Below are 57,671 nucleotides of genomic sequence, written 5' to 3'. Positions count from 1 at the left end.
TGGCGATTCTCCAGGTGCAAGCAGCCGATTACTGGAAGGCGTGTTATGTGTGCTTGGACAGCCGTTAGGCATTGGCCAGGGTAATAACCCGACCTGTCAGTCGGCCAGAGCGATGTCGATGTGGGCCTATAATGATCCCGATTATCTTTTACAGATGGTGGTTTGGGCGGCTCGTGATGATGAAATCATTATGCATTTCGAAGGTAAGGCAATTTCATCACAAGACAGTCTTTCAGGTCTCGCCAGTCATTTACCAATGGATCTGGATCCGGTTTCACTTATCCTGGTACCGCATCTGGATCGGATTTATGCCGAAATGGGCCGTTGCTGTATTGATCGTGAAGGTGATCCTCATCGCTGGGTTAATCCGGAGTTTCATGGCTGGTGGTGTGGTCGCGGATTCAGTATTAATGTTGATGTGGCCTCAGGCAAACTAATGCAGCTGGAGGTGTTTCTCAGACATTTCTATGCCAGTTATCACCCCTATTACAATGACAATCAGCCATTGATTCATCCTCAACCGGCAGGTATTGCAGTTACTGATAGTGCCCTGCGGTTTGTTGGCTGGCATGCGATTACTATCTTAAGGGTTACACTGGATCCAAATAGTGTCATGCGAGTCTATTTCTACAATCCCAACAATGACAGCGGTCAGAACTGGGGCGATGATATTCAGGTCAGTACGTCGGGAAATTCTGAACGGTTTGGCGAAGCATCCTTGCCTTTTGAGGAGTTTGCCTCGCGGTTGTACATATTTCATTATGATCCGTTAGAGCCTGGCCAATTTGCATTGGTCAAATCTGAAGAATTACAACGTGTAATAGATCGTATTCATCGTAGCTGGGGAGCCAGTCGCTTACCTGAACTGAACGATTGAATAAAGCTTGGTTATCTCTAAAGATGACAACAGCATCGGTGATAAAAGATAAAAAAGCCTAAGGCAGCTCAAAATGATTTTCGTGTGATGGTCTGTCGTTTGAGTCGGAGTCTGACTGAGTTAAACTAGCCACCTGGTTTCTTCCCCTGTTTTTCGCTTGATATAGTGCTTTATCAGCCTGATGAAACAATTCATCCAGATGACTGCGTCCATCCCATTGCGCCACGCCGAGACTAGCTGTAACGTTGATTTTCTGATTTCGGTAAAGAACTTCAAGTGATTCAATTTCCGCTCGAATACGTTCAGCCACCGTATTAGCCAATTCATGATCAGCGCCGGATAAAAAAACCAGAAACTCTTCCCCCCCCATACGTCCAAATAAATCTCTGGGCCTGATAGCACTACTGATCGGCTCTACAATATTACACAACACTAAATCGCCGGCTTCATGCCCCAGGTTATCATTGACCTGTTTGAAGTGATCCAGGTCGATCATTATGGCGCTGGCAGTTTGTCCATCCAACCTTAAACGCTGTAACTCACGCTGTACTTCACCGAGAAAATGTCGCCGGTTGGGAATACCCGTCAGCTCATCAGTTGCGGCACTTTTAGCCAATCGTTCATTGGCTTTTTGCAATGCTTGATTGACCTCTTTCAATGCCAAAGTGCGTTCGTTCACCCGCTCCTCTAAAAACTGGTTTTGTGCTTTTAATGCATTTTCATGTTGTTTAAGCACATCACGTTGATCAGAAATCTCTTGAATCAGCATCGCCAGGCCAATCGAGACGACAGCAATAATGGCAAGATATTCCTGCGTCAGCCAAACGGCATTCTGTGGTGTATTGACGATTATCGGATGGGTACCACGCATTAAGTGTTCGACAGCAAAAACGGTAATCAAAGCAACCGTTGCTGCTGCACCGACGACGCCCAAGCGAATTGCAGCCAAAATACCAAGCAATACTAACCAGATAGGCGTGAAAAACAAAAAAGCTTTTTCATAGGCTTCAACGGTAAAGCTTTGATAACCAATCACAATCACAGCCGTCCAGAGAATTAATGCTTCCAATAAATAATGTAATTTAAATTGTGGCTGCCCTGCCTGGAGCCAGCGCCATAAAACCACAATCAATGGCGTTAATACCAGCATGGCCAACGCATCACCAAACCACCACAACTGCCATAAATTAATATAGCTGGTGTCGGTTCGCCCCATTAATACATAGACGATAGCTCCAGAAAGCCCGGCGAATGAAGCCGATAAAAATGGCGCAAAAAATAAAAAACATGCACCATTTTTAAGGTTTTTGAAATTAAAATTCTGACCACTTTTGCGTCGGATAAAAAAAGCTGCCAGTGAAACCGAAGCAATGTTGATTATTGCAAAACAGCTTGCTGCCCAGACCGGAAATGCCGGGATAGACGCTACTAGCTCTGCAATGATGCCGGCTATTGCAACAAAGGGTAGATAATGTTTTGGATAAATCAGAAATGCTGCCAGTAATATCGCATTGGGAGGCCAGAGGATGGCGATACCTTCGGGGGTGATGGTCTGATGAATGGCCACCAGGGCACCAAAATAATAGGCCAGCCCAACCAGCACCATCGCTTTAACAATCTGTAAGTTCAGATATCGGCTGAACAGAAAAACTGGTTTAGAGCCAATCATTAGCAGATCGCATGTATAACGTGATTAACAAACACCTAAAACCATCCGCTGACCATTAACCTGGCTAAAAATATTTTATCAATCATCTTCCCCCCAAGAACCGGATGAATTATTCATCTGTTTCAGTTTATTTTCTGTCGTCATTTATAACAAATGACAGAAAAATAATGCTACTGCCAGCATTTTCTTCATTAAAGTCCTTTAATGAGCGTTTGATATACCTCTTATAGCTGTAAAGCCCTACATTTATATGGTTATTTCCATAATGATAAAACTATCATTGCTCCGACACCGACTAACAATATTGCGGCCAGTTTATTGAAGTAATGATGTCCTTGTTTGAAGTACGACTGACCGACAGTTGCTGCCAGAAAGGCATAAACACACTTTACCCCTCCTACCGCTATAAACGTCACTAGAAAAATAACACCGGTGTCGGTAAGGGTTAACTCACTTAATGTGACCCAGGCAGGGAAAAATCCCATATAAAACAGAATCGCTTTATGATCTGCCAATGTCACAATAAACCCCATTAAAAAACTGCTTTTTAATGAGATCCGTGGATCAACTTGTAAAGCGGGTTGTTTCAAGGCTTTTTGACGCCAAAGCAGTATTGCCAGCCAGAATAGATACGCCGCTGCCAGCATCCGGATAAGCAATTCCCAGTGACCTATTAATGGCAGTAACAAGCCCATACCATATAGTGCAATACTGATAAACAGAATGTCGGCCATCACAATGCCAAAAGCTACGGCAGCACCATGGCTGAAGCCGTATACAGCGGCTCTGGAGGAGACTAATAGCACGCTTATACTTGGTATGGCGGCCAGTATTGCCAGGCTGATAAATAACCCCAGAGACGTATGTATATCTATAGTTAATTCCATTTATAAAAGACTCGCTGTAATGCATAATTCTGAAAGTGGCTCTGCTATTCTGACATGTAATGCTTTTACCAAACTAATTTGGCAATATCATGATGACAGCTCGTCCAGCAAAAGCTTTATTGATGCATGAACTTTTTATTAAGTTGTCGATTGTAAGCATGTTATTGCTATTCGTTTTAATAACGACCAGCTGCTCCGATACCACAGTTAACCTGCCTGACAATCAACAGAATCTATGTGAGTTGTTTCGTGAACAACCCCATTGGTATGACTACGCAAAAGTATCAGAAATAAAATGGGGAACCCCTGTTTCCTCACAAATGGCTTTTATACAATCGGAATCGAGTTTTCAAAGCCTTGTTCGCCCACCTAGAAGCAAATTACTGGACTTAATTCCTTGGTCACGAACATCATCTGCTTATGGCTATGCCCAGGCGCAAAATCAGGTTTGGCAGGAATATCTGGCAGATAACGCCAGTCCCTTGGCCCGTCGGACACATATGAAATATGCCACAGACTTTATCGGTTGGTACAACCAACGCAGTCAACGCATGTTAGATATCTCTATGGATAACCCTAAACATCTATACCTGGCATATCATGAAGGTCAAACCGGCTATCGGCGTGGTAGTTATAAGGCTAAACCACAGGTACAGCTTAAAGCCAGGCAGGTAAGTGAACGAGCCAAAAAATACTCAAACCAACTCGCTGAGTGTGAAGATGAGTTTAAATGTCGTCATTTTTGGCAGATTGGTCCATTCTGCCCAAAGAAACAGTCCTGAAATTTATTTCAGCCATAAAAAAACCGGCTGACGCCGGTTTTTTTATCAGGTTTATTGTGGGTTACTGATTTACCCATTCCCCATTGGCGTTACGGCAAGCAGTGCCTTTAACGACTTCACGTTGCCCGTCAATATAGGCGTCCATCTCGTATTCGCGACATGGGCGGTCATTCGTTTCATAGGTACGGGTAGGAGTAACACTGTATTGTGCTCCGGTATCAGGATTATTCCAGGAATTAGTACGTCCTGTAGGGGTATTTTCAAATGTTTCATATGTGCGGCGTCTGTCCAGCTCATCCATTTCACTACCAATATGACCACCCACCATTGCCCCTAAAATAGTACCGCCTATGATGGCTGCGGTTCGTCCAGTTCCACCACCAACATTAGAACCAAGTACACCACCTGCAACACCGCCTAAACCAGCCCCCACGTTTTGTTTACTCATCTGACAACCTGCCAGACTGACGGTAAAAATTGCTGCGATCATTATCGTGAATAGGGTTTTCATACACTGTCCTTATTATTTTTTTCAATTTATAAACTTCTGACTATATTCTAACGGATTAAATTCATTACTCTTGGGCGTGAAGCACACCTTTACATAAATTTTCACTTTGCAAAATAATTACCCTTTATATGATCTAAGGAGAGGCAACCTCTACACGGTTTCGACCAGACTGTTTTGCCCGATACAGGGCCTTGTCAGCATTCTGTAGCAGCTGGTGTGGTATATCTCCTCGTCCATCCCAACTACTAATACCCACCGAGATAGTCAAAGTGCCCAACTCTTTGTCCTGATAAACAATCTTTTTAGCAGCAATTTTTTCCAATAAAGTATTGGCTCGATCCAACGCGTCCTGAAGATGGGCGGCCGGCATCAATACAACAAACTCCTCGCCACCGTAGCGACAGGGTATATCTGTTTCACGAAAATGATCCAACATCAATGAAGCAACTATACGCAATGCCATGTCACCCGCGTCATGACCAAAACGATCATTAAACTGTTTGAAATTATCGATATCACAAATCAGCAGAGATAATGATTGTTGATAACGCTCAGCAAGTTGGAGTTCACGTTGCAGGGCATCATCAAAATACCGGCGATTTTTCAAGCCAGTCAAAGCATCTTCAAATGACATGATATGCAGGTCTTCTCTATGCTTGATACCACTCAACGTCACGCTTAATCTATCAATTGCCCTGAATATAAATTGTTCAATCACTTGCCGCATTTCTGATGTTTCAGTGGAAAGATCCAGCAGTTCAAAGGTAATGAACGTTTGTTTACCCAGCCGCAAATCATCAATCTCAATTCGATACTTATCATTCAAAACAGAATTTGGTGATAAATCCGCAAATTCATTGAAGGTCGATACACGCAGCTGTAGTGGTGCAAAAACCTTATGTAATTCCTGACAAATCATATTACCGGCCTGCTGCAGGCTCTGGCTAGGTTGTAGTCGACTTATCAGGGTTTCCAGTCGAAGGCTGAAGTCATTGATCAAAGCCAGTTGATTTGCCCGTTGCTGTTCAAGTAACACGTAATTCTGTAAAGCAGCAGTTCGTTCGCTCACCCTCTGTTCCAGCAACACATTTAATTCTTTTAAAGCCAGTTGGATCTGCCGATAATGTCTTAACGAAACAACCACCAGAATTAACGCAAAGATTAACCCGCCAAAGGCCAATGGAAAGTTCACCCAGGGCACAAAACCATGAGCAATAATCATATCAATCAGAAAAAATATGGCATAAAGTCCAAACGCCCCCATGACCAACCTTTGTTCGGTATTCATCACCGTGAAATGACGAATACAAAACCAAAGCATGATCACCAGTGTGATAACAAATAACATATCGAAAATCGGGTAGAAATGGGCCAGGTGCCAGGCTCCAAACAATGTTAATACCAGACACAGCACTACATAAAGCATATGCATTTGGGCGATACGCAGCATCAATTTACCGCTTTGTACGGCGAGCCAGTAATTGAGGATCAATGCGATAAAAATCGGAATCGAAAAATACGATATAGCCGCCAAATAGGTTTTTGCTAACGGCGCATATATCAGTAGTTGTAATGCCTGGCTTTCTCCCAGCAGATTTCCTGCACTGGCAAGTGAAAATAATCCAAGATAAATAAACTCACGGTTATCACCGCGCATTGCAGAAAACGCAAATGCAATCAGTGCGATAAAGAAAAAGAATGCCGAAATCACTAAATCGCTATGCGAATTATTGAGTATATTCAGTAATGCTGCAGAGCGTTCAAGCAGCTTCTTTTCTCCCCACAAACCAATATCGGTGTAGTCAGAATAGACTCGGAAGTATAGCGTACGGCCAGCAAAATCATCTGGCAGACCAATGATATGCCATGGCCACCCCGCATACTCCCCCTTTCCCTCCGCATCAAATTCACCAAAGCGATAAATAAGCTGCTGATCGAGATAAACCTCGGCAATTAAATCAATACTGGAAATAAACACCACTGGATCGATCAGATTTATATCTGGCAACGTGGTGCGATACCAGATATTTTCTTGGCCCTGCCGATCAGGAGGATAGGTAGGCTTGGGAATGGACTGCCAGTCGGCATGACTTTCCTGATCCGGCATGGTCCATACCGGTTTTCCATCAACAAACGGTGAATCTCCCCAACGATATTGCCAATTTTCGAGATCTTTTTGTTCAGAGGTGGCTGCAGACAGTATTCCGTGAGACACCAATAGCATTATTAGTATCAGCAGACGCATCAAACGTCCTGCCAAGTAACACTGGTTGTTGGTTGAGTCAGTCATAGGCGTTAAGCGTAATGCTTTTATCCTCAGATAAAAAAATACCCCTTGATGGACTCAAGAGGTATTCAATTTTTTAGCCGACCCAACGTCTTGCATTATGGAACACCCTTAACCATGGTGCATCTTTGCCCCAGTCATCTGGATACCATGAATGCTGAACACTACGGATGACCCGTTCTGGATGAGGCATCAGAATAGTGACACGGCCATCTGTGGTGGTAAAACCGTTATGTCCATTTGCAGAACCATTAGGATTAAAAGGATAACGCTCAGTGGGCTGACCATAATGATCTACATAACGCATCGCCACTAACGCGTCCGACATACTGCCACCTTCGCTGAAGTCAATCCGTCCTTCTCCATGTGCAACGGCAATAGGCATGATCGAACCCGCCATATCCTGCAACAGAATGGATGGTGATTCGGTGATTTCAACCAATGAGAAACGTGCCTCAAACTGTTCAGACAAATTACGACTGAACCGCGGCCAATGCTCACTGCCAGGAATCAATGATTTCAATTGTGACAGCATTTGACAGCCATTACATACGCCAAGCGAGAAGGTATCTTCACGGGCAAAAAACGCCGCAAACTCATCGCGTGCACGCGCATTGTGTAAAACGGTACTGGCCCAGCCACGCCCGGCTCCCAGAACGTCACCATATGAGAAACCACCACAGGCCACCAGACCTTTGAAATCAGCCAGAGAAACGCGACCTTCAACAATGTCGCTCATATGTACATCCACTGAAGTAAAGCCGGCATGATCAAATGCTGCGGCCATTTCCAGCTGACCATTGACACCCTGCTCACGCAGAATCGCCATTTTAGGTCGCTGTCCACTGATAATAAATGGCGCGGCGACTTGTTCTTTGAGATCAAAACTCAGCTTAGCGTGCAAACCGGGATCTTGCTCATCATCCAATGCAGCAAATTCCTGCTCGGCACAATCAGGGTTATCACGCAATGCCTGCATCCGGTAGCTGGTTTCAGCCCAGAATTTTTGTAATACCTGACGACGCTGGTTTAATACTTGTTCATTATTAACGCTTATTTGAATCGTTTGATCTGTTGAGACTTCACCAATAAGATGACTGTGTTTGCTTAAATCAAACTGCTGCAGAACTTCCAGTACAGCATCTTGATATTCAGCCTTGATCTGGATCACGGCACCCAGTTCTTCATTAAACAACACTGGTAAGGCTTCACCCAGTCCATTCAAATTGATATTCAGACCACAATGCCCGGCAAAAGCCATTTCACATAAAGTGGTGATAAGACCACCATCACTGCGATCGTGATATGCCAGAACCAGTTGGTCCTGCTTCAATTGCTGCATGGCCGCAAAGAAGTTTTTCAGAGTACGTGCATCGTCTACATCCGGACCACGATGCCCAACCTGATTATAAACCTGGGCCAGAGCTGAGGCTGCCAGACGGTTATGACCGTGACCGAGATCCAGATAAATTAAACGGGTTTCACCCAGATCGGTCCGTAATTGTGGCGTAAGCGTTTTACTGGTATCGGTAACCGGCGAAAATGCGCTGATAATAAGTGATAACGGAGAAGTAACCGCTTTGGTTTCGCCCTTTTCATCCCAGACTGTTTTCATCGACAGCGAATCTTTACCCACCGGAATGGCAATGCCCAGTTGCGGGCATAATTCCATGCCAACGGCTTTGACAGTGTCATATAACAAAGCATCTTCGCCGCTATGACCACATGCGGCCATCCAGTTGGCTGACAGTTTGATATCACTTATTTTCTCAATATCCGCCGCAGCAATATTGGTTAATGCTTCACCAATCGCCATCCGACCCGATGCCGGAGCATCAATAACCGCTAATGGTGTGCGTTCGCCCATCGACATGGCTTCACCCAGTAAGCCGTGATGATCAGCCAGAGTTACCGCACAATCAGCCACCGGCACCTGCCAAGGGCCTACCATCTGATCCCTAGCCACCAGGCCAGTTATACTGCGATCACCGATGGTAATCAGAAAGTTTTTGCTGGCGACCGTTGGTAGTTTTAATACCCTCTCCAATGCCTCACTTACAGTAATACCACTCAGTTCCAACTCGGGTTTAGGTATGCTGTGATGTTTGACATCGCGCAGCATTTTTGGCGGCTTACCCAATAGCAGCGATAACGGCATATCGATTGGATTATTTTCAAATTGGGCATCTCCCAGCAATAGATGCTGATCTTCGGTGGTTTCTCCTACAATCGCCCAGGGGCAGCGTTCTCTTTCACAAATGGCCTGGAACAACTCAATATCTTCAGGGTTTACGCCTAATACATAGCGTTCCTGAGATTCATTACACCAGATTTCCATCGGTGACATGCCCGGTTCATCATTTGGGATGACCCGAAGTTCAAATCGCCCGCCACGACCACTGTCATCCACTAACTCCGGAAACGCGTTGGATAAACCACCGGCACCAACGTCATGAATCGAAACAATTGGATTTTTATCATTAAGTGCCACACAGCGATCAATAACTTCCTGACAACGGCGCTCCATTTCCGGATTACCGCGTTGCACCGAAGCGAAATCCAGTCCCTCTTCACTGGTACCGGAAGCCACCGAGGAAGCTGCACCGCCCCCCAGACCTATCAACATTGCCGGGCCACCAAGCGCAATCAGCTGCGTGCCTGGTTGCATGATATGTTTTTCAACATGCTGAGGTCGAATACTACCCAGCCCACCAGCTACCATGATGGGTTTGTGATAACCCCGCATTTCAAAGCCATCATCAGATGGCACTTTAGCTTCATAGGTGCGGAAATAACCGCATAAATTGGGGCGGCCAAATTCATTGTTAAATGCCGCGCCACCTAATGGGCCATCAATCATGATTTGCAAAGCAGAAGCGATACGGGCCGGTTTGCCGTAATTGGTTTCCCATGGTTGTTCAAAGCCGGGAATCTGCAAGTTTGAAACCGAAAAACCGGTTAAACCTGCTTTAGGTTTAGAGCCACGTCCGGTGGCACCTTCATCACGAATTTCACCGCCGGCACCAGTCGCCGCACCAGGAAAAGGTGAAATAGCCGTTGGGTGATTATGGGTTTCAACCTTCATCAGAATATGCTGCTGCTCGCCTTCGTAGCAGTAGTGATTATCACTCATATCTACCTGAAAACGATGGCTGCGTGGGCCTTCGATAACGGAAGAGTTATCGTTATAAGCTTTAACGACACCTTCAGGATGTTGTTCGTGGGTATAACGAATCATATCGAACAGGCTGCGATCCTGGGTTTTGCCATCAATAATCCAGTCAGCCTTGAATATTTTGTGACGGCAATGCTCAGAGTTCGCTTGAGCAAACATCATTAATTCTATGTCATTCGGATTACGATTAAGTGCTGTGAAATTATCAAACAGGTAATCAATTTCATCATCAGCCAGAGCAAGGCCCAGATCTTGATTGGCTGCAACCAATGCCTGACGTCCACCGTTAAGAATATCTACAGATAATAATGGTCTTGGTGCTGTATGCATGAACAATTGTTCAGCGTCTTCTTCATTATCAAAAACACTTTCAATCATGCGATCATGCAATTTTGCTGCAATCGTAGCGCGTTGTTCACTGCTGAGAGTAGATTGGCTGGTGACATAAAAAGCGATACCGCGTTCAACCCGAACAATGTCTGTTAAACCGCTGTTATGTACAATATCGGTCGCTTTACTGGACCAAGGCGAAATAGTCCCGGGACGCGGAGTAATTAGAAACAGGTTTTCCTGAGCTTGCGCGCTGCTACTGCCTTTACTGGCTTCGAGCATCTCCCCCAGGGTAACAAGATCCGTTTGATTAAGTTGACCATCACTTTCCAGTTCAGCGAAATAGTGATATTCACTTCTTAACGCACTGACTGCAGCGACTTCAGCGCGGATAGCGCGCAGCAATTTTTCAATTCGGAAAGCAGAGAAAGCCGGACGGCCAACCAATTGCAGCATTTGAAACCCAATTCAGAGAAAATTAAAGCGATAATGATACTTTATACGCCCGAATTCGCCCAATAAAATTGAGCTTTAATGATGACTGAAAATAGTTCCACTCCCCGTAAACCCAGCCCTTTCAGACTACTTGCCGTGATGATGTATGACAGCATGTTATTGGTCTCGGTACTGTTAGTCGCCGCTGCCGTTGCGGTAGCCCTGAATGGCGGTGAAGCAATCGGTGCCAATAATCCATTCTTTTTTGTCTATCTGCTGGGCGTGGCATTTATTTTTTATGGCTGGTTCTGGACCCATGGCGGACAAACACTTGGCATGCGTGCCTGGCGGGTTTATCTCATCAGCGGCCAAAATACCGGGATCAACTGGCAGCAGGCATTTCTGCGCTTTATGGTTGGCCTCTTTTCCTGGCTGCCATTAGGTTTGGGATATTGGTGGTTGTGGCTGAGCCCCGATAAACTCAGCTGGCATGATATTGCTTCAGGTAGTTACCTGGTGTATTCACCTAAAGAGAAATAGCGGACTAAGCCTTTAATCTGAGATACGTTCCAGATTGATCATTTTATGATTGTCATCAAAGCGGATTTTGAAGCGACCATGAATACCGGTTTGTGTAATAAAACGCCGAACATGCAATGCAGGAAACTGAAGAGATTGTCCCGAATCGGTTATCGCAACAACAGCAGAAGCTTCGCCTCGATAGTAGCGCATCGCCTCTTCCCTATCGACATGAAGTCTAAACGTTAAGACTTTGACCACTAACGAGAAAACCTCTAAACATATCGCTTAAATTACGCAGCATTTGTTGTTTGTCTGAATCACTATACGGCACAGCTACGCCCTGGCCCCAGATCGGTTTTGGCCAGACGGCATCAGTTTTAAAGCGAGCCGCATGATGCACATGTAACTGCGGAACCACATTTCCCAATGCCGCAATATTCATTTTATCGGCCTCGGTGAGTTTCATCAGTTTTTCGGCGACTAATGCTGACTCCTGCCAGAGTAATTGCTGATCCTGCATCGAAAGATCATAAATTTCACTGATATCTTTGCGACGTGGCACCAGAATCACCCACGGGAAACGGGCGTCATTCATCAGTAACACTCGGCACAGTGGTAAATCACCGATCAGAAATGTGTCCGCAGCTAACTGAGGATGTAATTCAAATTTCATTAATCCGCCAGATATTTGTTAACGATCTCATAGACATCAGATGAGAGATCCTGCTGCTGAGCAATATTTTGCAATGCATCGCGCATCATTTGCTGGCGTTTTGCATCATATCGGCGCCAGGAATTGAATGCACCCAATTGCCGCGAAGCCACCTGCGGATTAATTTTATCCAGCACCAAAATCTGTTCAGCCAGGAAACGATAGCCACTGCCATCTTTTGCGTGAAATAACGCTGGATTGTTACGACAAAACTGACCGATTAACGCCCGAACATTATTTGGATTTTTAATGCTGAACGCAGGATGTTTCATCAACCCTTTAATCCGAATCAATGTATCCGGGAGGCTGGATAGAGCCTGCACAGTAAGCCATTTATCCACCACCTGCCGGTCATGCTGCCATTGCTCATAAAATGCGCGCAAGGCATGTTCACGTTCGGTACCTGGCTGATCCACCATCAGACGCAGACCAGACAGAGTGTCTGTCATATTATCTGCCTGTTTCATCTGTTTCAGGCAGCGCTGAGTTTGCATCGGATCGCCGGTTGCCATCAGATAGCCCAGACAGACGTTTTTCAGGCTGCGTCTTCCCATATGCTCTGAGTTAAACTGATACGGCACATTTGGCAAATTATGCTGCTGATACAAAGCATCAAACTGGGCTTTCAACTGCGTTGCCAGGGTATCTTTTACAAATTTACGCACACCATGGATGGCATCCACGTCAGCTACTTTCATCTGTGCTGCCAGATAATTCTCTGAGGGCAATGTCAGCATGCGCGCTACCAATGCGGGATCAGCCGTTTTATCCTCTAATACAGCAGCACATTGTTTTGACAAAATTTCCGGCAATTGCAGCGTTTTATCTTGCTGATAATCGTTGATTAAAGACAGCATGACTTGGATGAAGAGACTTTGTCCGGCATCCCAACGATTAAAACTGTCTTTTTCATTGGCCATCAAAAACGCAAGTTCTTCATTATCACGCTCAATCAGTAATTTAACTGGCGCGGAAAAGCCACGAAGTAAAGAGACAATCGGCTTGTTATCTACCCCGATAAAACGGAATACTTGCTCTGCTTCGCTTAGTTCAAGTACGCGGGTGTCGTTATCATAGGGTTGAGCTTCATCAATCAATTGTAAAGGCAAACTATTACCTGCAGCATCCAGTAACCCCATTGCAACTGGAATTAAAAATGGTTGTTTTTCGGTCTGTCCCGGTGTGGCCGGGCAAGATTGCTGCAAGGTTAAGGTCAATATTTTCTTTGTTGCATCATATTGATGAGTGGCTGTAATAACCGGTGTTCCTGCCTGGGAATACCAACGTTTGAACTGGGTTAAATCAATACGGTTGGCATCTTCAATAGCTTTAACAAAATCGTCCGTGGTCACTGCCTGACCATCATGGCGGTCAAAATATAAATCAGTGCCTTTACGGAACCCCTCTTCGCCAACCAGGGTTTTGATCATGCGTACAACTTCCGCACCTTTCTCGTAAATGGTCACGGTATAAAAGTTACTGATTTCGATATAGCTATCGGGTCTGATAGGATGCGCCATCGGACCGGCATCTTCAGCAAATTGCAAACTGCGTAACTGATCAACATCATCAATTCGTTGCACCGCGGCAGAATTCAAATCCGCACTGAAAGATTGATCCCGCATCACGGTAAAGCCTTCTTTAAGGCTTAACTGGAACCAGTCACGACAAGTCACCCGATTACCGGACCAGTTATGGAAGTACTCGTGGCCGACAATGCTTTGTATGGTGTAAAAGTCGTTATCCGTAGCCGTTTTAGGACTGGCCAAAACGCAGGCAGCATTAAAGATGTTCAGCCCTTTGTTTTCCATCGCCCCCATATTGAAATCATTAACCGCAACAATCATGAAGACATCTAAATCGTACTCACGGCCATAAGTCTCCTCATCCCAGCGCATGGATTGCTTTAAAGACACCAGTGCATGATCACATTTATCGTGATTTTCTTTATCGACATAGATCTGCAAGGTCACGTCACGTCCGCTTAAGGTCGTAAAGCTGTCCTGTTGCATATAGAGATCACCGGCAACTAAAGCAAACAAATAACAGGGTTTAGGATGTGGATCATGCCAGCGAACCCAATGGCGTCCATCCGCTAATTCACCCTGCTCTTGCAAGTTACCGTTTGATAAGAGAATTGGCCATTTCTGTTTCTCAGCCGTGATGGTCACGCTAAATACGGCCATCACATCAGGGCGATCCGGATAATAGGTGATGCGTCGAAAGCCCTCTGCCTCACATTGAGTGCAAACCAACGCGCCTGAATGATATAAGCCTTCGAGCGCGGTATTTTGATCTGGATAAATCTCGGTGACGATTTCCAGCTGAAACTTTTCCGGTAATGTCGGCAACACCAGCTGAGTATTGGAGCGTTGAAATTCTGCGGCAGTTAATGTCCGTCCATCAAGTTTGATACTTATTAACTCTAAATGCTCGCCATTTAATACACAGGCTTCACCTGGCCCTTTTGGATTACGCCGCATGTTCAGAATACTGGTCACACGAGTCGTTGAAGCGTCCAGATCAAAATGCAAATCAACGTTGTCGACCAGATAAGACGGGACGGTGTAATCCGCGAGACGAATCGTTTTAGGGGACGCAGGTGCGTTCATTAAATTAAAAATCCTCTTGATTAACTGGCCAGTACTGATAAGCAGGCTCTTCATATGGATGTGCGAGTTTCAACGCTGAGACAACAGCTTTGATAGTCTCGTTCGAGCAAATCGTTTCAACTCGATATTCGTTTACTTGTTCCAGTTTTCCGTTTTCACCAATAAATGGCTGGCTGTCTTCTAAAGGTCGGAACTGGCCCATACCTTGTGTTTCCCAACTGCAGCAGTCATAACCATCAAAATGTCCTGCTCCGGCATTAAAAATGGCTTCTTTAACCAATTCTTTATGGGTTTCAGGAACAAAAAACACAAGTTTGTACATGAGGTTTACCTCCACTGCCATTGCTGGGCTTCACCGGTCCCAGCAATACTCAATACAGCGCTTGCATTGGCATTAAACGCTACAGCCTGTATGACCATTCCAGGATTAAGTGGATTCTGTCTGGTCACTTTCCAGCAACGTAATTTGTCACCTTGGGGTAATTGCCAGACGCAAATTCGTTCTGCCGCGTGCCCGGTTACCAGTAACATGCCATCTTCTGAAAAATTAACGGCCGTTGTGGTCGTATTAAAAACCGGGAATTCTGGAACTGGCAACGATTTTGGCCAGGCGGAACTGCGTAGCTGAGATTGCAGACTGCCATCCGCCAATGACCAAAGATAAGCATGGTCATTATCCGCTGCGGTAAATGCAAAACGATTTTGTGGATCAAATTTCACCAGAGTCACAGTATTACCATGCACCCAGTTCTGTAACTGCTCCCCACTCTGCAGATCCCATAACCGAGCAGTCCGATCATCACCGCCAGTTAAAGCCATTTTACCATCCGGTGAAATAGCCACGGTATTAATAGGATGCTTCACCGGCGAATCGACTGCAGTACCATCGTGTTCAAATACATGAAGAACCCGGTTGGCGTTAATATCAAAATAAACTGCTGTGCTATCTGCCAGTGCTAATAGCAAAAACTGGCCATCAGGCGAAATATCTAGTGCTTTCACGCGCAATGGAAATGTCAGTCTGTTTTCTGGCATTCCGTTATCCGTGTTCCATAACATCACCGTATCAAGTTCTACGGTAGCGGCAATCGGACTGGATTTAGCTAATGCCACGGTAGTGCTGCGAACCGTTTCCTTCTGCTCACTTTGCCAGCTGTATTTCACCTGATTGTTTTGCAGGTCCCATAGTCTGGCGGCGGCATCGACATCGGCTGATAGCAAAAATTTTCCATCTGCTGAAAAGGTAGCGGCATAGCTACCCTCACTATGCTGCCACTGATAAATTTGTTGCGGACGATCTTCACAACCAACCAGCAATAACAGCAACCCTGGTAAAACGAATCTGCTGATATTGCGCACAGTCATAATCTCAATCAGGATTTTGGTAAAGTCACGCCCTGCTGACCCTGGTATTTACCAGCCCTATCAGCATAAGAGGTCTCACAGACTTCATCAGATTCAAAAAACAACATTTGTGCTACACCTTCGTGAGCATAAATTTTGGCAGGTAATGGCGTGGTATTGGAGAACTCCAGGGTGACCTGGCCTTCCCATTCTGGTTCCAATGGTGTGACATTAACAATAATGCCGCATCTCGCATAGGTAGATTTTCCCAGACAAATAGTCAAAACATTGCGTGGAATTTTAAATGACTCAATAGTACGAGCCAAAGCAAACGAATTTGGCGGAATGATGCAGACATCAGAATTGATATCAACAAAACTACTGGCATCAAAGTTTTTTGGATCAACAATCGCCGAATTGATATTGGTAAAAATTTTAAACTCAGTTGAACAACGTACATCGTAACCGTAACTGGACGTGCCGTAGGAAATAATACGTTGTCCTTCTTGTTCACGAACCTGTCCTGGTTCAAAAGGCGAAATCATACCTTGCTGTTCGGCCATACGCCGGATCCATTTATCTGATTTTATGCTCATAATCCGTCAATTTGCTCAAAAGATGTTGATGATAGCTTGATTAGTCGTTCTTGATAACTATATTCGGGAATGCTGCGGAATAATTTTTGCCCTGCATTGCCAGGTTGGCGGCGATTCGGCGAGCTATCACACGATAGGCTAAAGCGATATCTCCATCTGGATCTTTGACTACCGTCGGCTGACCATTATCAGCATCTTCGCGGATATGAATATCCAGTGGCAAACTGCCAAGCATATTCACACCATATTGATCAGCCATTGATTGTCCACCGCCGGCACCAAAAATATGCTCTTCATGACCACACTGGCTGCAGATATGGGTACTCATATTTTCCACTACGCCGAGTACTGGTACTTTTACTTTTTCAAACATTTTCAATGCTTTGCGAGCATCCAGTAAGGAAATATCCTGTGGCGTAGTGACGATGACTGCACCGCTGACCGGTACTTTCTGTGACAGGGTCAGCTGAATATCGCCGGTACCCGGTGGTAAATCAATCACCAGATAATCCAGCTCTTTCCAATTGGTATCGCCCAGCATTTGCTGCAAAGCCTGCGTCACCATCGGGCCACGCCAGATCATTGGTTCTTCTTCATCGATTAAAAAACCAATCGACATGCTTTGGATACCATAGCTTTCAATTGGTTCGATTGATTTGCCATCAACTGATTCAGGACGTTGAGTGGTGCCAAGCATACGCGGCTGACTTGGACCATAAATATCAGCATCCAGAATACCCACGGTGGCGCCTTCAGCTGCCAGAGCCAATGCCAGATTAACGGACGTGGTAGATTTACCTACCCCACCTTTACCGGAGGCCACGGCAATAATATTTTTTACATTTTCCAGCGCTGGCACACCCTGCTGTACTTTATGTTTTACAATTTTAGTTGTGATATTGACGCTTACATTCGCTGCGCCTTCCGCTTCAATCAATTGTTTTAGGTTTTGTGCCAGTTCTGCAGCATAGCCTTTGACCGGATAACCCAAAGTCACATCGACCTGTGTCTGATTATCGTCCTGCGATACTTTGACCGTGGCGCGGGTGTCGCCCAGTGTTATCAGTGTTGATGGATCCTGATAATTTTTGACGATTTCCTCAATTTGCGCGGGGCTAGTCATGCACGACTCCTGTAAATTTCAAAGCTAAATTAGACTCAATATTTTATACCCTGCTAAAACTGGCTGCATCCACACTGCTTGCAGGGCTATTGGCTGATACAAAGAAAAACACCGCTATAACAGCGGTGTTTAAAGTGTTTAGCGAGTTTGCTCAGGTCCAGTTAATGTGTGTTGTAAAGGCCAATCTCGGTAATTAAAGACCTGACCTTCCTCGCGAACGCGGGCAATTTCAGTCAAATCCAGATCAGCACAGACCCAACCAGGCTTGTCAGCTACGCCTTCAATCAAGATACCGTTATCGGTAAATCCATAATCCACCGGGGTATAAATGCTGGCACGCCCGGTATTCACATCAACAGCTTCTGACCAGCGAGCTTCACCAAATGTAGGAGATTGCACAACATAACATTGATTTTCCAAAGCCCGTGCCTGACAGCCAATCCGCACCCGATGGAAACCAGCCTGCGTATCGGTACAACTTGGGGCCAAAATCAAATCGGCGCCAGCCTTAACCTGCTGATAGGTAATCAATGGAAATTCAATGTCATAGCAAATACTGACCCCAATACGCCCGACATCGGTATCCAGCACTTTAATCTGTTGGCCTGGATGAATTAACCATTGCTCATTTTCGAATCGGGTCATGATCAATTTATCCTGGAAACCAATCAGCCCATCCGGTCCATAGAGATTGGCACGATTACGGAATGTGCCGTCTTCCTGCAGAACCGGAAATGTGCTGGCCAGCATCATCACATCGTATTGTTTACAAAGTTGATGATGCAAATCCTGCCAGTCCGCATAGACATCCTGCATTGAATGTAATTGCTTACCAAGATCGGTATAGATGGCTTCACCAAAGAGTGAGGCCAGTTCCATACTGCCATATTCGGGAAACACCAGTAGTTTGGCTTTCTCTTCAACGGCTTCGGCTACCCACTGCGTCAATTTATCAGTGAATTGCGACCAGTCTTTGAAAAAACCAATATCGTACTGTGCTGCAGCGACTTTTACTTTGCTCATTTACATCAAACTCGGGAAATCGTTAGCGAGACATATAAGATTGGGCTTTTTAGCCTTACTTCAATGCCAGATAATATATTTTTAACGGCTTATTAACGTCTTTAATAACAAGCTGTTGTTATACAAACAAAATTACTAGAGTCTATCGTTCTTTCAGAAGCACTATTAATGTTCAACAGACTCTAAAGTTTTTTCATCCAGAAAGTCATCGGTTTAGGTGACTCATGCTCTTCATCCAGTTCTTTCCAGCTGAATGTCGTGTTGAGTTCAGGATGCTTTTCATAGCCGCGTCTACGCCAGAAGTTGTCAAGAGGCTTATAACCTGAGGGTCGGCGTGGATGGTCTTCTGGGCGCTGTACTCCACAAAAACAGCTGAATTCATATCCGCCCAGTTCTTGTGCATGTTGCTCACGATGTTCAAAAAACGCTACGCCGGCACCTTTGCCACGGTATTGTGACAACAAGACCGATTCACCACAATAAAATACGCTATCAACATCAATACCCGCTTTGATAAACGGCGCTTTAACTTCATCAGTTTCATATCTCAGCGGAATACCCGTCGATGCACCAACGACCTTATCGCCATCAAAAGCTAAAACAATCACGCTGTCAGGCGCTTCGATATAGGTTTGCAGATAGCGAGCTTCGTAATCCGGATCACCATCATAGAGATAAGGAAAATCACGGAAAACCTCAATGCGTAATCTGGCAAGTTCCGGGATAAATTGATTCAGTGCTTCGCCTGATAAGCGTTTCAATTCCAGCATAGTTATCTCACTTAGTGCAATGGAAAGGCAACCATAAAAAAGCCAAGCTGGATAGAACATCCCAGCCTGGCTGATTGGCCTGCAGTTTAACCGACGACTTGTTTAACCCAGTCTTCCAGGTTGTAGTAGTTTGTGATGCGTGCCACTTTGCCATCACGAATCACAAAAAACGCACCAGCAGGCAGATTGTATTTCTGGCCGTTAGCTTCTGGCAAACCTTCATCGGTGCTCAGATATTCGCCTAGCACGGTGAATTCAACAGCAGCACGATCGCCCGCTTCATTAGTGGTGATGGAAATATCCACGATTTGTTCTTTGTAATGGGCATTCATGCGATCCATAAATGCAGAGAATTTTTCTTTACCAATTTCGCGTCCGGCCTGGTTAACATCATGAATAACGTCATCAGTCAGCATATTTAAAAACGCATCCATATCCTGACGGTTGAACGCATCGTAGTAGTTTTGCAGCAATGTGATTGTAGCTTGGCTCATGTCGCAGACCCCAGAGAGTAAAAAAACCGCGAATTTTAACGTGTAAACGCTTCAAAGAAAAGCAAAAACTGCTAATTAACCACAGAGACACGGAGGGCACGGAGATTTTAAAGTTATCCGCAGATTACGCAGATTTTCGCAGATTATTTTTGTCGGGTTACGCTGCGCTAACCCGACCTACGTTTTTTAAGAAAGTGTAGGTTGGGTTGAATTTATGAAACCCAACAAAGCACAAATGCTTAGATGATGTTGGGTTTCGCACAATCAACACAACCTACAGTCCTGTTAAAAATTATAAATCTGCGTCCATCTGCGTAATCTGCGGATCTATTTTTTGTCTCTGTGCCCTCCGTGTCTCTGTGGTTAATTTTTTTAACCGCAAAAAATCATTGACGACTACGAGCAGTGATCCCCATTAACTTGTAGGTCAGCATTGATGCAGCAAAGTCATATGCATGAAACCCTTCAATTGGTGCAAACTCCATTACATCAAAACCAATAATTTCACGTTGTTTGGCAACCGATTCAAACAGATTCAATGTCTGGTACCAACTCAGGCCACCCGGTACTGGTGTGCCTGTTGAAGGAAACACACTCGGATCCATACCATCAATATCCACCGTAAAAAACACTTTTTTCGGGAAATCATCGGGCAAGGTAATGCTGTTGATATTATTCGGCACCAATTCATCGGCATCCTGGTAATACACACCAAACTCCTCTCGCACCTGCATCTCTTCTTCACAAAATGCACGAATTCCCAGTTGGTATAACGGGATACCCATATCCACAGCACGTTTCATTACTGAGGCATGGCTCAAAATATCGCCTTCATAGGCATGACGCAGATCAGCGTGGGCATCAATCTGCACAATACCAAAATCTTCGATGCCGGCATCTTTTAACCCTTTAATGACGCCATAGGTCACGGTATGTTCACCACCTAACACTACAGGAATTCCGCCATTACGGATGATTTCAGCGGTGGCATTAGCAATGTTATCAATCACCTGTTGCGAGCTAACGCTGCAATCGACTGGCGGGCAAGTATAGATGCCCAAATCACATGGATTACTTTTGCCGTCCCATTTTTCCAGCTGCCAGGATGCATTCAAAATCGTTGAAGGCCCTTTATTGGTGCCGCCACCATAAGAGACCGTTTTTTCATACGGAACAGGCAAAACATGGAACATCGCCTGTTTTGGATCGGCTTGGTCAATCTCGGAGCCCAGGAAAATCGGAAATTCTTCGTTCAATTCGGTGTTCATGACAGTCGCTCTTTAAAATCGCTGTAGCCAAAGCTTTTGACTACACGTAAATCATCGGTTTCGGAATTCCAAATAGCCAATGCCGGTAATTTGGTACCATTAAATGTCGTGGTTTTAACCATGGTGTAATGACTCATATCTTCAAATACTAGACGTTGACCAATTTCCAGTGGCTTATCAAAGCTGTAATCACCGATCACATCACCCGCCAGACAAGTTAATCCACCCAATCGATACGTATGTGACTTTTCATCAGGCAAACCTGCACCGGTGATATCCGGACGATACGGCATTTCCAACGTGTCGGGCATATGACAGGTAGCAGAGGTATCGAGAATCGCCTGATCAAGGTGATTCCAGCTGATATCGAGCACCTCGCAACTCAAAATACCAGTACCAATTGCCACCGCCTCACCCGGTTCCAGATATACTTCGACTTGATGCCGTTGTTTAAAATCCTGAACCAGTTGAATTAAACCATCGATGTTATAGCCATCAGCCGTAATATGATGGCCACCACCAAAATTCACCCACTGCATTTGTGGCAGCAAATGGCCAAACTTCGCTTCCATAGCCGCCACAGTTCGCTGCAATGGTTCAAATCCTTGCTCACATAAAGTATGAAAATGCAGCCCAGAAATACCATCCAATGCCGTTTCATCCAGTTGCGATAACGGAATGCCTAAACGTGAACCGGGAGCACACGGGTCATAAATTGGCACTGCACCTTCAGAATGTTCTGGATTGATTCGTAAACCAAAATGCAAATCTGGACGCTGTTTTTGCATTGCCTGGCACTGATCACGAAACCGCAGCCATTGGCCACAGGAATTAAACACAATGTGATGGGCAAAGGTCAGCAGTTCATCAATATCCTGTTGACTGAAGGCCGCAGCAAATACATGCACTTCCCCACCGTATTCTTCAAAACCAAGCCGAGCTTCATGCAAACCACTGGCACAAGTGCCGCTCAGATATTTGGCGGTCAACGGTGCCAAAGACCACATTGAAAATGCTTTCAAAGCAGCCAGAACTTTTGCACCACTGGCCGTTTGCACATGATTCAGAATGCGTAAATTACGCTCAACAGCCACCTCGTCCACCACAAAACATGGCGACGGCAATCGAGATAAATCCAGCTTGGTAAAATCAGTAAATTGCATTATTTTCAAATACCTGAAAATGATAGTTAATTTGTATTATTAACACTTATTAACCACAGAGACACGGAGATCACAGAGTTTTATCCGCAGATTACGCTGATTCTCGCAGATTATTTTTGCCGGGTTACGCTACGTTAACCCGACCTACATTCATATTAAAATTAAAAATCTGCGCCCATATGCGGATGTATACTTTTCCTCCGTACCCTCCGTGCCTCTGTGGTTAAATTTTTATAGATCCATAAGGTCAATCGTCGAGATTGAAATCATCCAGTTCGATCACTTCCCAAGGCAGTCCATATTTATTCATATCTTCCATAAATGGATCCGGATCAAACTGTTCAATGTTCCAGACGCCCGGTTTTTTCCATTTGCCTTCCAGCATCATCTTGGCGCCAATCATGGCTGGTACACCAGTGGTATAAGAAATCGCCTGCGACTGAACTTCAGCGTAGCAATCCTGATGGTCTTTTATTTGATAGAGATACACAATTTTCTCTTTACCATCCTTAACACCCTTCACTACGCAACCAATGCAGGTTTTACCTTTGGTGCGAGGGCCAAGTGTTGAAGGATCTGGTAACAAAGCTTTGAGGAACTGAATCGGTACAATCTGCTGACCGTTAAAATCAATTGGGTCAATACCGGTCATACCGACATTACCCAGCACTTCCAGATGTTTAAGATAGCTTTCACCAAAGCTCATCCAGAACTGGGCACGTTTCAAAGTCGGGAAGTTGACTACCAGCGATTCCAGCTCTTCATGGTACATACGGTAGATGTTGTAATTGCCGACTTCCTCCGGGCAGGTAAAACTGGCTTTTTTTGACATGGCCGGCGTGGTAACAAATTCACCATTTTCCCAGTGACGACACTCTGCCGTGACTTCACGAATATTGATTTCCGGATTGAAGTTGGTGGCAAATGGATAACCATGATCGCCGCCATTGACGTCAATAATATCCAGCTCATGGATTTCATCGAAGTAATGTTTGGCAAGATAGGCAGTAAAGACATTGGTGGCACCGGGATCAAAACCGCTGCCGAGTAATGCCATCAAACCGGCATTTTCGAATTTTTCTCGATAAGCCCACTGCCAGCTGTATTCAAACTTGGCGGTATCCAAGGGCTCATAGTTAGCCGTATCCAGATAATCCACACCAGCGGCCAAACAGGCGTCCATGATGTGCAAGTCCTGATAAGGTAACGCTACGTTGATGACCAGATCCGGTTTTTCTTTTTCCAGTAAAGCAGTCAGTTCTGGTACGTTATCGGCATCGATTTGAGCAGTGCGGATTGGGCGATCCAGCTGCGCTGCTATGGCTTTACATTTGTCTTCATTACGGCTGGCCAGAATAATCTCTGAAAACACTTCCGGTAATTGGGCACATTTATGCGTAACGACGCCGCCAACACCACCGGCGCCAATAATGATCACTTTTGACATTGTTGAATCCTTATAAATCTGCAGTTATCTTTCAAAGAAGGTGTAGCCATTCATGCTATCGCTGAAGGCACGTAACATTTGTTGACGCATTGGTACCGAAATCTTGCCATCCCGCACAGCTTGTTCAGCCAGTTTACGGAATTGCTCCTGCATCACTTTCGGGTCGTATTCAACGTAGCTGAGCACATCGGCAATGCTGTCGCCATGAAACTCACGGACAAAATCAAAGCTACCATCCTCATTAATATGCACACTGACCACGTTGGTATCACCAAACAGGTTATGTAAATCCCCAAGGGTTTCCTGATACGCTCCAACCAGAAATACGCTCAGATAATATTCCTCACCCTCAATTAGCGGATGTAATGGCAACGTTTTGCGAATCCCATCTTCGTATGAAAACGAATCAATTTTGCCATCACAATCACAGGTCATATCAGCGATAACCGCTGCGCGAGTGGGTTTTTCATTCAAGCGATGAATCGGCATGATGGGGAAGATCTGGTCAATCGCCCAGATATCCGGTAACGATTGAAACAGACTGAAATTACCGTAATAAATATCGGACAGTAACTCTGGCAAACTTTCCAGTTCAGCAGAAACCCGGCGTGCCTGGGGCAACAATTCTGAGATTTTTTCCAAAATGGCCAATGAAACATTCTCGGCTAAAGCCCGTTCACGGAGAGTTGCCTGACCGTGATGGAATAACTCACGTAATTCATCACGATAATATATGGCATCGTTGTAACACTCCTGCAGGTTCTGCAGTTTTACATTATTCAGTACGGCATAGAGGTTCACCAGCATATCGGGACTATCATCCGGAACAATTTCCGGAATCGTGCCAGGTTTATGATCACGGACTTCCAATACGTTAAATAACAACATGGAAGAATAGGCAATCAATGCCCGACCAGATTCAGTAATGACGACTGGGTGTTCGATATCCAGCGGATCCAGACATTCCTGCAAGGTTTCGATAATGTTGTAGCAATATTCGTCCAGGCCGTAGTTCATACTGTGGGTGCTGTTAGAACGAGCACCTTCGTAGTCAACTGCCAAGCCGCCACCCAGGTCCATATAGCCCATCGGTGCGCCTTCTTCGATTAAGCCAGTGTAAAAACGGCAGGCTTCCATTACCCCACTACGGATATTACGAATATTGGGAATTTGTGAGCCTAAGTGGCTATGCAGTAACTGCAGGCAATGCAACATATCGGCTTTTTTGAGCTGTTCAACCACTTCCAGCAAAGCATTGGTCGACAAGCCAAATATCGAACGATCCCCGCTGTCACCATTCCAGTGACCTTCAACGGTTGAAGCGAGGCGAATACGCATACCGATCAGTGGCTCGATTCCCAATGCTTTGCTTCGCTCCAGAATAGTGGTTAATTCTGTGGCGGTTTCCAGCACAAAGAAACACTTGATACCCATTTGACGGGCATATAAACCCAGTTCAATAAACTCTTCGTCTTTATAACCATTGCAGATAATCAGACTGTCATGGTCACGTAGTTGTGAAATAGCAATAATTAATTCGGCTTTACTGCCCGCTTCCAGACCATGATGATAACGACGACCATAATCTGCAATTTCCTCAATAACGTGGCATTGCTGATTTACCTTGATTGGGAAGACGCCGCGATAGTCATTTTTATAGCCAGCTGTTTTAATCGCCCGGGCAAAAGCCTCGTTCAGTTGGGTAATTCGCAAATCCAGCAGGTTTTCAATGCGTAATACAGCGGGCATATCCAGGCCACGCTCTTTCATTCCATTAACAATATCGATCAATGGAACATGAATAGTCTTTTCACCAAATTGCAAACTGACGACCGCATTGCCATCGGCGGAAATATCAAAATAATCCGTCCCCCAATCACGCACACCATAAAGCTTACTGCTATGTTGCGCACTCCACTCTTCAGGGGCAACATCAGGTGAGTGTGTATCAAGATTGGCATGGGTTTGTGTCATCAGTATGACCCCCTTTGGCTTCAGTTAAATCGCGGGATTGTCACTATTTTACGGATAAATTGCAAAAATATTATGACAGCACTACTACGTAACGAGATGAATCGCAGGCCTAGATAATTGGTTGCTCTTCTGGAACGCTGGTATCTGTTGATGGATCCAGATTGGTATTGAACGCCTCCACACTGTCCGCAACTTCGTCAGGGCGATTAAAACGCGCAATATGGAACAGCGCCTCACCCTCATTGACCAGAGGAATATTGGTTCTGCCAATGATCACGCCACTACAGATTGCGACCACTTTGGTTTCCGATTTTTCATCACCATATGGGGCCGCGACCATTCCCAGAATATCGCCTTTGGTCACGTGGGCTCCCATAGGAACCAGCATTCTGAAAATTCCGCTTTGCGGTGCCCTCACCCAACTGCTTGAACGCGCGACAAATGGTTCTACCGGTTTCAAATGTTTAGTACGGGATTCAGTCAACATGCCCAGCTTACGCATTACCGCCAATACGCCTCTGACACCAGCACGAATCGCCAGTTCATTAAAACGTAATGCTTCACCGGCTTCATAGACGATAACCGGCACATTGGCCTGCTGACAGGCATAACGCAGAGATCCCTCAATCAAGCCTGAATTCAAAATAACCGGGGCATTAAATGCTCTCGCCATTTCTTCAACGGCAGGATTATCCAACGCTGCACGAATCTGTGGCAGGTTATCGCGGTGAATGGCTGCAGTATGTAAATCTACGCCATGGGTACACTTATTCACCACCTCGCTCATAAAAAGATTGGCGAGGCGCGCCGCCAGAGAACCCTCTTCAGAACCGGGGAAACAGCGGTTTAAATCTCGGCGGTCTGGCAAATAACGTGTTTGATTGATAAAACCATATACGTTAACCACCGGGATGGTTATCAACGTCCCTTTAAGGCTTTTAAGCCGTTTACTTCGAACCAGCCGACGAATTATTTCCACACCGACGATTTCATCTCCATGTACCGCGCCGGACACAAATAAAACAGGCCCGTCACGTCGTCCACGCATCACCTGCACCGGCATACTCAAGGAGGTATGCATATACAAATCCGGTAGAGCTACATCAACTACTTTATTTTGTCCGGGGCCAATTTTTTGCCCGGCAATAATTAACTCGTCAGGCATCAACCACGGCCTTTGGTTTTAGTGGTTCCTGAAACAGAGTTCTTTTCAATAAAATCAATAATCAAACTGGCAATATCCTTACCGGTTGCTGATTCGATACCTTCAAGCCCTGGCGACGAATTAACCTCCATCACGACTGGTCCATGGTTCGAACGCAATAAATCCACACCACACACATTCAGCCCCATCGTTTTGGCTGCCCTGACAGCGGTAGCACGCTCTGCCGGTGTAATGCGGATTAAATTGGCACTGCCCCCACGATGCAGGTTAGATCGGAACTCGCCCTCTTTACCCTGGCGTTTCATTGCGGCAACCACTTTCTCTCCGACCACAAAACAGCGAATATCCGCACCACCGGCTTCTTTGATAAATTCTTGTACCAAGATATTGGCTTTCATACCCATAAAGGCTTCGATAACACTCTCAGCGGCCCCAGCAGTCTCTGCCAATACCACACCGATGCCCTGGGTACCTTCCAATAATTTAATCACCAGCGGCGCACCACCGACCATCTTGATTAAATCATCAACATCATCCGGACGATGTGCAAAGCCCGTTACTGGTAGACCAATTCCGCGGCGGGATAATAACTGCAGAGCGCGAAGTTTATCGCGCGAACGACTGATAGCCACCGACTCATTCAGTGGATATACATTCATCATTTCAAACTGGCGCAGTACAGCAGTTCCGTAAAAGGTCACCGAAGCCCCGATCCGAGGAATCACCGCATCATAACCGGTCAGATTCTCGCCCTTGTAATGGACTTCCGGTTTCATCGAAGTGATATTCATATAACAACGCAGCACATCCAGCACATCCACTTCGTGACCTCGTGCCTCCGCTGCCTCAACCAATCGGCGAGTGGAATACAGCTTCGAATTACGGGACAAAATGGCTATTTTCATGCAGATTCTCCATCAAGCGCTTCATCTCTTGGCGCTTGGGTAGTGTCGTGGAATGCGGGGCTTGCTTGATAGGACAATGCCGGATTAACCAATATATTACCAGTCGTCATGGCAGTACGTCCCAGTAACATTCGAAACAACATGGTATCGCGATTGGTCAGGGTAATTTCAATCGGCCAGCTATGACCGCCAACGCTCAGTGGCGTCTCAATTACATAACGTTTTTCTGTGTGACCACCTGAGTCAGTAACGTTTCGCTCGTCCTTAACTCGCGCTTCGCACCAGATTTCCGTCTCAGTATCGTGTTGATTGGGATGCACCCCGAATCTTACCCAAAGCTCACCGTTCTTATCAATCGGCTCAACCGAAAAGGCATGAATCGCGGAAGTTCGAGCACCAGTATCCACCTTGGCTTTGATTTGTTGAATACCCAACTCAGGCAAGCTCAACCACTCTCGCCAGCCAACGGTTATTATTTTTGGATGATTTTCCACGGGATTCCCCAATTAAGAATTTATGGGGCAATTGAAAGCAATTTATTGGTGAGTGTCAAAAAGGATTTTGGATATTAATGTTTAAAAAAGAATTAAATCCTAGCGATCAGTTGAGTTGAAAAGATTTACTAGAGGATAATTAATAAGTCAGATACAAAAAAAAGCCCCGATGAATCGGGGCTTTTTTTATGTTAGCTAAAAACTAGCAAAGTGCAGGATTATTAGCACATGCACCAGCCCATGTGACAACACCAGAGTTTGTATCATATGTACCAGTCATAATGTAAGTATCTGCAGCGGAGATATTTCCCGGTGCGTTAGCATCAGGAGTTACCGTGATAGTTCCAGATGTATTACTTGCAACAGCCCAGTTAATAGTGTTAGCAATAGATGGAGATGTTGTTACATCATTAGGTACGCCATTGGATCCTGCGGTACAATTTGAAAAACCACCTTCTACTTGTGCACATACTTCAACAGCAGATTTAACGCTAGTTGCAGCCATAACAATTTCTGTATATCTAGCTTTATCTGTATAAGTTTGGTATGCAGGCAAAGCGATTGCCGCCAAAATACCGATTATCGCGATAACGATCATTAACTCAATTAATGTAAAACCTTGTTGTGTTTTTTTCATCTTTCAATCTCCATTATATAGACGACAAGCTTTGTGCTCGGAATTAATAACGCACCCTCTATGCCAACTTAAATTTCACTTTAAAATTAATAACTTATCTATATGTGCATTACTTTTTAAGTTTAACAAAGGTCAACCTACGTCAACTAGTGACATTTTTTGTCAGTTTATGGCTAAACAATCTTGTTGAAGATTCTGTAAAACTTTATTTGCTGGGTAATATTGCAGACTTTTACCGATCGTCTGACAGCGTTGTTCAGACTGTGCTAAAGCAAAATAGCCATTAATAATATCTTCAAACACTTTCAATTCAGGTTTTTTAATCAGTTCTGATTCGAACCAATTCACTACCTGAACCAATTTATCAGCGTCATTTCTTCCGATTGCATCATGTAAGTGAGTTCGCATGACGATTTGCTCTGCATACGTTTTGTAATACAGATTATTTAACGCGCTATCCAATTGAGGCGCTTGCTGCGATTGTCTTATGAATTGATACATTTGTTGTTGGGCTTGTGATGTTTGCCATAAAAAAAGCAAAGTTACTGTAAGCAGAATAACCACCAAACTACGAAGTGATTTTTTTGCCATCAAGCTGATCAAATTTTGTCTAATGACTAAGTGATGATTAAGTAATACAAAAAGCAACGTTAACCAAATAAACCAGTGAAATGATGAAATATAAAAAGGGTGCTCTACCTGTGTATGAAAGGTAATCGGGAGTAATAAGGCCAAATTGGCTAATAACCTTTGTTGCCTATATTTAATTGCAAACCAAAGTACACTGATTACAGCAATTACAATCCCTCCCAATGCCAGCAAGCCCCCTTCAATTGCCCACTGCAAAAGCTCATTATGGGGATGCCCAATATAAGTTGGCATATCTGCATTTGGATGCTTTTTGTAAAACTCTGATGAAGCTAAACCAAACTGTTCAAGAAAACTGCCGATGCCATGACCACTTATTGGAGCTTCAGAAAAAGCATTAAGAGAAATGCGATAAATACTTAAACGCTGATCAGAATATTGCGCTTCAACCAATCGATAGGATTTATCCAAGGTTTTATGTAAGCCTTCTTTGGCTAACCAGCTTGCAGCTATGATCAATAACAGAATAGATAGAATCGTTTTCCAATTTTTTCTGACTTGATTTCGATAACCAATCAGCAGCATCAATAAGCCGAATATTCCAGATAGAAGTCCAATTCTTGAGCCAGTCGACACCATTACACACGTAGCCACACCGATGGTCAGCAATAAAAAAATTTTCAGATAAATCCGCTTATAGGAAATTGGTCGTAAACACAAATAAATACAAATCAATATGCCAGTCACCAAAAAACTCGCCATCACATTTACCTGCTGGAATACTCCAGTAGCTATTTGCGTGTTAGTTTTCGGAATCCAGTCCACCAAAATTGGCGGCTGGAAAAGTTGAATCATGCCAAAGAGACTATGAAGGAATGTCGCAACCGCGAGCAAAAGTAAAAGTTTGTCAGTGTTTTTAAGTCGAAATTGAAATAACCCGAATAGAAAAATCACACCCGCCATGACATATGTAATGCGAAATAACCATGTGATTGGGTCTTTTACCCCAGCTAGGGCAGCGGCCAGAAGGATCCCGACTGGTAATGCCAGCAGGCCTTTGTAATTTGCTGGAAGAATCAGCTTATCCTGCCCACAGAAATACCAGACTGAATAAGCAATAACTAACGTAGCGGCCGCCCAGACGGTGATATTAAATGGTAGATCAAATCCAGTGCCACCGAGACTGGAGGCCAGATAAAAGGGAGATACCAGGTAGAGTAATGCCAATAACCATTCAATTGGCTGCTGTGGCAATAACGGGTATTTTGAGAGAGTGCGCGACATAAGCTTCCCTGTTCTGGCGAATAAACAAAAAAGGATTATGTCGGCTGATTGATCGAGTGGCAAGGCGTGTTGGATAGAAACAACGACTATTTCATATCAGCTGTATTTTTATCCACAGATTACGCAGATGTGTGCAGCTTAAAAGAATACAAACCACAGAGACACAGAGAGCACAGAGATTAAAAATAATGTAGGTCGGGTTATCGCAGCGTAACCCGACATAAACAAGATGTTGGGCTTCGCAGACTCAGCGCCAACCTACGGAAAATAACTATTCAACCCGGTTTTGATTTACAGGGCTTGGTCTTTTGTTCAAAGGCTTAAATTAAAATTTTTCTCTAAATATCTGCGCCCATCTGCGAAATCTGCGGATATATTTTTAAACCTCTGTCCCTCTGTGGTTATATCAACTACAAAGGCACACCAATCCGTTGAGCAACTTCTTCGTAGGCCTCGATAACACCACCCAATCCCTGACGGAAGCGGTCTTTATCGAGTTTTTTACGGGTTTCAGCATCCCATAAACGGCATCCATCCGGGCTGAACTCATCACCGAGATAGACTTCGTCTTTGAACACACCAAATTCCAGTTTGTAATCCACCAGAATCATCCCGGCATCGGCAAACAGTTTTTTCAACACCTGATTGACTTCAAAGGTCAACGCTTTCATGCGTTGGACCTGTTCATCGGTAGCCCAGCCAAAAGTGGCGATATGGTATTCATTAACCATTGGGTCATGTAAAGCATCATTTTTCAGGAAAAACTCAAATACCGGCGGGTTAAGCTCCATTCCATCTTCCACGCCAAGCCGGCGGACCAGACTGCCTGAAGCCACATTACGCACCACACATTCCACCGGGATCATTTTCATGTTTTTGACCAGCGCTTCATTGGCACTGAGCAGTTTTTCAAAATGCGTCGGAATACCCGCGTTGGCCAATTGCTCCATGATAAATGCATTAAACTTGTTATTAATCTCACCTTTACGGCTTAATTGTTCGATACGTTCACCATCAAATGCCGATGTATCGTCCCGAAAACTGAGCACAACATAATCCTGGTCTTCTGTAGCAAAGACGCTTTTGGCTTTACCGGCATAAAGTTGCTGTAATTTTTGCATGGTGTTTTCTCTTAGGCTTTTTTAAGTTCGCGCCAGTCAAATCCGGCATCTTGTTCAGCGATGCCAATCCAGTCTGGTGTGCAGTTCAGTGCATCAGCAAATAAAGGACTCACCAAGGTCGGAGAATTATTTTTTTCGCTGATATGCATAGCAACAATGTGTTGCAAGCGTGTGGTGTCAATTTTCGCAAGTAATTCGGCAGATTGCACGTTATTTAAATGACCAAAACGTCCACCGACCCGCTGTTTTAAATATTCCGGGTATTCCCCCTGATCCAGCATTGCCATATCATGATTCGCTTCCAGCATCAGCCCATCACACAACGTCAAAGCTGACTCGATCACCGGTGTGATAAAACCAACATCGGTTAACAAGCCTAAGCGGAAATCACCGTTGTGGAACACAAACTGACTGGGTTCACGCGCATCGTGTGGCACCGGAAACGGTGAGACTTCAATATCATTAACATTGAATCGCTCATGACAGCTAAACTCGTGAATATGCGGCATCACATCAACAGGTAAACCTGCTGCCGTGCCGGGTGTAGCATAAACCGGAATATTGAATTTCTGTGATAGCACTCGCACGCCACCGATATGATCGGCATGCTCGTGCGTCACCAGAATAGCGGTGAGGTCCGAAGACGTCAGACCAACACGCCGCAAACGTTTTTCAGTTTCACGAGCAGAAAAACCACAATCCACCAGAATTGTGGTTTTTCCCTGTGAAATCAGTGTTGCATTGCCCCGGCTACCGCTGCCAAGTGATGCAAAGCGCATTATTGAGTCAATTGTTCCTGAATCAGACCCAGTAAACGTTTCGCTGTTTCTGAAGAAGTACGAACCTGTTCAGAATCCAGTACGGTTATACGGGTATCTGACGCATCTGAAATAAGTTTGATGTAGTAGTACTCTTCAGGCGCCACCTCATCGTCATCTTTCCAGAAAGCCATACGACCAAAGAAGCCAGGCTCTTCTCTCTCAGCTTCGTTAAATGGATCCAGGTAGCGCACGTAATATGTACCACGTGAACGGTCACGATCTTCAACAGCAAAACCACGGCTATCCAATACCCGACCGACACGATCCCAAACGGTAGTGAATTCCTGCTCCACCAATAAAGCCTGTTGACCTTCGGCTTCATCCAGCAAAATGACACGCGCTTCAGTTTGTTGTGCTGCTGAGCTTGGCAAAGAGGCCTCAGCACGTGCTTTATCCTGTTGGTATAAGCCACCTAGATATTCAGCCAACTGACGCAGCATCGCTTCATCTTTCTGATTGTTGCGATTGGTATCATCTACACCATTCACATAAACTCGAGCCGAACGATTTACATCTCCGCGCTCCATACGAACACGATAGGCATAGCCATCAACGTCCGGCTGAGTATCCATCAGACCAATACGCTGATCTTTACGGTGAATATTCATATTGATATCCGCCCAGAAAGCTTCAATACGTTGCCAGGTTTCTTCACGGTCTCCCGGAACGACCAGATGCCGATCATCCCCCTCGCCCGATAAAGCAGGTTTGGATTCTGGAGTGATGTTATAACGCGCTGCTAATGGATTGGTGCTGGCTTCTTCATATTCGGAATACGTTGCTGAGCTTTGCTGATTGCCAGCGATTTGATCGTTGATTCGTGATGTGCTCAAGTCAGGTGGAATGTCCAACGGTGGCATTGTTTCTGCTTTACGATACTTTTGGGTATTATCAGGAGCAACCTCATCCAGTGATGGCATTAACCCACAACCTGAAACGCTTACTGCGACCAGCACTCCACAGGCTTTCAACTTAAAACGATTTGTGTTCATTTAATTACATTCACTCACTTAGGGATTCAGAACACCGGCAGTGACCAGCGCCTCACGAACCGGTTGATGAAATTGTTCAGACAAAACTGTCATTGGTAAACGTATCCCTTCCGGTATCAGACCCATTTCATGGAGAGCCCATTTAACCGGAATAGGATTGGATTCAGAAAATAACCGCTGATGCAGTAAAGATAATTTATCGTTTATTTCACGGGCATTATCAGCATCACCCTTCAAAGCAGATTCACACATCTGGCTCATTAAGGCAGGTGCCACATTCGCAGTCACTGAAATGACCCCACGACCACCCGCCAGAATAAAATCAACGGTATTGGCATCTTCGCCGGTATAAAGTTCGAAATTATCGTCACACAGTTCCTTAATTAACGACACTCTTCGTACATCTCCGGTCGCTTCTTTAATACCGATAATATTGCCGATTTTGGCCAGACGACCAACGGTTTCCGGTAATAAGTCACACGCTGTGCGGCTGGGAACGTTATAGAGGATTTGCGGAATATCCACCGCTTCAGCAATCGCTTTAAAATGCAGATACAAACCTTCCTGAGTCGGTCGGTTGTAATAAGGTGTGACCAACAGAACGGCCGCAACACCTAATTGTTTAGCGTAATGGGACAGTTCAATGGCTTCTTCGGTAGAGTTGGCACCGGTACCGGCAATGACGGGAATGCGACCCGCAGCCTGCTCCACCACCTGACGAATTACATCTGTATGCTCATCAATGCTTAATGTAGCGGACTCACCAGTAGTACCGACAGCCACAATCGCACTGGTGCCATTTTGAATATGAAAATCAACGAGCTTGCGCAGGCTTTCACCGTCTAACGAGCCATCCGCCCGCATGGGTGTTACCAGAGCTACCATACTGCCGCTGAACATATTCATCAGACTCCGCGAAAATAAACTGGCATGGTACTTTGCCAGCCAGTAGATGACAAGACCGGACTGCTTTGGGTAAGGTACTGCCAGCAAAATAATCACTAATGGAGAACGTTTAATGACTACAGTTAATTTACAGCAAACCGTACCGGATTTTGAATTGCCTTCCACTGGCGATAAAACCATCCGGCTTTCCGACCTACATGGCAAGAATGTGCTTATCTATTTTTACCCCAAAGACAACACCCCAGGATGCACATTGGAAGGTCAGAATTTCCGTGATCATATTGAGACGTTTAATGCTCACAACACACTGATATTCGGGATCTCCAGAGACAGCGTGCGTGCTCATGAAAACTTCAAAGAAAAACAGCAATTTCCTTTTGACTTACTCTCAGATGCTGATGAAACAGTTTGTAACTTGTTTGGCGTGATGCAGCTGAAGAAAAATTATGGACGTGAATACATGGGCATTGTTCGCAGTACATTCCTTATCGATACCGAAGGAAAGCTGATCAATGAATGGCGAAATGTCAAAGTCAAACAACATATTGATGAAGTATTGGACGTCGTCAAAAACCTATAACATCCAACAAGAATCATAGATAATAGACTTGTAAAACAGGTATTTACATTACTCTTTTTAAGTGCACTAATAAAACCCGCTGCGCCTCCCCTACCGCACCAACCCAGTGCGGTATTTTTTTCTCTTTAACGATTAACCACTTGTTTTTAATCGACTTCACAGACTGGTTTAGAAATTGCCTACCCCTTTTGGAGTATTCCTAACTAAGGTATCAATTACTATGTCTTTAAAAAGTCAGTCGATGAATTTAAGTGTTGCTGAACGACGCTGGCTCCCCTGGTTTGGTCAAACGGGAAAGTTTGCCATGAGATGGAGCTGTTATCTCAATCGTGATACCTATGCCGAAGTTGAACATACATTCGAAGGAATTGCGGCAACTCGTGTCAAACTACTACAGCAATGGACTCATTCCCAATGGAATCAGCTCAAGCTACTCGCAGAGCAATTACCCGGTTCTCTCGGTGATATGGATAGCTCTCTGCTTGAACAACGGCTGAACTCTGCTAAACATTTTTCCGAGATATTTATTATTGAAAAGAGCGGTCGGGTGATCCAATCGACTTATTCAGCACATATCGGCCAGCATGATCTGAATAACAACGCCGTTGAACAAGGTCTGAAACAGCCCTTTTTGCATGGTCCCTATACCGATCTGTTAACGCTCGAGATTGGACCATCAAGTTCAAAGTTTCATGATGAAGTAACTTTGATGTTTTATCTGCCGTTAGTAAACGGCGATCAGGTTGTTGGTGCGTTATGTGGCCGTGTACCCAATGACGTAGTAAGTGATTTAATTCAACGCGAAGCAGGTCATGTTTATCCAGAGTCTGGGGACAACTATATTTTTATGGTGGAATCACGTTTTGACCCGATGATTCAGCAAGGCGTTGCTCTGTCCCGATCACGGTTTGAAGATAACACTTTCTCGCATGGTGAAAATCTTAAGTCCGGCATAAACACCCATTGGGGAGTGGTTAAAGTTAATCGGCATACCGAGTTCGAAATTCGGTTTACCGATCCGGCGACTGGCCAATTACATCCGGGGGTACGCGAAACTATTCGCAATGGCGAAAACCTGTTTGTCACTTATCCTGGTTATTCAGATTACCGGCATATTCCCGTCATTGGTAAAGGTGTGACTTTTCAATTAACAGGCTCTCCTGATCGTTGGGGAATGATGTGTGAGGGCGACCTGGAAGAGGTTTACCGTCGCCGTTCAGTGAATGTCAGCTTATTGAAAAGCTTTGTCTCAGGCATGATAGCCTTGGTGGGGGTCAACAGTGCTTTACACTATTTCACCACGCTACCTCAATTTGCTATCGACACGGTATCCGTTTGCATGATGATTATCATTGCATTACTGATCCGTAAATTCAGTACTAAACGACTTGCAGATCGAATGAATGAAATGACACGAGTTATCCAGGAGATTGCTGAGGGTGAGGGAAATCTCCGGCAACGCTTGAATAATGAAAAAATGATGGCCGATGAAACAGGCGACATGGGTCGCTGGATTAACAGTTTTATCGATAATCTGGATGGCATCGTCGGACAGGTGATTTTTTCCAGTCATGACGTACACCAAACCAATAAATCCATGTTAGATACCAACCGTGAGGCCTATCAGGTATCAGCAGAAGTGACCGACGCGATAACTAAAATGCTCGATCTGTTGAAAGAGCAAATAGAGGATATCGGCCAGGCTAATCAAACCGCCGAGACCATGAAACTTGAAATGGACCGAGTCGTGGAAGACGCTCGGGTTCAATTTGAAAGTGCCCGCAAAGGCACTCAAGAGATACGCAACGTCGTTGAAAATACGGCTAATTCAGTCAGATCACTGAATGACCGAACCTCTGAAATCGGCAAGATAATCAATGTTATCACTGAAATTACTAATCAAACCAATATGCTGGCATTAAATGCTGCTATTGAAGCGGCCCGGGCCGGCGAGCATGGCCGAGGTTTTTCAGTCGTGGCCGATGAAGTTCGCAATTTGGCCTCACGCACAGCGAATTCTGCCGACGAAATTCAACGCATGATAGAAGGCATGCAACAGGAAACTCAGGAAGCCATGCGCTTTATGGAAACTGGAGTAGAAAACGTCGACAGAAGTTTGAAAATGACTGAACAAGCTTCAAGCGATAATGGTGAGTTGCATATTCTGGTCGAGCAGATGTTCTCCACCATCAAACAATTGGCAAACAACAGCCATATACACGGCGATACTGCCCGACAAGTAGGGGTATCTGCTGAACAATTAAAGTCAGCGGTCAGTGCTTTGCAATCTCGTTCGACAATGGTTCGTAATACAGCCCAAACATTATCCCAATTAGTGGGTGTATTTCAGGTCAGTCCACGTTGAACTGGCTCAGGCTGGTTTCAGATCAAAGGCAATGCAAATCCGTTCCTCATCCGAGTTGAAGGGAATCGTACGATGAAATACCGATGAGGGAAACATCACAATATCCCCAACCTCAGGTGCGATGGTTTTGCTGGGAAAGTTGTCATGTTGTTTGGGATAATCATCCCCATGAGTGCTGAGCTCAATGCTACCTTCATCAGGATGCGTTTTTTGCTTGGGCACTGCCAGGTACAATGCTCCGCTTACCCAACCTTCCTCATGAATATGGGAGGTTAAATGCCCGCCGGTTTTCATTTTGACGTACCAGGAGCTGGCAAACACGGTTTGCTTAGGGAACCCTTTGGCGAAAATACCGCTTTCACCTTTTAGATTTTCGCGATAATCATCTATGGCACGCGCTACCAATTTGGCGATTTGCTGAAAGCTGGCCTCTGAGCGTTTAAACAAATTTCCTGCAGACTGCACACCATGATGCAGACGGCCCTGACTTTTTTCTTCAATATCGGCCTGTTCGATATCCGCCAGTAGTTGTTTTAGCAGTTCGCTATCGCCTTTTAATTCCGGCACTTGCACATGACAAACCAGATCCAACGGATTTTTACAGAAATTATAGTCATTCACCGTGCCAAAGTTTTCGGCGTAATGTCCTGCGAGTGTCGCCAGAAATGGCGAGCTATGGCGGGCTTTTTTCAGTTGATCCAAGCCCTGTTTGAATTCATCAAATCGCTCAGTTTTATACAGACAATATAAAGAACGTTCTTGCCAATCCGCGTACTGCGATTGTTGAAAATAGCGTAAAGCCAGCGGCAAATCGCCACTGTCATAGAAATAGACTGCCAGACTGTAATTTGCCAAAGGTAAACTGGGATCCAGCTCCAATGCGCGTTTGTAGGCAGCAACTGATTCATCATAACGTCCCTGATCGCGCAAAACTTCACCGATATTACTATGCACTTCAGCATAGTCTGGTTTTAATTCCAGCGCCTGATTATAGACAGCAATGGCATCAGCCAGTTTTCCCTGATTTTTAAGTGCTGTACCAAGATTAAAATACAGTTGGGCATCCTGTGAAATTGTTAACGCACGCTGATATATCGCTACCGATTCTTCCAACCGCCCCTGTTCCTGCAGACAAACGCCAAGATTGGCAATGGCTTCCAGGAAATTCGGCTGTTGTTCAATGGCTTTTTGATAATACTGACCCGCCTCTTCAAAGCGGTTTTGGGATTGCAATGCATAGCCCAGGTTATAAAGGGCATCTGTCAATTCGGGTTTCAATCTCAGTACTTTTTTATAGCTGTTAATCGCTTCATCAATACGATTCAAGTTGGTCAATAAAATGCCCATGTTGAAGTAAATCTCGGGTACATTAGGGTCAATTTCAGTAGCTTTACGAAACACACTAACCGCATCTTTAAATTTATTTTGCGCTGCCAAGGCATTGCCATAAAGATTTAATACCGGAAAAGAACGCGGATAAGATTTAAGCAGTTTTTTTGCTGCCGATTCAGCAAAACCTGCCTGCCCGGTGTTAAGGGCTTGAATAATAGGTTGTAAATCGGCCTGTCCCGGCGTTGGGCTTGGCATTGGGTGTTTCATAACTGAGATTCCAATAAAGCAGGAGATATTTCCTGCAATTTACAGGACTAATTCCTATCAGCGCAAGATATCTTCCCAGAATTTTTATCAAGATAGATTTAAAGCTGATCAACGAACCATAATTCCGCTGTTCAGGTCTGCTTAACAGTCACAATAAGGAGTCATTACATTCATGGATACGATTACGCAGGCGTTACTTGGCAGTGCAGTGGCTTACAGCGTTGCAGGACGCAAAGCGCCCAGAGCTTCTGTTTTGTATGGTGCTGCTTTCGGTATCTTGCCGGACCTTGATGTATTCATCCAATATGCTAATGACCTGGACACCATGACTTTCCACCGGAGCTGGACCCATTCATGGATTGTGCACAGTTTGCTTGCACCGTTAGTAGCCTGGCTAATGAGTAAACTGGATCAGGGAGTGGATTTTCGACGATGGCTGGCGTTGATCTGGTTGGTGTGGATTACCCATAGTGGACTGGATGCAATGACCGTTTATGGAACGCAGCTTTTCTGGCCCTTTATGCCTCCACCTGCGTCGATTGGCAGTATATTTATTATCGATCCGCTCTATAGTCTGCCACTCGCTGCAGGCTTCCTGGCAATACTTCTGGCCGCCGGAAAACGGCTGAGCCATGCTGTCATGATCGGTAGTCTTATCTTCAGCACGGCTTATCTTGGCTGGAGCTATGCAGCCCAATACTGGATAACACAGCAAACCGAACAGGCATTACAAAAACAACAGATTGACTATCAGCATATTAAAATCACTCCGGCACCGTTAAATACCCTGTTATGGCGGATAGTGGTGATTGATGAAGAGGTTTATTACGAAGGTTTTCGTTCGATTTTTGACGGCGACACAGCATTTTCATTTACCCAATTCGAGCGCGGCATGGAGCTGAAAAAACTTCTGCCCGATCAAACCTATATCAAAAGAATAAACTGGTTTACTCAGGACAACTTCAAGCTTGAGCAACAGGACAATATGATTGTTGCGACAGATTTACGTATGGGCATGGAACCCAATTATTTCTTTCGTTTTAAACTAGCAGAGATACGTGATGGCAATGTTATTTCAGTAGGACCACAACAATTGGGTATGCAGAGAAATGCAAAAGAAGGCTTAAATTGGGTGTGGCAACGTATATGGAACCCACAGCTAAGTCCACTGCATTAGCAGTGACTCGGAAAACAATTGAGATTCCAGCTTACCCTAGGTTTTTTTCATCTTCAGCCAGACTGGATGGCAGTGGAATTCTGATGGTGACCCGCAAACCGTTGGTGTTGCCATTTTCGATATTAAGCTCACCTTTAAAACGTCTGACAATGGCATCAACAATTGCCAGCCCCAGACCGCTTCCATCACTATGGTGACCATGGACAAAGCGTCGGGTTAGCTCAGTGAGCAATTTTTCCGACACGCCAGGGCCCTCATCTTCTACCGTCCAGCATAATTGCTGTTTATCCAAATTAACTGACAGGGTAACTACACTATTCTCTGGTGCATGACGGATGGCGTTTTCCAGCAAATTACGTAAAGCAGCCGATAATAAGATTGCCGAAGCATGGATCTTTTCATCCACACCATCATTACAACGCAATGTCACTTGGTGTTGTCTTGCCAGATGTTGAACATCACTCAATGCCATATTATTAATTTCAGCTACTGGTAAATGGGTACTTTCAGCTAATTGCCCATCGCCTTCTACTCTGGCGAGTAATAAAAGCTGATCCAGCGTTCGTTGTAACCTGTCCGTCGCCTTTTCTGCCTGCACCAGGGCATGCATGGCCTTGCCTCCCTGCGTCAGTCTCGCGACCTGCAGCTGGGTTTTAATTCCAGCTAATGGCGTACGTAATTCATGCGCCACATCACCGGTAAACCGGCGTTCCCGTAACAAAGACTGCTGCATGCGTTGCAACAGTCGATTGATCTCATCCACCAGCGGGCGTACTTCGGCCGGGCGTTGCTCCCAGACTAACGAGGTAAGATCTTCGGTATTACGTCTGGCCATATTCTGAGTCAAGCTATGCAATGGTTTAAATCCATGCAAAATACCAAACCAGACTACGGCCAAAGTGCCTGCCAGACTGAGGAAAAACGGTAGTCCAGCGGCGATCACCACCGACCGCATCAACGTATCTCTGGTTTCCAATCGTTCAGCGGTGGTAATGGTCAATCCCCCCTGAGATAGATTAAACACACGCCACGGCTCTCCATCCTGCAATCGATTTTGGTAGCCTTGCTGCGTAGTGGTCAGTACGTTTTCAGGAGCATCATGGGATACCGCGATAATATCTCCCGCGACATTGGCTACCTTGCAGGCAAGTGTCGCAGGTAAATCAAGATTTTCAGCCGGATCAAATAAAGCATTGCGTTGACCGCCATTTACCAGCGGATCCAAATCATATTGAGACATTAAAGACATCAGCATTTTGGCGGAAGCGGCAAGACGGTTATCCAGAGTATTCTGCATTTCCTTTTGCACACTCATCAGCAACCACGGAGCCAATAGCAGCCACATCAACAGCACTGCAATACCAATCCGCCATAGTAACTGCCAGCGTAAATAGTCCTTGGCTTTAGCGGGGCTCATTGAGCGCTCCCAATCGATATCCCATGCCCCGAACCGTTTCAATCCAGTCATCACCCAGTTTACGACGTAAATTATGGATATGTACGGCTACAGCATTACTTTCAATGCCTTCGGCCCAGCCATAAAGACGATCCTGCAACTGTGCAGCGGTAACCACTCGGCCGGGTTGCTGCAAAAGGGTTTCCAATACGGTAATTTCACGACGGGATAAATTCAGCGGTTTATTGTTTAGCAAGACTTGTAAAGTGAAGGGATCAAATTGCAGACTACCGTGCTGAATCGTCTGGGTGGCACGTCCTGCCGCTCTGCGACTTAAAGAATGCAGGCGAGCGGCAAGTTCTGTTAAATCAAATGGCTTACTCATATAGTCATCCGCACCGGCCTGTAAACCACTGACGCGATCAGGTACTGCATCTCTGGCAGTTAATATTAATACCGGTAAGTTATTTCCACGCTCCCGCCAGCGATTGAGTAAATGCATGCCATCTTCGTCTGGCAAGCCCAGATCGAGAATAACGGCATCAAAACTGGCGGTGGCCATGGCCGTTTCAGCTCCTCCGGCATTCATTACCCACTCGGCCTGAATGCCTAATGCCGTCAGACCGGCCTGTATGCCCTCACCCATTAAAGCATCATCTTCCACAATCAATACATACATCGGTCAATACCCGAAATAAAAACGTTATGTTCGTTTAACTGAATTAAGACAACGTTAACATTGCCTTAATTTTGTCGCTGCACTCTACGCATCAAGAATTGGTTGCGTAACGTCGCTGCAACCAAACCTCCCAACATTTACTAATAACATGAGAAGCTATTTATGTGGCTGGTGCGTTATGCTCTAACCCGACCTTATTCTGTGGCCGCTTTAAGCCTGCTGATATTTGCAGCAGGTTTAATCAGCTTTCTGAAATTGCCCGTCGACGTGCTTCCCAGCGTCAATATACCTTCTATAAAAGTGGTATGGACCTATAACGGTCTTAACACCAATGAAATGGCATCGAAAATCACCACTTTCAGTGAAGTGGCGATTATGAACAATGTCGATAACCTTAAGGAAATTCGTTCACAAACCCTGAATGGCACCTCAGTCATTCATATCGACTTTCATCCCGAAGTTGATATTGCCAATGCCATGGCGCAGGTCACCGGTGTATCGCAAACCATCCGTCGGCGAATGCCGGAAGGTACTTCACCGCCATTGGTTGCCGAATACAATCAATCCAGTACGCCGATTATTCAGCTGGTCATGTCTTCAGATACGTTGACCGATGGCCAACTGGCTGATTTTGCACGGTTACAGTTGCGTGGCATGGTTCAATCCATTAATGGTATTCGCATGACGCTGCCGTATGGCGGTGCTACCCGGCAGATCATGGTGGATCTGGATCCTGAGGCATTATTTGCTCAAGGGTTAACAGCCAATGATGTAACTCAAGCGATTAATGAACAGAACCTGACACTGCCTTCAGGCAGCATTCGTGAAGCGCAGAATGAACTGCAAATCACTGTTAATGCCAGTCCACAAGCAGTGGCTGATTTTGAGGATCTGCCGATTCGCTCCCGAGATGGCGAACTGATATTGCTACGTGACGTCGCTGATGTTCGGGATGGCACCGCGTTGCAGACTAATATCGCCCGCGTCAACGGACAAAATGCGGTCATGGTGTCATTGATTAAGCTGGGCGGTGCTTCGACTGTAGACATTATTAATGAACTAACCGAACGACTCCCTTCAATTCAGGCTGCGGCACCTGAGGGCATTACCATATCGCCAATTTTTGATCAGTCGGTGTTTGTGAACACGGCATTACATCATATTGAAATGGAAATTCTTATCGTCGGCTCACTGGTCGCATTAATGGTACTGCTGTTTTTGGGATCATCACGGGCCACATTGATTGTCTTGACCTCTATTCCATTATCATTGCTGACAGCAGTTTTTGTATTAAATTTAACCGGCAGCACCTTGAATTTAATGAGCTTGGGTGGACTGGCACTGGCCATTGGCATTCTGGTTGATAACGCATTAGTGGAAATTGAAAATATCAAACGTCATTTGGCCGATGGCATGGAGCCAAGTCGGGCCATATTGACCAGCGCCAGTGAAGTTGCCTTCCCTGAACTTGTTTCCACACTTTCCACCTGTATCGTTTTTTCACCGATATTTTTATTAACCGGTGTGGCAGGTTATATCTTTCAGCCAATGGCGATTGTGGTCATTGCCTGTCTTGTTGCCTCTTATTTATTATCTCGCACTGTGGTTCCTGCGCTGGCCAGACTTTTACTCTCCAATGAGAAAGCCGTAAATAAACACTCCAAAAATCCATTGGTCCATTTACATCTGGCATTGGAACAACGGCTGCATAATGGTCAGCAGCATTTACAAAATACGATTGGTAAATTGCAGCGTCACATTGTGATTGCACCATTGATTGGTGTTGTTATCGTCACAGCGGCGGGATTTGCACTTCAGGATCTCGGCAGGGATTTCTTTCCAAAAACTGATGCGGGTCTGATGAGGCTTTATATAAGGGCCGAACCTGGCACTCGCATTGAACAAACGGCCGATAAGTTTGCACAGATTCAGCAGGAAATACGCAAAATCATCCCCGAACAAGAGCTTGATTTTGTATTTGATAACATTGGCATGCCCGACTCCATTAATCGTGCCTGGATAGACAGTTTTGCTATCGGATCCTACGATGGAGAATTACAAATTCAGTTAGCTAAAGGTCATCAACCCACCAGTCAATATGAATCGGCGATTCGGCAGATGCTGAAAGAAAAATTTCCGGAAGTTACATTATTTGCTCAAGCGGCAGATACCACCAATCAGACATTATCCGGCAGTACACCGACAGCACTTGATGTGCGGTTTACCGGCCGAAATCTGCAAGCCAGCATTGCCAAGGCCGAAACCCTCATTGAAAAGATGCAAAACGTCGAAGGCGCTGTCGATATTGGTTTTCAGCAAGTATTTGCGTTGCCTGAATACTATGTGCACCTGGATCGCAAACGTGCAGCTGAACTCGGTGTGACCACACAAGACACCATGAACAGTCTGTTAGGTGCTTTAGGCTCTGCCGGTACCGTCTCCCCCAGCTTCTGGTCCGATCCGGTGTTTGGTTTTTCCTATGAAGTGCAAACCCGTATGCCATTACACAAATTACGCACCACCGATGATCTTATGAACTTGCAGATTCAGACTTATGATCCCCAGGTGACTGTGCCACTGGCAAGTATTGCTTCTATTACCCCACGAAATGTCGCTGGAAGCATTGGTCGCACCATGCTGAAACCCACCGTCAATGTGTTAATCAATACCGAAAACACAGATTTAGGCTCGGTTTATAAAGCCACGCAGCAGATTGTGAATGAATTAAAACAAGACGTCGTTCCCGGTAATGATATTGAAATCATGGGACAGGCAGCAGCCATGGATGAAGCTTACCGTGACCTGCTGTTCGGCTTTTTACTGGCGGTATTTTTCATCTACATCATCATGCTGTTTAACTTCGCCTCCTGGATCATGCCTCTAGTTGCCTTATCCGGCGCGCCCATTGCCATATCTGGCGCGATCATCGGCTTAATGCTTACTGGAACGACTATCAGCGTACCGGCGTTAATGGGTTTTATCATGGTGATTGGCGTATCAACTGCCAATAGCGTTCTGGTCACGACCTTTGCCCGAGATCAATGGGTGGCAGGTAAATCAGCATTTGAAGCAGCTCGCGAAGCAGCTTCGACGCGGCTAAGACCCGTATTAATGACCGCTCTCACCATGATTATTGGTTTACTGCCGATGGCATTGGCGCTTGGCGAAGGGGGTGAACAAAATGCACCACTGGCCCGGACGGTTATCGGTGGTTTGATGCTGGGTACATTTGCCTCACTTTTTTTAGTGCCTTGGACTTTCAGCATGATCATGCAATTTATTAAACGTCCGCAGCCCATCAAGCTGCCGACAATTTGAGGACCTCACCATGTCAAATATAACCAAGACAATCATAGTTGCTGCGGTCATCGCTGTTCCGGTGTGGTTTTTAATTCAACCTGCCAGCGAAGCCAATATCGAACAATCCTCTGCTAACACCCCTGAAACTCTCTCGGTGCGGGTGGCTCAACCAAAACACATAACTGATTATCAGCCATTGGTATTCAATGCACGCGTCGAGGCCATTGAACAGTCGGATATTTTTGCCCGAGCTGATGGTTATGTCGAAAGTCGTTACGTGGATATTGGTGATGAAGTTAAACAAGGTGACCTGTTAGCCAAACTGTCTTCCCCCGAACTGGAGCAGGAAATTCTACAGGCCAAGGCTGAAATAAAGCGCCAGAAAGCCATGCTGGATCTGACTGAAAAAGTGGCCAGACGCTACATTAATTTACGTGATTCCGGCGCCGTGAATGCTACCGAAGTAGATGAAAAAGAAGCAGAGCTCGCTGTTGCCAAAGCCACATTAGCCACTTATGAAGCAAGACTGGAGCAGTTGGAAAATGAATTTGCCTATACCGAGATTGTGGCACCATTTGATGGCATCGTTACCCGTCGCCAGGCTGAGCGTGGTAATCGAATTACACGCAGTGATGATATGCCGTTGTTCCGTATAAGCCGCAGCGATAAATTACGGGTTATTGTGGATATTCCCCAGACCCAGCTATTCAATATTGATAAGCAACAGTCTGCACAATTAACGCTGCCTGATATGGCGAATCAGCAAATTGAAGTCCCATTTTCTCGTATTTCAGGTGAAGTGAATCGTGAAACCGGAACAATGCGGTTGGAATATCTACTGGAAAATACCGGCCTGACAATTCCGGCCGGGGTCAGTGGAGAACTGACGATTCAGGCAATCGAAAAAGTGGATACAGTGCGTATCCCGGTTAATGCGTTAAAGACTATTAAAGGTAAACCTTCGGTAATGCTGGTCAATGCGGATAACCAGGTTGAAATCATAACCGTTCGGGTAGGTCGGCTGGATAAAAGTGAGGTTGAGATTCTATCGGGGCTGATAGCTGAAGATCGTGTCATCCTCAATCCTAACGCAAGATTGGATGAAGGTGAAAAGGTCAACGTTTCAGACTAAAAGCAATCAGGCCCACTTTTAAAGTGGGCCTGCAGGACTTATGGGTTAAATTCGACCGGTCAGTAATAAAACCAACAATATAATCACCAACACCCCAATCAAACCAGTCGGACCATACCCCCAGTTTCGACTATGTGGCCATGAAGGAATTACGCCGACTAATAACAGAACCAGGATAATTAATAAGATAGTACTTGTAGTCATGATCATTCCCTCTCATTGAAAACAACACGATATAAACAAAAAATGATTTTATCTGTGCGTTGGCGTACGCAATCTCATTCAGTAAGATTATGGTCGCTCATTGCATAATTCTTTTATAGGTTTGTTTATCAATCTGATAGCAACTGCAGGCGGAGGCTTCCAACCCCTCAACATCCAATATGCTGATATTGCCCCGGTGATAGTTAATTAACTGTCGCTGATGCAGGGCGGTAGCCGCCCGGGTAATACCCACTCGCCGAACACCCAACATATAGGCCAAAAATTCCTGGGTAATTCGAAATTCATTGGATTCAGCCCTGTCCCGGGTCATTAATAACCAACGGGCAAGTCGTGCTTCAACTAGGTGAAAACGGGTGCAACCGGCAGTCTGGGACAATTGCACCAGGGTGACATACAGATATTTTTTTAACATCGCTTCCAGTATCGGGCTTTGTTTTATCTGCTGCTGCAGATTTGCCACAGGAATACGTAAAGCCTGTCCTGCTCCCTGAACTAGAGCATGTAATGGTGCAGCTGTAACACCCAAAACAAGAGTATTACCCAGCATGCCTTCGTTACCTATCAGCCCTACTTCAAGATTGGATTGTGCATCTATAGGAACCGTTAATGAAATAAAACAATGAGTGGGAAACCATGCATATTGCAGAGGATCCCCGGGTTCTGTCAGGGTTTCATTGAATATCATCTCGACTGGCTCACATTGATTGAGCAGCCGCTGTTTTTCCAATACAGGTAAATCAGCAATCAGATGATTGATTTGTTGGCTATCAGAATTTAGCAATGTGAAGCTCCATTTATTACTGATAAAACGCCACTGACAAATTGGTGTCATGCGACGTTGTACTCTACGCTTATCAGTGGAGCTTAGTATGTGTGTTTGGTTGCGTCTGTCTGCCAGACCACACAAAAATAGTCTGAGTCAGAGAGTGGCGTGCTCACTCATCAGCCTGTCAGTTTCAATTTTGACCACTCGATAACATTCGCAAACACGTTTTTCCAAACCCTCACGATCTAAAACCGTAATTTTCCCACGGACATACCGGATCAACCCATCGCGTTGTAAACGTCCTGCCGCCTCGGTAACACCTTCACGGCGCACGCCCAGCATATTGGCAATAAGCTCCTGAGTCATGGTCAGTTCATTGGATGGCAAACGATCGAGGCTTAATAATAACCAGCGACATAATTGCTGGTCGACGGTATGGTGCCGGTTACAGACGGCCGTTTGTGCCATCTGGGTCATTAACGCCTGGGTATAACGTAGCAACAAGCGTTGTAATGTTTCGGCTCGGAAAAACTCGGTTTTCAATCGTTGCCCGGTTAATCGATAAGCATACCCTGCACTTTGCACCACAGCCCAGCTGGAGGTAGTTTCGCCTCCCATAAACAATGAAATACCCACTATCCCCTCTTTGCCTACGACAGCAATCTCGGCTGAAGCACCACTTTCCATCACATGTAATAACGAGACTATAGCCGTGGTTGGAAAATACACATGCTTTATCTGTTTGTCAGGCGAATAAAGAACATCGCCCAACGGCATTTCAACTAGCTCCAAATCTGGAAAGACGCGCGCACGCTCTTCTTCAGGCAGCGCTGCCAGAAGTTTATTATGACAGGGGTCTTGATCTAAACTCATACACTCACAATTTATATTCAACAATCTATCTGTTCATTTAGTCTTAATCTTCACATTGGAAGTGTCAGTCGTTCAAAACAAATTTGATTCAACTTTTTATTAACTCACAATCAGCATTGGATTGTTTGTACGGTATCGCACATAACACCCAAAAAAAACAATTTTTCAATTTCGCCTCGTTTGTACGAAAACGTACATACGGAGCCCGGTTTAACCTCTATGCTGAAAAGAATTTCATAGGGGGACCAGCTATCATGAACACCAAATCAACCCTTAGCGACTTTTGCTTATTACTAAAAACATTTCTCGCTGGTGATTCAGCAAAGCTGTTTGATGACAAATTGCGAAATGGTTGATAAACCTTATGCGCACGCTACGTACTCGCATAACCGACCATGGATCAATATGGCAATTGCTACCTAGAAATCAGGATGACAAGCTTGATTACGAAAAACTGAAACAACTGTGTGATGACTTTCCACTGGGCATAATTCTCTGTGATGAATCGGATCGCTGCGTATATTCGAACCGAGCTTACGTAAATATTATCGGTTATGCCACGGATGAAATCCTTGATAAGGACTGGCACAACTGGCTCTATATTGAAGATGTTGCCTCTCTCAACGCGAAATGGGAAAAAGCTTTATTGAATCGAACTTCTCTGCAAGAAGATGTGCGACTAATAAGGTGCGACGGCACCATGATCTGGGTCCGTCTCCATGCTGTCATGCTGGAAACCGGTCAATATCCTTTTGCCAGTTTACTGATGGTGGAAGACATTTCGGCACGCAAAACCACGGAAGGAATTGTGCAACAAATGGAAAATGCCTTATTTGAGGAAAAAGAACGTGCGCAAGTCACCTTGGATTCGATTGGCGATGCAGTGCTGGCAACCGATTTATCCGGCAATATTACTTACCTCAATCTTGAGGCTGAACACTTAACCGGTTGGGACCGGCTACAAGCCATTGGTAAACCACTCTTAACCGTATTTAATATTATTGATGGCGAATCACGGGAAACGGCACCTAATCCAGCAAATAAGGCTATGTTAGAAAATAGAACAGTTGAACTGGCAATTGGCTGTATTTTAATTGCCAGGGATGGTTCTGAGGTTGAAATTGAAGACTCGGCAGCGCCTATCCATAATCGTGCTCAGCAAGTCTCCGGTGCAGTGATTGTGTTTCACAATGTCGCCAAATCAAATCTGGTAATGGAAAAAACCAACCGTCTGGCGTGGTATGACTACCTGACTGGCTTACCCAATCAGGCCTTGTTTAATGAACGTTTATCGCAATCGCTTGGCATAGCGGATAGACATGATAAGCGTGTTGCATTGCTCTTTCTGGATATGGACGATTTCAAAAAAGCTAATGATACCTTCGGGCATTTAACTGGTGACTTATTACTCAAATCAGTCGCCGAACGGGTAACACAGTGTATCCGTACCACCGACACAGTTTGTCGACGTAGCGGCGATGAGTTCCTCGTATTACTGAGCGAAATAGAACATCCTGAAGATGCCATCCTTGTGGCCAGACAGATACTTTCAGCAATTGCAGCACCTCAAAAAATTAACGATAACGACATAACTTTAGCGGCAAGCATTGGTATCAGTGTCTACCCGAATGATGGTGTGGATGCCACGACACTAATGACATGCGCTGACAGTGCTATGTATATCGCCAAGCAAAACGGGCCAAATCAATTTTATTATTCTGGCTCTCCCTACCCTGGAAAAGTTGAGTCTTTATGTCGTTAGACATCTACTTTAATGATCAAACCAGCTTCAAACGACGTTTCCGGAAAATCTTATGAAATCCATTACTAAACCCTTACTTTTCTGCACATTGTTTATTGTCCCTCTCGTGGGGATACTGACAATTAGTGGTTGTGCTTCTACATCCACCCAGTCAGGTACTGGCGAATACATTGATGACAGTGTGATTACCACTAAAGTCAAAGCAGCTATTCTCAATGAAGAAACACTGAAAGTTGCCGAGATCAACGTGGAGACCTTCAAAGGCGTTGTGCAATTAAGCGGCTTTGTTAATTCACAGGAAGACATTGAACGCGCTGTTGTCGTGGCACGAAGTGTCGCTGGAGTGAAATCAGTAGAAAATGCTATGCGGGTGAAATAAACCGCTTCATTAATGAAAGCGTTTTAAATAAAAAAGCCCTGTCATCGCTGACAGGGCTTTTTTTAGTCGCATGGTTCTGGTGAATTAATCTTTACCAACCTGACTACCAATAACACCGCCTACTGCGGCTCCACCAACAGTACCAACGGCACTGCCACCGGTTAAAATAGCTCCGCCTACGGCACCGATACCGGCGCCTGCCGCTGTGCTTTTATCGCGGCTCGACATATTGCTGCATGCTGATGTTGCAAGGACGACAGTTGCCAGAATCGCGATAAGTGAGCTTTGACGAATAATGTTCATAATAGTTATCTCTAGGTTCGGCCAAAACATATCTGGCGCGATATTTGGATGATACTCGCCTTATTTTTAGGTCATCGCTTTTGTTTCACTGAACTGTGATGAGAGTAGTTAAAAAGCGTTTATTTAACTGACCGTTAATACCTCTCCCCACTTTGTTGTGTAGCCCGGACTTTTATGCTCCTGCTTCATTTTCCACGGACGTTTAAAGCCCTGATTGGCCAGTTGCAAGGTGTCCCGGCCCATCGTGTTATTAATGACATCCATCACCGTCATTAACTGTCCGGATTTAGCATCCTGATTCGGCGCAAACAAGTCCTGCTGCTGCCCACTTTTCGGCTGCAGTTCGGTGAGCATAATGCCGGCTTTGGCATAGTTAAATCCGGGTTGATACATCTTTTTCAATGCACTCAGCGCATGTTTGACCAATACACGCGTGTCATCAGAAGCCATCGGCAACGCTACCATCAGACTATTGCCGTAAAAAGCCTCCCCACTGCGATAAGGACTGCAACGGATATAAACCTGTAGCATCCGCGCCACCGAGTACTGCCGTCGCAGTTTTACAGCCGCACGACTGGTATACAGACTGATAGATTCGGCCAGACTGTTTATATCCGTCACCGGAATACCAAAACTTCTCGAACTTAATATCTGCTTTTTGTCACTGATGGCATATTCCAGCTCCAGACAGCTGATACCGTTGAGTTCACGTACAGTTTTTTCCATCACCACACTGTATTGGCGCCGCAGGGTTTCAGCATTGGCCTGTTTTAAATCCAAAACGCTGTGAATGCCCTGGGTTTTCAACTTCACTGCCAGTTTACGGCCAACACCCCACACTTCACCGACATCCAACTCCGCCAGCAAACGGTTAAGCTGGCTTGGATTCAGCTGATTAAAATCACAAACCCCATCAAATTCAGCCCGCTTTTTGGCACAGTGATTGGCCAGCTTGGCCAGCGTTTTACTGGCACCTATACCGACACTGACCGGCAATCCAGTCCATTGTGCTATCCGATGACGAATCTGCTGGCCATATTGCAGTAAATCAAGATGCTGGAAACCAGTCAGATCCAGAAAACACTCATCAATTGAATACACTTCCTGATCGGGCGAAAACTGATTAAGAATGCGCATCACCCGATTACTCATATCGGCATACAACGCATAGTTGGATGATAAAGCGATGATCTGCTGCTCATTCGCTATTTGCTGAAACTTGAACCACGGTGCCCCCATCGGGATATGCAGTTTGGCCTCGTTGCTTCTCGCCACTGCACAGCCATCATTATTGCTGAGCACCACCACCGGTTTACCGGCCAGTTTTGGGTTAAATACCCGCTCACAGGAAACGTAAAAGTTATTCACGTCGATCAGGGCAATACTGCGTGACATTATTTAAAACGCCGAAACGAGCCCGTCACTACACCCCATATTTCAAACTGCATACCATCTTTGATTTCAATCGGCTTATACTCGCCTGACTGATTGGACGGCAGTAATCGTGGGCCACCCTGTTTGGTTTTTGCCAGCAGTTTAATGGTAAATTCACCATCGACTACCGCCAGCACAATATCGCCGATACTGGCATTTTTAGAGCGATCCACCACCGCTTTATCGCCGGGCAATAAACCACTGTCGATCATTGAATAGCCCTGAATGGTGACAAAAAATGTCGCTTCTTCGTCATCAATCAGGAATTCATTGGGATCCAACCGTTTTTCGACATGTTCATCTGCCGGCGAGGGAAACCCCGCCGCCACTTTGGAACTGAATAATGGCCAGCTACGTTTAGCGGGTGCAATGATGGGACGTTCAAACTCCATTGGCTGATCTTGCAATGGCGCGGACTGCCTGCGTCGATAAGCCGCCAGAAAATCAGTGATTACAGGCTTTTGACTCTCAGGAATGCGCATCACGGTTGTCGGTTCTTTGATCACGGAGCCTTTTTTGCGTCCGGCACCGACGCGCCGACCACCATGTGTATTTGAGCGAGTTGTCATAAATCACTTGATTAATTGAAACAGTTAATCAAGTGTACGAAGCGTTTCCCTATCAGGCAAGGAAAAATTCACTATCCCGTGATAAAAAAATTAACCACCGAACAACAACACGCTCCAGATAACGGCAATCAATACAAGAATAAAAATCGACGCACCGATTTTGTTTTCTTCAAACATTTTTTGTGTCTGATTACCAAACAGACACACCAAAAGACCCAGACCAAAATAACGCAGACCACGAGAAATGGTGGTTGCCAGCATATACAGTAAAAATGAATAGCCCGTCACACCCGCTGCCAACATGGCAATTTGAAATGGAATCGGCGTAACTCCGACGCTCAATACATACCAAAAACCATGTAAATGAATTTGCTGACGAATAGTTTCAAACTGCTCGGGCGTCGACAGCAGAGCAATCAGTTGATCGCCGATCAGACCAAATACAAAATAGCCAATCACATAGCCCAATGCCGCACCAAAAATACAGCCCAGTAATGCCATAGCGCTAATGGCCCAAAGCAACTTCCGACGAGCCTGCATCAAAGGAATCAAAATGGTTTCCAGCGGGATGGGGACGATCAGTGACTCCATAAATGAAGCGAAAGCGACACCCCACAACATATGTTTTGAGTGCACTAAACGAGAGCCCAACTGCTTGAATCTATTCAAACTGATTTATTTCCTTATTTAAGGTCAGTATGCTCAACGCAAGAACACACAAAACAAGTAATATCCAGATAACAAGCCGCTATCCTCATTGAAATCACTGCAGCTGTAAATAACCTGGGTTGATAAAGCAGTGAGGATTGTTGTCATGGCTACCTGAAAAATTCCGGCAGGAGATACAAATGAATTACCGCTTTCTTTTACTGATAACCACGCTGCTATGGATGCCCGCAATATACAGTGAGGAGTTAGTTGATGCAGGCGCTGAAATACAGGTAACGAATGCACCGGATGATCAAGCTATTGAAAATCGGTTGAGCGACATTCTGAACGTTATCGAAAGCTATGAAGATGTTGAGGTCACAGTCGATTCCGGAGTGGTAATCCTCAGTGGTAGCGTCTCCAGCGCTCGCGCCGGACGTGATCTGGTGGCGCTAGCCAGTCGGGGCGAGGGCGTTATTTATGTGCAAAACCGGCTCAATGAGCTAATGGACATTTCCACCCGCGTACAACCCACGACACAAAAAATCGAAGCAATGCTTGCTTCATTGATCCGCAGTCTGCCCATTTTTCTGGTAGCAACCATCACCATCATTTTCTTTTGGCTGCTCGGTCGCTGGGTCGGTAACCGCAGTGCCTGGTTGAGTCGTATAGGGCTTTCCGAACTCGCCACCGATCTGGGTGGACGCATTATACGAATCCTGATTGTTGGCATCGGCTTTCTAATTGCGTTACAGATCCTCGATGCAACGGCGCTGGTGGGAGCACTGCTTGGTGTGGCAGGTGTATTTGGCCTCGCTGTAGGTTTTGCGTTTCGCAATATTGTCGAAAACTATCTGGCCGGTGTACTGCTCAGTGCACGGAATCCATTCAAAATCGGTGATTCTATTCAAATAGCTGAATTCACCGGTAATGTGGTTCGGCTGACTTCCCGAGATACCGTGCTGATGACAGCTGATGGCAACCATTTACGTATTCCCAACAGCACGATGATCACGTCGGTCATGATCAATTACACTCGCAATCCCTTACGTCGTTTTGAATTTACACTGGCTATCTCTGCCGAGATCGATCTGATCAAGGCTCGCCGCCTGGGCTTAGGGATTCTGCAAAATATGCAGGGACTGCTAGCTGAGCCGGGTCCACAAGTACTGATTGCTGATATACGTGAAAATATCGTCGATCTGCACTTTATGGCCTGGATTAATCAACATGAAAGTGATTTTGCCAAAGCCCGCAGTGAAGCTATTCGCCTGATAAAAATCGGGTTTGATGAAGCCGGCATTACATTTCATCAACCAGTACATCGACTGCAGCTGATAAATGATGAAACGAAGCTAAAAGAACCCACTAATGCATTACCAGAGGCAGAATCCACTTTACCAAACGTTTCGGCTGAAGCATCCACCGTGGATATTGCCACTGATCCTACAATGTCCAGACAAGTGGCTCATGAACTGAATACATCTGACGAGGAAAACCTGCTTAAATAACGAAGCACATCAAGCGGTTGAAATCAGCGGATATTCATGCTCTGCGTAAAAGTTCTGATAGACAATTTCTATCCGCAGTCGATCACCCGCCTCAATAAACTGTAATGGCTGGCTGACATCATCAATCCATTGCTGAGCCTGTTCCGCTTTAATAAAACTGCAGATATCCCCCACGGGCCACTGGAAATACACTTCGCGTTGCTTCTTTTCGGCCAACACTACTGGGTCCGTGGTATCGGGAAGCGGAATATACGAACTGAAAATTTCTAATCCGCCCTGCTGTTCGGGATCATTTGCATTATATTCCAGTGAAATATCCCAGCCGCGGACTAACCCATCATCGGCATCGCCACGCTCAAAACTGAATCCATACATCGCCAGAATATCATCGTCGATTTCCGGCAATTTCTGCAGAGCATCCTGCACAGCTTTAATCGCAGTTTTATCCTGCTCCGAAAGGTTTTCCAGGCTTAGTAGCCAATCGCCTAGATTGATAGCCGCCTGAATAATGGGGGGATGCGTTTTGTCGAGCAGAATCTGTGGCATATGTTTGGACTATCAATGATAAAAGCCGAAACATGATATCAAAGTGGGGAGAATAACCCCATTTACGTTCCCACGCAGATGCGTGGGAACGAGTCTGGAGCGAAACCCATTAATCCTCTATAGGCGTTACCCGCCAAATGGTATTACCAACGTCATCAGCCACCAGCAAACCGCCTTGATTATCAACGACAACACCGACCGGGCGTCCCATAGCATCGCCGCTGCCATCAACAAATCCAGTCAGAATATCTTGTGGTTTACCAGAGGGTTCACCATTGGAGAAAGGCACAAAGATCACTCTATAGCCACTTAACGGCTTACGATTCCATGAACCATGCTGACCGATAAAAGCCCCATTCTGATATTTATCAGCTAGTAAGTCGTCTTCGTAAAAGGCGAGCCCTATCGAAGCGGTATGTGCACCCAGCGCATAATCCGGCTTGATGGCTTTTTCTACCAAATCAGGGCGTTGTGGTTCAACACGTTCATCAACATATTGTCCATAATAACTATATGGCCAGCCATAGAATCCACCATCCTGCACTGATGTCATGTAATCCGGGACCAGGTCACTACCGATTTCATCGCGCTCGTTAACCGTAGTCCACAACTCACCACTTTCAGGTTGCCAGGCCAGACCATTCGGATTACGCAACCCTGAAGCGAAAAGCCGCTTTTCACCCGTTTCCAGATCTACTTCCAGAATAGCGGCACGATTTTCTTCCGCTTCCATCCCGTATTCAGCAATATTACTGTTTGAACCGACCGTGGCATAAAGTAAAGTGCCATCTTCATTGGCAATAATATTTTTGGTCCAATGATAATTAATTGGGCCACCTGGTAAATCCGTCACATGTACTGGTTCGGCGGTAATTTGCGTCTGCCCTTCTTCATAGGGAAAACGCACAATGCTATCCGTATTAGCAACATAAAAATCATTACCAATCAGCTCCATGCCAAAGGGTGAATGTAAATCATCCAGAAAGACATGGCGTGTTTCAGCTACCCCATCACCATCCTCATCCCGCAGCAATGTAATTCGATCAGCACTGGGCACGGCAGCCCCTGCTTTTTTCATCACCAAACCTTTTATCCAGTCTTTAATACCCGGATCCGGTTTTTCGGTTTTGGGTGCATTTGATTCAGCCACCAATACGTCGCCATTCGGCAACACATACAACCAACGTGGATGATCCAAATCCATAGCAAAACGATTTACCTCCAATCCTTCTGCAGCCAGAGGTTTACCATCTATTGGCCATCCCACTGCCGGCGCGATATTCACTGTTGGTATCAAGGTATTATCCGGTTGGGTTATCAGTGGATCAGGGCCATAATCAGATTGTGGAGGGATTTTAGCGGTATCACCACAACCATTCAGACTAACGGCCAAAACGCCAATAACTGCGCTGTATAGATAACGATGCTGCATATCTCTGCTCCTGAATAAAGAATCAATACCTGAGTCTAACAAGGTTCACCTGAAGTTCGGCTTGCTTTGGGTTAAAGGACA

The 57,671-nt window shown here is 45.3% G+C and carries 51 protein-coding genes (1 of these 51 running past the window's edge); 11 read left to right on the top strand and 40 right to left on the bottom strand.

Features of this window, described 5'->3' with window-relative positions:
• A protein-coding gene (locus B4F66_RS06295; protein ID WP_292357426.1) for a hypothetical protein crosses the window boundary here: on the top strand, positions 1–877 show its final stretch. The gene continues 1,124 nt to the left of window position 1, outside the view; only the last 877 of its 2,001 coding nucleotides appear in the window; the start codon falls outside the window, past its left edge; its stop codon occupies positions 875–877.
• Between the two features lie 58 nt (positions 878–935).
• Here B4F66_RS06295 and B4F66_RS06290 read toward each other — a convergent pair whose 3' ends face one another.
• A complete protein-coding gene (locus B4F66_RS06290) occupies positions 936–2,546 on the bottom strand; it encodes a GGDEF domain-containing protein (RefSeq protein WP_292357428.1) in 1,611 nt (536 codons plus the stop codon).
• A gap of 254 nt (positions 2,547–2,800) precedes the next feature.
• On the bottom strand, positions 2,801–3,433 hold the full coding sequence (locus B4F66_RS06285) for a LysE family translocator (RefSeq protein ID WP_292357430.1): 633 nt from the start codon (positions 3,431–3,433) through the stop codon (positions 2,801–2,803).
• A gap of 89 nt (positions 3,434–3,522) precedes the next feature.
• Here B4F66_RS06285 and B4F66_RS06280 point away from each other — a divergent pair, with 89 nt between their 5' ends.
• Positions 3,523–4,215, top strand: a complete 693-nt coding sequence (locus tag B4F66_RS06280) for a transglycosylase SLT domain-containing protein (RefSeq protein WP_292411621.1) — start codon at positions 3,523–3,525, stop codon at positions 4,213–4,215.
• Between the two features lie 61 nt (positions 4,216–4,276).
• On the opposite strand, the gene B4F66_RS06275 is transcribed toward B4F66_RS06280, so the two are convergent.
• The 3 genes from B4F66_RS06275 to purL all read right to left on the bottom strand — a co-directional run bounded on the left by B4F66_RS06275 (position 4,277) and on the right by purL (position 10,974).
• Positions 4,277–4,726 (bottom strand): RT0821/Lpp0805 family surface protein, encoded by a 450-nt coding sequence (locus B4F66_RS06275; protein ID WP_292357434.1) that lies wholly within the window; start codon positions 4,724–4,726, stop codon positions 4,277–4,279.
• Positions 4,727–4,859: 133 nt separating this feature from the next.
• Positions 4,860–6,971 (bottom strand): sensor domain-containing diguanylate cyclase, encoded by a 2,112-nt coding sequence (locus tag B4F66_RS06270; RefSeq protein ID WP_292357435.1) that lies wholly within the window; start codon positions 6,969–6,971, stop codon positions 4,860–4,862.
• A gap of 118 nt (positions 6,972–7,089) precedes the next feature.
• Positions 7,090–10,974, bottom strand: a complete 3,885-nt coding sequence (gene purL / locus B4F66_RS06265) for a phosphoribosylformylglycinamidine synthase (protein WP_292357437.1) — start codon at positions 10,972–10,974, stop codon at positions 7,090–7,092.
• A 78-nt stretch (positions 10,975–11,052) separates the two neighbouring features.
• Here purL and B4F66_RS06260 point away from each other — a divergent pair, with 78 nt between their 5' ends.
• Positions 11,053–11,493, top strand: a complete 441-nt coding sequence (locus B4F66_RS06260; protein ID WP_292399245.1) for an RDD family protein — start codon at positions 11,053–11,055, stop codon at positions 11,491–11,493.
• A 12-nt stretch (positions 11,494–11,505) separates the two neighbouring features.
• Here the strand turns inward: B4F66_RS06260 and B4F66_RS06255 are convergent, their stop codons facing one another.
• The 23 genes from B4F66_RS06255 to dapA form a co-directional block, all read right to left on the bottom strand.
• Positions 11,506–11,685 (bottom strand): DUF2835 family protein, encoded by a 180-nt coding sequence (locus B4F66_RS06255; RefSeq protein WP_292357441.1) that lies wholly within the window; start codon positions 11,683–11,685, stop codon positions 11,506–11,508.
• A 25-nt stretch (positions 11,686–11,710) separates the two neighbouring features.
• Positions 11,711–12,148 (bottom strand): HIT domain-containing protein, encoded by a 438-nt coding sequence (locus B4F66_RS06250; protein WP_292357442.1) that lies wholly within the window; start codon positions 12,146–12,148, stop codon positions 11,711–11,713.
• On the bottom strand, positions 12,148–14,799 hold the full coding sequence (pepN, locus tag B4F66_RS06245; protein WP_292357444.1) for an aminopeptidase N: 2,652 nt from the start codon (positions 14,797–14,799) through the stop codon (positions 12,148–12,150). The genes B4F66_RS06250 and pepN overlap by 1 nt, the downstream gene beginning before the upstream one ends.
• Positions 14,800–14,803: 4 nt before the next feature.
• The gene (locus B4F66_RS06240; protein WP_292357446.1) at positions 14,804–15,121 is read right to left on the bottom strand and encodes a YqfO family protein; all 318 of its coding nucleotides are present in this window, start codon (positions 15,119–15,121) and stop codon (positions 14,804–14,806) included.
• Positions 15,122–15,126: 5 nt separating this feature from the next.
• Positions 15,127–16,164, bottom strand: coding sequence for a WD40 repeat domain-containing protein (locus B4F66_RS06235; RefSeq protein ID WP_292357448.1), 1,038 nt, complete (start codon positions 16,162–16,164; stop codon positions 15,127–15,129).
• An 8-nt stretch (positions 16,165–16,172) separates the two neighbouring features.
• Positions 16,173–16,739: a dCTP deaminase gene (gene dcd / locus B4F66_RS06230; RefSeq protein WP_292357449.1), complete on the bottom strand. Its 567-nt coding sequence runs from the start codon at positions 16,737–16,739 to the stop codon at positions 16,173–16,175.
• Positions 16,740–16,779: 40 nt separating this feature from the next.
• The gene (apbC, locus tag B4F66_RS06225; RefSeq protein ID WP_292357451.1) at positions 16,780–17,862 is read right to left on the bottom strand and encodes an iron-sulfur cluster carrier protein ApbC; all 1,083 of its coding nucleotides are present in this window, start codon (positions 17,860–17,862) and stop codon (positions 16,780–16,782) included.
• 138 nt (positions 17,863–18,000) lie between these two features.
• Complete coding sequence (locus tag B4F66_RS06220) at positions 18,001–18,885, bottom strand: carbon-nitrogen hydrolase family protein (RefSeq protein WP_292357453.1); 885 nt, start codon at positions 18,883–18,885, stop codon at positions 18,001–18,003.
• 182 nt (positions 18,886–19,067) lie between these two features.
• Positions 19,068–19,655 carry a GNAT family N-acetyltransferase gene (locus B4F66_RS06215; RefSeq protein ID WP_292357455.1) on the bottom strand — a complete coding sequence of 196 codons (588 nt, stop codon included), beginning with the start codon at positions 19,653–19,655 and terminating at the stop codon, positions 19,068–19,070.
• An 86-nt stretch (positions 19,656–19,741) separates the two neighbouring features.
• Complete coding sequence (locus tag B4F66_RS06210; RefSeq protein ID WP_014706801.1) at positions 19,742–20,149, bottom strand: ketosteroid isomerase-related protein; 408 nt, start codon at positions 20,147–20,149, stop codon at positions 19,742–19,744.
• A gap of 386 nt (positions 20,150–20,535) precedes the next feature.
• Positions 20,536–21,417 (bottom strand): agmatinase, encoded by an 882-nt coding sequence (gene speB, locus B4F66_RS06205; protein ID WP_292357458.1) that lies wholly within the window; start codon positions 21,415–21,417, stop codon positions 20,536–20,538.
• On the bottom strand, positions 21,414–22,580 hold the full coding sequence (gene nspC, locus B4F66_RS06200) for a carboxynorspermidine decarboxylase (protein ID WP_292357461.1): 1,167 nt from the start codon (positions 22,578–22,580) through the stop codon (positions 21,414–21,416). The genes speB and nspC overlap by 4 nt, the downstream gene beginning before the upstream one ends.
• A 247-nt stretch (positions 22,581–22,827) precedes the next feature.
• A complete protein-coding gene (locus B4F66_RS06195) occupies positions 22,828–24,027 on the bottom strand; it encodes a saccharopine dehydrogenase family protein (protein ID WP_292357462.1) in 1,200 nt (399 codons plus the stop codon).
• A 24-nt stretch (positions 24,028–24,051) separates the two neighbouring features.
• A complete protein-coding gene (gene speA / locus B4F66_RS06190) occupies positions 24,052–26,001 on the bottom strand; it encodes a biosynthetic arginine decarboxylase (RefSeq protein ID WP_292357464.1) in 1,950 nt (649 codons plus the stop codon).
• A gap of 109 nt (positions 26,002–26,110) precedes the next feature.
• Complete coding sequence (locus B4F66_RS06185) at positions 26,111–27,166, bottom strand: succinylglutamate desuccinylase/aspartoacylase family protein (protein WP_292357466.1); 1,056 nt, start codon at positions 27,164–27,166, stop codon at positions 26,111–26,113.
• Positions 27,166–28,071, bottom strand: a complete 906-nt coding sequence (gene rimK / locus B4F66_RS06180) for a 30S ribosomal protein S6--L-glutamate ligase (protein ID WP_014706795.1) — start codon at positions 28,069–28,071, stop codon at positions 27,166–27,168. Before rimK ends, B4F66_RS06185 begins: the two co-directional genes overlap by 1 nt.
• The gene (locus B4F66_RS06175) at positions 28,068–28,565 is read right to left on the bottom strand and encodes an ATP-dependent zinc protease family protein (protein ID WP_292357469.1); all 498 of its coding nucleotides are present in this window, start codon (positions 28,563–28,565) and stop codon (positions 28,068–28,070) included. Before B4F66_RS06175 ends, rimK begins: the two co-directional genes overlap by 4 nt.
• Before the next feature lie 202 nt (positions 28,566–28,767).
• Entirely contained in the window at positions 28,768–29,202 is a 435-nt protein-coding gene (locus tag B4F66_RS06170) for a pilin (protein WP_292357471.1), read from the bottom strand.
• Positions 29,203–29,364: 162 nt separating this feature from the next.
• On the bottom strand, positions 29,365–30,753 hold the full coding sequence (locus B4F66_RS06165; protein ID WP_292411626.1) for a PglL family O-oligosaccharyltransferase: 1,389 nt from the start codon (positions 30,751–30,753) through the stop codon (positions 29,365–29,367).
• A gap of 731 nt (positions 30,754–31,484) precedes the next feature.
• A complete protein-coding gene (gene purC, locus B4F66_RS06160) occupies positions 31,485–32,195 on the bottom strand; it encodes a phosphoribosylaminoimidazolesuccinocarboxamide synthase (protein ID WP_292357475.1) in 711 nt (236 codons plus the stop codon).
• Between the two features lie 11 nt (positions 32,196–32,206).
• Positions 32,207–32,974 carry an MBL fold metallo-hydrolase gene (locus B4F66_RS06155; protein WP_292357477.1) on the bottom strand — a complete coding sequence of 256 codons (768 nt, stop codon included), beginning with the start codon at positions 32,972–32,974 and terminating at the stop codon, positions 32,207–32,209.
• Positions 32,974–34,008 carry an outer membrane protein assembly factor BamC gene (locus tag B4F66_RS06150; protein ID WP_292357479.1) on the bottom strand — a complete coding sequence of 345 codons (1,035 nt, stop codon included), beginning with the start codon at positions 34,006–34,008 and terminating at the stop codon, positions 32,974–32,976. Before B4F66_RS06150 ends, B4F66_RS06155 begins: the two co-directional genes overlap by 1 nt.
• 18 nt (positions 34,009–34,026) lie before the next feature.
• Positions 34,027–34,908: a 4-hydroxy-tetrahydrodipicolinate synthase gene (gene dapA, locus B4F66_RS06145; RefSeq protein WP_292357721.1), complete on the bottom strand. Its 882-nt coding sequence runs from the start codon at positions 34,906–34,908 to the stop codon at positions 34,027–34,029.
• A gap of 118 nt (positions 34,909–35,026) precedes the next feature.
• Here dapA and bcp point away from each other — a divergent pair, with 118 nt between their 5' ends.
• The gene (bcp, locus tag B4F66_RS06140; RefSeq protein ID WP_292357481.1) at positions 35,027–35,494 is read left to right on the top strand and encodes a thioredoxin-dependent thiol peroxidase; all 468 of its coding nucleotides are present in this window, start codon (positions 35,027–35,029) and stop codon (positions 35,492–35,494) included.
• A gap of 220 nt (positions 35,495–35,714) precedes the next feature.
• Positions 35,715–37,859, top strand: coding sequence for a methyl-accepting chemotaxis protein (locus B4F66_RS06135; protein ID WP_292357483.1), 2,145 nt, complete (start codon positions 35,715–35,717; stop codon positions 37,857–37,859).
• Between the two features lie 6 nt (positions 37,860–37,865).
• Here the strand turns inward: B4F66_RS06135 and B4F66_RS06130 are convergent, their stop codons facing one another.
• Positions 37,866–39,458: a tetratricopeptide repeat protein gene (locus B4F66_RS06130; RefSeq protein ID WP_292357485.1), complete on the bottom strand. Its 1,593-nt coding sequence runs from the start codon at positions 39,456–39,458 to the stop codon at positions 37,866–37,868.
• A gap of 172 nt (positions 39,459–39,630) precedes the next feature.
• On the opposite strand from B4F66_RS06130, the gene B4F66_RS06125 reads away from it, so the two are divergent.
• Positions 39,631–40,635: a metal-dependent hydrolase gene (locus B4F66_RS06125; protein ID WP_292357487.1), complete on the top strand. Its 1,005-nt coding sequence runs from the start codon at positions 39,631–39,633 to the stop codon at positions 40,633–40,635.
• Positions 40,636–40,666: 31 nt separating this feature from the next.
• Here B4F66_RS06125 and B4F66_RS06120 read toward each other — a convergent pair whose 3' ends face one another.
• Positions 40,667–42,052: an ATP-binding protein gene (locus tag B4F66_RS06120; protein ID WP_292357489.1), complete on the bottom strand. Its 1,386-nt coding sequence runs from the start codon at positions 42,050–42,052 to the stop codon at positions 40,667–40,669.
• Positions 42,039–42,710 carry a response regulator gene (locus B4F66_RS06115; RefSeq protein ID WP_292357491.1) on the bottom strand — a complete coding sequence of 224 codons (672 nt, stop codon included), beginning with the start codon at positions 42,708–42,710 and terminating at the stop codon, positions 42,039–42,041. The genes B4F66_RS06120 and B4F66_RS06115 overlap by 14 nt, the downstream gene beginning before the upstream one ends.
• A gap of 162 nt (positions 42,711–42,872) precedes the next feature.
• Between B4F66_RS06115 and B4F66_RS06110 the strand changes: the two genes are divergently transcribed.
• Positions 42,873–46,028 (top strand): efflux RND transporter permease subunit, encoded by a 3,156-nt coding sequence (locus B4F66_RS06110; RefSeq protein WP_292357493.1) that lies wholly within the window; start codon positions 42,873–42,875, stop codon positions 46,026–46,028.
• Positions 46,029–46,038: 10 nt separating this feature from the next.
• Entirely contained in the window at positions 46,039–47,142 is a 1,104-nt protein-coding gene (locus B4F66_RS06105; protein WP_292357495.1) for an efflux RND transporter periplasmic adaptor subunit, read from the top strand.
• 45 nt (positions 47,143–47,187) lie between these two features.
• On the opposite strand, the gene B4F66_RS06100 is transcribed toward B4F66_RS06105, so the two are convergent.
• The 3 genes from B4F66_RS06100 to B4F66_RS06090 all read right to left on the bottom strand — a co-directional run bounded on the left by B4F66_RS06100 (position 47,188) and on the right by B4F66_RS06090 (position 49,006).
• Positions 47,188–47,346, bottom strand: coding sequence for a DUF3309 family protein (locus B4F66_RS06100; protein WP_292357497.1), 159 nt, complete (start codon positions 47,344–47,346; stop codon positions 47,188–47,190).
• Positions 47,347–47,443: 97 nt separating this feature from the next.
• Positions 47,444–48,148 (bottom strand): Crp/Fnr family transcriptional regulator, encoded by a 705-nt coding sequence (locus tag B4F66_RS06095; protein WP_292357499.1) that lies wholly within the window; start codon positions 48,146–48,148, stop codon positions 47,444–47,446.
• 138 nt (positions 48,149–48,286) lie between these two features.
• Positions 48,287–49,006 (bottom strand): Crp/Fnr family transcriptional regulator, encoded by a 720-nt coding sequence (locus B4F66_RS06090; protein WP_292357501.1) that lies wholly within the window; start codon positions 49,004–49,006, stop codon positions 48,287–48,289.
• Between the two features lie 364 nt (positions 49,007–49,370).
• Between B4F66_RS06090 and B4F66_RS06085 the strand changes: the two genes are divergently transcribed.
• Together B4F66_RS06085 and B4F66_RS06080 are read left to right on the top strand one after the other, a co-directional pair.
• A complete protein-coding gene (locus tag B4F66_RS06085; protein ID WP_292357503.1) occupies positions 49,371–50,768 on the top strand; it encodes a diguanylate cyclase domain-containing protein in 1,398 nt (465 codons plus the stop codon).
• 52 nt (positions 50,769–50,820) lie between these two features.
• The gene (locus B4F66_RS06080; RefSeq protein WP_292357505.1) at positions 50,821–51,147 is read left to right on the top strand and encodes a BON domain-containing protein; all 327 of its coding nucleotides are present in this window, start codon (positions 50,821–50,823) and stop codon (positions 51,145–51,147) included.
• Between the two features lie 84 nt (positions 51,148–51,231).
• On the opposite strand, the gene B4F66_RS06075 is transcribed toward B4F66_RS06080, so the two are convergent.
• The 4 genes from B4F66_RS06075 to B4F66_RS06060 all read right to left on the bottom strand — a co-directional run bounded on the left by B4F66_RS06075 (position 51,232) and on the right by B4F66_RS06060 (position 54,122).
• Positions 51,232–51,450 carry a YMGG-like glycine zipper-containing protein gene (locus B4F66_RS06075; RefSeq protein WP_292357506.1) on the bottom strand — a complete coding sequence of 73 codons (219 nt, stop codon included), beginning with the start codon at positions 51,448–51,450 and terminating at the stop codon, positions 51,232–51,234.
• Positions 51,451–51,573: 123 nt separating this feature from the next.
• Complete coding sequence (locus B4F66_RS06070; RefSeq protein ID WP_292357507.1) at positions 51,574–52,845, bottom strand: Y-family DNA polymerase; 1,272 nt, start codon at positions 52,843–52,845, stop codon at positions 51,574–51,576.
• On the bottom strand, positions 52,845–53,453 hold the full coding sequence (locus tag B4F66_RS06065; protein WP_292357509.1) for a LexA family protein: 609 nt from the start codon (positions 53,451–53,453) through the stop codon (positions 52,845–52,847). The genes B4F66_RS06070 and B4F66_RS06065 overlap by 1 nt, the downstream gene beginning before the upstream one ends.
• Before the next feature lie 90 nt (positions 53,454–53,543).
• Positions 53,544–54,122: a YqaA family protein gene (locus B4F66_RS06060; protein WP_292357511.1), complete on the bottom strand. Its 579-nt coding sequence runs from the start codon at positions 54,120–54,122 to the stop codon at positions 53,544–53,546.
• A 179-nt stretch (positions 54,123–54,301) separates the two neighbouring features.
• Between B4F66_RS06060 and B4F66_RS06055 the strand changes: the two genes are divergently transcribed.
• A complete protein-coding gene (locus B4F66_RS06055) occupies positions 54,302–55,612 on the top strand; it encodes a mechanosensitive ion channel family protein (protein WP_292357513.1) in 1,311 nt (436 codons plus the stop codon).
• A 9-nt stretch (positions 55,613–55,621) separates the two neighbouring features.
• On the opposite strand, the gene B4F66_RS06050 is transcribed toward B4F66_RS06055, so the two are convergent.
• Positions 55,622–56,158: a hypothetical protein gene (locus B4F66_RS06050; protein ID WP_292357515.1), complete on the bottom strand. Its 537-nt coding sequence runs from the start codon at positions 56,156–56,158 to the stop codon at positions 55,622–55,624.
• Positions 56,159–56,267: 109 nt separating this feature from the next.
• A complete protein-coding gene (locus B4F66_RS06045; RefSeq protein WP_292357517.1) occupies positions 56,268–57,590 on the bottom strand; it encodes a PQQ-dependent sugar dehydrogenase in 1,323 nt (440 codons plus the stop codon).
• Positions 57,591–57,671: the final 81 nt, after the last annotated feature.

Source organism: Methylophaga sp. UBA3603 (assembly GCF_002375335.1).
GTDB lineage: Bacteria > Pseudomonadota > Gammaproteobacteria > Nitrosococcales > Methylophagaceae > Methylophaga.
The sequence above is the reverse complement of the archived record's forward strand: the minus strand, read 5'-3'. Positions and strand labels throughout refer to the sequence as shown.

Coding starts and splice junctions, on each gene's coding strand:
- B4F66_RS06090 (WP_292357501.1), bottom strand. CDS start 49,006: ATGAGTTTAGATCAAGACCCCTGTCATAATAAACTTCTGGCAGCGCTG.
- B4F66_RS06255 (WP_292357441.1), bottom strand. CDS start 11,685: ATGCGCTACTATCGAGGCGAAGCTTCTGCTGTTGTTGCGATAACCGAT.
- B4F66_RS06115 (WP_292357491.1), bottom strand. CDS start 42,710: ATGTATGTATTGATTGTGGAAGATGATGCTTTAATGGGTGAGGGCATA.
- dcd (WP_292357449.1), bottom strand. CDS start 16,739: ATGAGCATAAAATCAGATAAATGGATCCGGCGTATGGCCGAACAGCAA.
- B4F66_RS06055 (WP_292357513.1), top strand. CDS start 54,302: ATGAATTACCGCTTTCTTTTACTGATAACCACGCTGCTATGGATGCCC.
- B4F66_RS06215 (WP_292357455.1), bottom strand. CDS start 19,655: ATGCTGGAATTGAAACGCTTATCAGGCGAAGCACTGAATCAATTTATC.
- apbC (WP_292357451.1), bottom strand. CDS start 17,862: ATGACTAGCCCCGCGCAAATTGAGGAAATCGTCAAAAATTATCAGGAT.
- B4F66_RS06185 (WP_292357466.1), bottom strand. CDS start 27,166: ATGCCTGACGAGTTAATTATTGCCGGGCAAAAAATTGGCCCCGGACAA.
- B4F66_RS06065 (WP_292357509.1), bottom strand. CDS start 53,453: ATGACAACTCGCTCAAATACACATGGTGGTCGGCGCGTCGGTGCCGGA.
- B4F66_RS06270 (WP_292357435.1), bottom strand. CDS start 6,971: ATGCGTCTGCTGATACTAATAATGCTATTGGTGTCTCACGGAATACTG.
- nspC (WP_292357461.1), bottom strand. CDS start 22,580: ATGCAATTTACTGATTTTACCAAGCTGGATTTATCTCGATTGCCGTCG.
- B4F66_RS06110 (WP_292357493.1), top strand. CDS start 42,873: ATGTGGCTGGTGCGTTATGCTCTAACCCGACCTTATTCTGTGGCCGCT.
- B4F66_RS06235 (WP_292357448.1), bottom strand. CDS start 16,164: ATGACTGTGCGCAATATCAGCAGATTCGTTTTACCAGGGTTGCTGTTA.
- B4F66_RS06290 (WP_292357428.1), bottom strand. CDS start 2,546: ATGATTGGCTCTAAACCAGTTTTTCTGTTCAGCCGATATCTGAACTTA.
- B4F66_RS06135 (WP_292357483.1), top strand. CDS start 35,715: ATGTCTTTAAAAAGTCAGTCGATGAATTTAAGTGTTGCTGAACGACGC.
- speA (WP_292357464.1), bottom strand. CDS start 26,001: ATGACACAAACCCATGCCAATCTTGATACACACTCACCTGATGTTGCC.
- B4F66_RS06075 (WP_292357506.1), bottom strand. CDS start 51,450: ATGAACATTATTCGTCAAAGCTCACTTATCGCGATTCTGGCAACTGTC.
- B4F66_RS06100 (WP_292357497.1), bottom strand. CDS start 47,346: ATGACTACAAGTACTATCTTATTAATTATCCTGGTTCTGTTATTAGTC.
- B4F66_RS06150 (WP_292357479.1), bottom strand. CDS start 34,008: ATGAACACAAATCGTTTTAAGTTGAAAGCCTGTGGAGTGCTGGTCGCA.
- B4F66_RS06130 (WP_292357485.1), bottom strand. CDS start 39,458: ATGAAACACCCAATGCCAAGCCCAACGCCGGGACAGGCCGATTTACAA.
- B4F66_RS06170 (WP_292357471.1), bottom strand. CDS start 29,202: ATGAAAAAAACACAACAAGGTTTTACATTAATTGAGTTAATGATCGTT.
- B4F66_RS06275 (WP_292357434.1), bottom strand. CDS start 4,726: ATGAAAACCCTATTCACGATAATGATCGCAGCAATTTTTACCGTCAGT.
- purL (WP_292357437.1), bottom strand. CDS start 10,974: ATGCTGCAATTGGTTGGCCGTCCGGCTTTCTCTGCTTTCCGAATTGAA.
- B4F66_RS06210 (WP_014706801.1), bottom strand. CDS start 20,149: ATGAGCCAAGCTACAATCACATTGCTGCAAAACTACTACGATGCGTTC.
- speB (WP_292357458.1), bottom strand. CDS start 21,417: ATGAACACCGAATTGAACGAAGAATTTCCGATTTTCCTGGGCTCCGAG.
- B4F66_RS06165 (WP_292411626.1), bottom strand. CDS start 30,753: ATGGCGGGTGTGATTTTTCTATTCGGGTTATTTCAATTTCGACTTAAA.
- B4F66_RS06070 (WP_292357507.1), bottom strand. CDS start 52,845: ATGTCACGCAGTATTGCCCTGATCGACGTGAATAACTTTTACGTTTCC.
- rimK (WP_014706795.1), bottom strand. CDS start 28,071: ATGAAAATAGCCATTTTGTCCCGTAATTCGAAGCTGTATTCCACTCGC.
- B4F66_RS06195 (WP_292357462.1), bottom strand. CDS start 24,027: ATGTCAAAAGTGATCATTATTGGCGCCGGTGGTGTTGGCGGCGTCGTT.
- B4F66_RS06280 (WP_292411621.1), top strand. CDS start 3,523: ATGATGACAGCTCGTCCAGCAAAAGCTTTATTGATGCATGAACTTTTT.
- B4F66_RS06125 (WP_292357487.1), top strand. CDS start 39,631: ATGGATACGATTACGCAGGCGTTACTTGGCAGTGCAGTGGCTTACAGC.
- B4F66_RS06260 (WP_292399245.1), top strand. CDS start 11,053: ATGATGACTGAAAATAGTTCCACTCCCCGTAAACCCAGCCCTTTCAGA.
- dapA (WP_292357721.1), bottom strand. CDS start 34,908: ATGTTCAGCGGCAGTATGGTAGCTCTGGTAACACCCATGCGGGCGGAT.
- B4F66_RS06220 (WP_292357453.1), bottom strand. CDS start 18,885: ATGAGCAAAGTAAAAGTCGCTGCAGCACAGTACGATATTGGTTTTTTC.
- B4F66_RS06240 (WP_292357446.1), bottom strand. CDS start 15,121: ATGTACAAACTTGTGTTTTTTGTTCCTGAAACCCATAAAGAATTGGTT.
- B4F66_RS06120 (WP_292357489.1), bottom strand. CDS start 42,052: ATGAGCCCCGCTAAAGCCAAGGACTATTTACGCTGGCAGTTACTATGG.
- bcp (WP_292357481.1), top strand. CDS start 35,027: ATGACTACAGTTAATTTACAGCAAACCGTACCGGATTTTGAATTGCCT.
- purC (WP_292357475.1), bottom strand. CDS start 32,195: ATGCAAAAATTACAGCAACTTTATGCCGGTAAAGCCAAAAGCGTCTTT.
- B4F66_RS06050 (WP_292357515.1), bottom strand. CDS start 56,158: ATGCCACAGATTCTGCTCGACAAAACGCATCCCCCCATTATTCAGGCG.
- B4F66_RS06105 (WP_292357495.1), top strand. CDS start 46,039: ATGTCAAATATAACCAAGACAATCATAGTTGCTGCGGTCATCGCTGTT.
- B4F66_RS06045 (WP_292357517.1), bottom strand. CDS start 57,590: ATGCAGCATCGTTATCTATACAGCGCAGTTATTGGCGTTTTGGCCGTT.
- B4F66_RS06250 (WP_292357442.1), bottom strand. CDS start 12,148: ATGAAATTTGAATTACATCCTCAGTTAGCTGCGGACACATTTCTGATC.
- B4F66_RS06285 (WP_292357430.1), bottom strand. CDS start 3,433: ATGGAATTAACTATAGATATACATACGTCTCTGGGGTTATTTATCAGC.
- pepN (WP_292357444.1), bottom strand. CDS start 14,799: ATGAACGCACCTGCGTCCCCTAAAACGATTCGTCTCGCGGATTACACC.
- B4F66_RS06155 (WP_292357477.1), bottom strand. CDS start 32,974: ATGCGCTTTGCATCACTTGGCAGCGGTAGCCGGGGCAATGCAACACTG.
- B4F66_RS06085 (WP_292357503.1), top strand. CDS start 49,371: ATGCGCACGCTACGTACTCGCATAACCGACCATGGATCAATATGGCAA.
- B4F66_RS06080 (WP_292357505.1), top strand. CDS start 50,821: ATGAAATCCATTACTAAACCCTTACTTTTCTGCACATTGTTTATTGTC.